The sequence below is a fragment of the Methanoculleus sp. 10 genome (genome assembly GCF_913757945.1).
In the GTDB taxonomy this organism is placed as follows: domain Archaea; phylum Halobacteriota; class Methanomicrobia; order Methanomicrobiales; family Methanoculleaceae; genus Methanoculleus.
On record NZ_CAJYDP010000012.1, the window covers coordinates 1 to 55692 of the forward strand.

A 55692-nucleotide genomic window follows, 5' to 3' on the forward strand; every position below is an offset into this window, starting at 1 on the left:
GGGATTGAAACAGTCAGGAGCAGCGCCAGGTACACCTGCAGGAGAGTGTTGCAGCGGATTAGAAAACCCAATAGGGATTGAAACCGGATGGACGCGCTCCCCTCCGCCCCGATCCCGGGTTGCAGCGGATTAGAAAACCCAATAGGGATTGAAACTCGGGCCGCGAGAGTACATCCCGCACGATCGAGACTGGGTTGCAGCGGATTAGAAAACCCAATAGGGATTGAAACAAGAGAGGGGGTTCCCCCCTCACTTCGCGATCCCCGGCGTTGCAGCGGATTAGAAAACCCAATAGGGATTGAAACACGGGCCAGCATGCTCCCATGGCCGAGACCTTCATCCGTTGCAGCGGATTAGAAAACCCAATAGGGATTGAAACGATGCGGAAGATGTCAATGAGGTTGTTACGGCCCTCGAGTTACAGCGCATTAGAAAACCTGTGAATGGCGGTATAAATTTGTGCATTTCTGGCAGGATAAAAGTGTACACCCTAACCTCCTGCAACAGAGATCAGGCACATGGTGCTATCTATTCTCATGGTAATGGCTCCTTTCACCACTATGCACATCATTTTTCCCTTTATGCCCGGCTTGCTGAGGCATAATGCACCCACACAATTTTAGGTGCTGCAATTCATTTGGCCTTCCGATCCTAATGGGATTACAGGAACATTTCCAAAAAAAGGATTTGCCACAGAATTGATGTTAGTAATGCGCCTGGTTTCTCCGGGAAATTAGGATTATCACAGCCACCCCCTCGCGAAAAAGCCGCGCGAACCTGGTGAGCGCGACTGCCTGCAGGATACGGGTCTTATGCTCCCGACGGGCCTCATACCAAACCCATATATATTCAAAACCCTACCTTAAGGTTAGCCAGGATGCCCCGGCCGTCCGGGGCATCCCGGAAGATAAGGAGTGAATACGTATGGCAAGAATTGAACGAGGACCGTATCGCACGATATGGCAGGACTTCGACGACCTTATGGCCGAGATGGAGAACAGGTTCCAATCCATGCTCGGGGGAATCGGCGCACGGGGCGAAGAGATCAGGGGCCGGGTCGTCCCGGCGGCCCGCGACTTCCGCGTGGACGTCAGGGACCACGAAGACGAGGTGATCATCGTCGCCGATCTCCCCGGCGTCGAGAAAGAGAACGTCGCCGTCCGGCTCACCGATCCCCGGCACCTGGAGATCGCAAGCACCCGGGCGAGCGAGACCGAGGAGGAGGGCCGCGACTTCTTCATGCGGGAGCGCACCTACGGCCAGATGAGCCGCACGGTGCTGCTCCCCGCCGAAGTGACCGAGGAGAACGCCGCCGCTTCCTTCAAGAACGGCGTCCTCGAGGTCCGGCTGAAGAAAGCGCCGACCGAGATCGGAACCACAATCCCCATCGAGTAACCTTTTTTTGCGTCCGCCGGTCTCGACCGAACAATTCATGTCGGGCGAGCGTGACACTATCATGATGGATAAGAAGAGGGTCAAGGATTACATGACCTACGACGTCGTCACCGTCAACGCCCACGGGACGGTCCGCGACGTCATCGAGACCATAAAAAGAACGCGCCATGACGGGTTCCCGGTCGTGGAGAACTCAAAGGAAGTGGTCGGGTACATATCGGCGCGGGACCTCCTCTTCGCCCACCCCGCAACACCCATAGAGCAGGTGATGTCCCGCCACCTCATCGTCGCCGACCCCGACATGAGCGTGAACGACGCAGCCCGGGTCATCTTCCGGTCCGGCATCCAGAAACTCCCCGTCGTCGACGAGAACAACGAGCTCATCGGGATCATATCGAACGCCGACGTCATCCGGTCCCAGATCGAGCACGTCTCCCCGGAGAAGGTCTTCAAGTTCATCGAGACCCTGAAAAAACTCTACGGCGTCGAACCGACGCTGCGAAGGGGCCCGGTCCCGATCAACGACCTCCTCCCGACCCAATCAAAGATCTACGAGGACGAACTCGAAGGACGGATGTACGAGATCAAGAAGGGGCTCGCCGAACCCCTGATCGTCGTCCGGAGGCCGGGCCGCTGGATCCTGGTCGACGGCCACCACCGGGCGATCGCGGCAAAACGGCTCGGGATCACGAACCTCGACGCCTACATCATCGAGGTCCGGGAAAATATCGAGTTAGGCATGGAGCGGACGGCCCGGACCCTGAACCTCAACACCCTCGACGACATCAAGGTGCTCGATTACGCCCGCCATCCCCTCGTCGCGCTGACGCACCGGCTTGTGCGGCACGGTTAAGACCCTTCGGTCCGGGTATCGTAGTCCTCGTTCAAGACGTGTTCTTTCACGACCGTCCCCTCCGGAACGATCACCTCCGGCCAGATCCGGGTCCCGGAGTGGACGACCACACTGTTTTTCAGGACGACGTGCGGGCCGATGACCGTATCGTGCTCGATGTTGCACCCGCTGCCGATGAGCGTATCGTTGTCGATGATGCTCCCGCTGACGGTGCTGTCCCTGCCGACCACCACCCGGTTGTAGATGGACGACGAGAAGATCTTTGCGCTGTTCTTGATGATGCACCCTTCTCCGATGCTCGTATACGGCCCGATGACGACGTTCTCCTCGATGATCGTCCCGGCACCGATCGAGACCGGCCCGATCACCCGGGAGTTCGCCGCAACCGAGACGCAGCTCCCGATCTGCGCCGGGCCCATGATCCGGGCGCCCTTGATGTAGAGGTCGCCGGAGATGTTCGTGAACCCGATCTCCTGCAGTTTCCACCGCTCCGCTTCCCGGAGCGACCGGGGGCTCCCGACATCGGACCAGTTGCCCCGGGCAAGCCAGGCCTTCAGGACGTGCCCCTCCTCCATGAGTTTCGGGAAGAGGTTCCGGGCAAAGTCAAACTTCTCGCCCGCCGGGATATGGTCGAATATCCCCGGGTCGCAGACGTACATCCCGGTGCTCGCGAGGTTTGAGAAGATCTCGCCCGGACCCGGTTTCTCCTTGAACCGCTTGATCTGGTAGTTCGCGTCGATCTCGGCGATCCCGTACTCGGTGGGGTCGTCGATGCTGATGAGCCCGATGGTGGTGAGCGAGTCGTTTGCCAGGTGCTCGCGGTAGAACTCAAGCAGGTTCAGGCTCACCACGTGGTCGCCGCCGACGACGAGGAACGGCTGCTCTTCGAGGTACTTCTGGGCGTTCTTGACGCTCCCCGCCGTCCCGAGTTTCGTCTTCTCGTGGACGTAGGTGACGTTGACCCCAAAGAGCGACCCGTCCCCGAGCGCTTTCTCGATCGCGTCGCTCATGTAGCCGAGCGTGATGATCACGTCGTTGAACCCGAGGTTTGCGAGGTGTGAGACCAGGTGCTGGATCGAGGGTTTGTTGACGATCGGGATACAGGGCTTGGGGCGCCCGAATGTGAGGGGCCGGAGCCGTGTGCCCTCCCCTCCGCACATTATGCACACCTTCATGAGACTCCGTTGTCTGCGTATCGATTTAACCCTTGGGATGGCCTGGGGCAAGGGTTCCCGAACCTTTATCCTCCGTTGCAAAGAGAGTCTACAGGGATGACGGCGTTTGAATGCACGCTCTGCGGGAAGTGCTGCATGCACGCGGGCGGCGAGCTCATCGAGATCGAGAAGCGGCTCACGAGCCGGGACTTCCTCTGCCGGCAGAAGATCGTCGGCGGCACGTTCCGCGCCCGGGTCGAGGAGCGGTTCCTCGACGCGTTCAGGGACTCCTCCGGAAACGATGCGCACCCCTCCTGGTGCCCGTTCCTGCGCCCGCTCCCCGGGGAGCAAGGGAAGTACGTCTGCACCGTCCACGACAGCCGCCCCCTGGTCTGCCGGTCCTACATCTGCTGCACCATGCGGATCTTTGCCGGCGACGGGCGGGAGGCCGGGAAGGTGAAGGGGAGGAGGAGCCTTGTCACCGACGATGCCGCTCTGCGCCGGTGCTGGGAGGAGTCGGTTGCGCCGCTCGCGACCGACGACGATACCGCCTGGAAGAGTGAGGTCGCCGCGATACTCGGCCGTGCAGGCTACCGGGTCGAGGCCTATGAGTGAGGTCCGGCGCCTTGCGGTCGCCGGGGGCCGGGTGCAGTGCACCCCGTACGAGACCGTGCCCGTCGACCGGTGCGGGTTCTGCGTCCACTCCGCCCGCGTCGTGGTCAGAGGAAGAGAGATGCCGTCACCGGCGCGGGCCTACTGCAGCCGGTGCCGTGATGCACGCCCCATCGATATGGCGAAGGTCGAGGAGATCGTCTGCGACGACCTCTCCGGGGAGGGGTTCCGGAACATCGCGAATATCATCAGCTGACGGACTACTTCCGCCAGAACTCCCAGGGATGTTTCGTCTGGAACGGGACGCCCTTCGCCTCGTTGCTCCAGTCGGTCTCGATGGTGTGGTGGACCAGCCGGACCTCGTTCCTGAGCTCGGTGAGGACCGCTTTGACGTCCTCGATCTCGCGCAGGAGCCGGTTCAACTCTTCAAACGAGCGCTGCTGCCGTACGGGCGCCGTCCTGCCGTCCTTCTGGCAGGCAAGACCGGCCTCGATCAACTCCAGGATAGCCTCGTTCCGGTCGTACGCATGATCCCTGGCGAACTGATCGATCTGCTCCATCAGGTCGGGATCGAGCGCAAACGAACATCTCATCGCCATACTATCCATTCCTCCAGGTGATCCAGATAGGGTTTCCCTGCTGATTATAGTGCCTGACACAACCGGGCCGGGGAAGCGCACCGCCTGCCGGTCGCCTCACGGCCCGGGCGGGGGACGAAGGCACCCGTCTCCCATCCGGTAAAAAAACTACCCGGGTTCTCCGTGGAGAACCGTCCCGGGTCAACTGATATTTTCCATATTGTATCCTTTCTGGGCGAGCAGGTCCTTCACCCGCTCGCGATGATTGCCCTGCAGCTCGATCGAGGAGTCCTTGACCGTGCCGCCGCAGGCCAGTTTAGCTTTCAGGAACTTTGAGAGGTCTTCGAGATCGATGTCGTACGGATCGAGCCCTTCGATGACCGTGACCTCTTTCCCGTACCGCCGTCTGTTTATCTTTACGCTGATTCTCTGCTGTTCCTTTGCAACTTCTTCACAGATACATAATTCCTTTGGCAGTCCGCAGGTCGGACATATCCCACCGTTCATTGCATGTACCTTTCAGCTCTCGTTATATATTACTTGGCATGGTCATTCGTTGACGATGCAGACGTCGCACCCTCGCGAGAGCACCTGGTCCGGCCGGCTCCGGTAGCGGTAGACGGTGATGCCCTTGCACCCGAGATCACGGGCGAGGGAGAAGACGCGGGCGACATCACCGGGGGTTGCGGTCTCCTTGAGGTTCACCGTCTTTGAGACGGCGTTGTCCACGTGCTCCTGGAACACGGCCTGCATCCGCACGTGGTGCTCCGGCGCTATCTCGACGGCGGTCTTGAAGAGGTCCCGGGTATGCTCCGCGAGCGGGAGGCCTTCGATGGTCCCGTGCCGGCGGACATGCTCCGCGACGTCCATCCCGCCGGCGGTCGCGGGCAGGAGTTCCCGGACGAGATCGCTCACGATCTCGACCCGCTGCCCGTCGATCACCCGGGCATAGGCAAACGAGAAGACCGGTTCGATGCCGCTCGTCGTAGAGGCGATGAGGTGGAGGGATCCCGTGGGGGCGATGGTCGTGACGGTGGCGTTGCGCATATCGCCGGTGTAGACGGACCCCCCGATCGCCGGGAACGAGCCCTTCCGTGCCCCGAGTTCCTCCGACCGCTCCCGGGCCACAGCCTCGATCCCCCCCATCAGCGTCCCGGCAAACCGGAGCGCCTCCTCCGACTCGTAGGGTATCCCGAGGCGTATGAGTGCCTCAGCAAACCCCATGACCCCGAGGCCGATCTTCCGGGTAGCAAGGGTTTTGTCCCGGATCTCAGGGAGAGGGAACCGGTTGACGTCGATGACCGCATCGAGGAAGTCGATGCCGCACCGGACGACCGTGGTGAGCAGGTCTTCGTCGATGTCGCGGTTCCTGACGCACCGGGCGAGGTTGACGCTTCCAAGGTTGCAGCTCTCGTAGGGGTAGAGCGGCTGCTCGCCGCAGGGGTTGGTCGCCTCGATGGGCCCGAGGTGGGGGGTGGTGCTGTGCCGGTTGATCTCGTCGAGGAAGAGCACACCCGGTTCGCCGGAGGCCCAGGCCGACGCGGCGATGAGGTGCCAGAGCGACCCCGGATCGATGCTCCGCGTGACGCTGCCGTCGCGGGGGTTGACGAGGTCGTAATCCTTCCCCGTCGCGAGGCACCGGAGGAACCGCTCGTCGACACCGACCGAGATGTTGAAATTCCGGAGACCTCCGGCCTGTTTTGCGGTGACGAACTCCTCGATGTCGGGGTGGGAGGCCGCGAGCACGCCCATGTTCGCTCCCCGCCGCCGGCCGCCCTGCCTGACCGCCCCGGTTGCGGCATCAAAGACCCGCATGAACGAGACGGGCCCGCTTGCGGCGCCCACGGTCCCGTTGACGACGTCGCCGCGCGGCCGCAGAAGGGAGAACGAGAACCCGGTCCCTCCCCCGGACCGGTGGATGAGCGCCATATGGGTGAGGCTCGTGAATATTCCTTCGAGGGTGTCTTCGATGGGGAGGACGAAACAGGCCGAGAGCTGCCCGGCGGGGGTGCCGGCGTTCATCAGGGTCGGGGAGTTCGGGAGGAAGAGGAGCCGGGAGAGGAGCGAGAAGAACTCGCGGGACGTTTCCGGGCCGCCGACGGCCCCGGCGACCCGGGTAAAGAGGGCGTCCGGCGTCTCGCCGGGGAGGAGGTAGCGGCTGTTGAGGAGGAGGCGGGCTTGCGGGGAGAGCTCCATACCGGGAGTCATGGACCCCCGCCCTTAATAACCCGTCGTGCCCAACCCTCCTGCCGGCAATGTCTCTCATCGTCCTTGGAACAGCATCCCACGTGGGAAAGAGCATGACGGTGGCGGCGCTCTGCCGTGCCCTCTACCGCCGCGGGATCCCGGTCGCGCCGTTCAAGTCCCAGAACATGAGCCTCAACTCCTACGTCACGGCCGACGGGAGCGAGATCGGGATCGCTCAGGCCGTCCAGGCCTTCGCTGCCGGGATCGAGCCCGAGGCCGATATGAACCCGGTCCTCCTCAAACCGAAGGGGGACCGGACCTCACAGGTGGTGCTGCTCGGGCGGCCGTATAAGGATGTGCAGATACAGGACTACTACGCGGAGACCGATATGCTCCTTGCGGAAGCCGTCTCGGCGTTTGAGCGGTTGCAGCGGCGCTTTGGGCACGTGGTGGTGGAAGGGGCCGGGGGAGCGGCGGAGGTGAACCTCTACGACCGCGATATCGCAAACATCAGGCTCGCCCGGAGCCTCCGCCTCCCGATCGTCCTTGTCGCCGACATCGAGCGGGGCGGGGTCTTTGCACAGGTCTACGGGACGCTCGCCCTCCTCCCGGAGGACATCCGGCCCCTCGTCGCCGGGGTCATCGTCAACAAGTTCCGGGGCGACGCCGGGCTCTTCACGTCGGGGGTTGCGAAACTCGAGGAGCTCACGGGAGTCCCGGTGCTCGGGGTGGTCCCTTACGCGGATATCCCCCTCCCGAGCGAGGACTCGCTCTCGCTTGCCGACAAGCGCGGGCAGGCGGCCGAAAGACCGATACGGATCGCCGTCGTCCGCCTCCCCCGGATAGCGAACTTCACCGACTTCGAACTCCTCGAGCGCTACGCGGCGGTGGACTACGTCCCGCCGGGAAGACCGCTTTCCGGCTACGACTGCATCATCCTCCCCGGGACGAAGAACACCGTGGAGGACCTCGCCGTGCTCAGCCGTGCCGGGACGGGGGAGGACCTCCGGCTCGCCCGGGAGCGGGGGGTCCCGGTCATCGGGATCTGCGGGGGCTACCAGATGCTCGGGAGCCGGATCGTCGATGCCGGTATCGAGTCGGGGACCCCCGGCGAGCACCCGGGCTTCGGTCTCCTCGACGTCGCCACCGCCTTCTCCGGCTACCGGAAGACGACGGTGCAGGTCCGGCGGCGGGCGACCGGCCCCGGCCCCATCCTCTCGCAGATGGGGGAGGTGGACGGCTACGAGATCCACATGGGCGAGACGGAGCGGGGGAGCACTCCCGAGGCGTTTGCCGGCGAGGGAGCCGCGACCCCGGACGGCCTGGTCTTCGGGACCTACCTGCACGGCCTCTTCCGGAACCCGGGCGCCGTAAACGCCCTCCTCGCCTACCTCTCGGAGCGCCGGGGGGTGCCGTTTGCGCCGGTGACGGACGCAGGCGATGCCGCGGCCTACGATGCCCTGGCCCGGCACTTCGAGGAGCACGTGGATATGGATGCGATCATGGCGTGGTTTGGGGATGGCGCGGGGACGGGGCCCCGGTCCGCGCGTGGCCGCGAAGGCCGCAGGTAGGGGTTGTTGCGGCGCCGGCGCGAGGGATAACCGGTGCGGATAGCAGTACAGGCCCGCACGAAGCCACCAGGACGAAAGATCGGCTCAACCGGGGTTTTCCCGTGCTCCGTCACTCGCGCCTGACGGTGCCCGGACTCCGCTCCCTCTCACGCTCCGGTTCTTAGCACCATCGCGTTCTCCAGAGCATCGAAAAAAAGATCAGTCCCGGCCCTTTCAGATGAAGAACCGGAACGCTATCCAGGCGATCAGGACCATGATCGCGGCGTACTTCAGCCCTGCAAGGACCCGGCCTTCGCCCATGATGCCCGCCGCCAGCCCCGAGAAGAACCCCTGGATCAGCGCCGAGTGGCAGAAGAGCCGGTTGTAGAGGAAGAGGTCCACGGTGCCCATGAACGTCTGGCTCGAACCGGATGCCGCGACCGCCTCGCCCGCCTCCGCCATCGTGGTGAGGAAGGTGCTCGAGAGCACCCCGATGACGAAGAGGAAGACGAAGAACGACATGACGATGATGATCATGTAGATCATCATGCCGTTCCTCCGCTCCGACTTCAGGTTGAAGAACTCGTAGGCGTCGTGCGCCGCCGCCCGCAACACCTCGCTCACGTCGCCGCCCGCAGAACTCGCGTGGGCGATCAGGTCCACGCTCCGCTCGGCAAGCGGGGTGTTCACGGCCTTCCCGAACCGGCGGATGGCCTCCACGAACGGGACACCCCAGGACATCTCGGTGTCGAGCTTGCGGATGTGCGGCGTCAGCGCCCCGTACTCGCCCTCCGAGACGATATGGATGGCGTGCGGGAGTGTCATACCCGAGTCGTTCATCCCGGCCACGTCCCGGAAGAAGTTCGGGAGCGATGCCTCGATGCTCGATACCCGGAGCGCCTCCTTAAGGTCGAGGGCCGCAAGCGGAACGATGGCGATGAGGAGCGCAAAGACGAAGACGTCGTCGATCATCGTCGTCGTGAAGAGGACGCCGAAACCGTACGACATCACCAGGCTCGCGAACCCGCCGATGAGGAGGAGAAGCGCAACCGGGACGGATATGAAGAGGACGGTGAAGGGCTCCTCCATCATCACCCGGAGCGGGTGCTTGACGAACCGGTAGAACCCTTCCTGGTACTTCCGCCAGTTCTCGATCCGCGAAAAGATCTCCCGCTCCTGCTCCTCGAACGGGTCGTGCGCCGGAATCTCCTCCGCCGCGACGCCGCCCCCGGATCGGTTCCTGTTGAGAAAATCGTCAAAGATCTCTTTGAATCCCATATCACACCTCCGGGGTCATGGAGCTGATCAGAATGACGAACATGATGCTCCCGAACGGGACGATCAGGTAGATGATGATGTAGAGGAAGAACGGGTTTGCGTCGCCCGAGAGGATCGTCATCACCGACTGCAGGATGATCAGAAAGAGCATGCCGGCAACCATCGCGGTGACGTACGACTCCGCGATCAGGCCGAGCGTCTCAAGGAACGTCTTCTGCTGCTGGTTGTTCTCGAGCGTATACTGGTGGGCCTTGGCACGGAAGTACTCCGTAAGGTTGCTCCCGCTCGATATGCTTGCGACCGCCCCCTGCAGGAACTCCCGCATCCGCTCGCTCGGCGTCGCCTGCGAGACCGTCCTGAGGGCGTCAAGGAGATCCTTCCCGAAGAAATCCGTCTCCCGGGAGACGTAGCGCGCTTCAACAGCACTCTCGCCGTAGATCTTGCTCTGGCCGAGCAGCCGGAAGACCTCGTCGGGGGTGATCCCGGCTGAAGACATCGCGGTGACGTAGTTGATGGCATAGGGCAGGGTGGCGTCGATGTTCCGGCGGCGCTCGCCGGCCCGTATGCCGGGGTAGAGGAGGAAGATCAGGTAGGTTATCCCCCCGAAGACCAGGAGCGAGAGGAGCGTGATGATGACGGTGCCAAGCAGGAGTTTGTAGTCGTTTAACGCGTAGAAGATCTCCGGGACCGCGCCGTGGTAGGAGATCATCTCGGGGACCCGCAGAACGTAGGCCAGCAGCCCGATGAACACCGCGGCGACCAGCCCCACGGCGATCGAGGAGACGTAAGCGGTCGCAAGGTAGGCCTCAAACGGCGTATTCATCCGGGCTCCCGTCAGGTCGTTTCTCAGGCTGACAAAGTCCCCCCGCTTCTCCTTCAGGTCCCGGCCGATCAGGTTGAAACAGAACCGTTGATACCCGTTCATGCCGAGGCCCCCTCCCCGTAGAGGTCGGTGCGCACCCGCTGGATGACCGACTCCGGGTCCCGGAAGTAGGAGACCAGGATCTTGCTCACGTCACGGAAGTGGCGGATCTTCTTGATGCGCATCCATTCGAGCACCTCCTGCCGCCGTTTCAGCTCTTCGCGCATCCGCTCCTCGCTCCAGCCCCGGTCCTCCATGATCTGTTCGAGGATGTAGGACTTGCCGGAGTAACGGATCTCGTCGGTCGCCGGGTGCCACCGGAAGACCTCGTTCGTGATCAGCTCGTTCGTCCGCGGGTCGATATCCAGGATCTCGATGAGCTGTTTGTTGCGCCGGATCCGCTGGCCGCCCACCCGGGCCTGCACCTGGATGGACATCAGGGAGAGCGCCGAGAGCATGTTCCTCGGCACGTTGATGGGCGGGTTTTCCAGGCGGTGGACGGCGCTCGCCACCGAGTCGGCGTGCATCGTCGCGTAGGTGACGTGTCCGGTGCTCATCGCCTGGAAGAGGGTCAACGCCTCGCGGCCGCGGACCTCGCCGACCAGGATGTACTCGGGGCGCTGCCGGAGGGCGGCACGCAGGAGTTCATACATATCGATCTCGCCCCGCCCGTCCTGCGAGAACGAGTCGCGGGTGATGCTCGGGATCCAGTTCGGGTGGGGGAGTTTCAGCTCGCGGGTATCCTCAAGCGTCACGATCTTTGCAAGCGGCGGGATGAAGAGCGATATGGCGTTCAACGTCGTCGTCTTCCCCGATGCCGTCCCGCCGGCGAAGATGCAGGACTTGGCGTTCTCGACCGCAAGCCAGAGGAAGGCGATGCCGAGCGGCGAGAAGGTGTGCCACTCGATGAGATCCGTCGGCGTGATCGGCTCCTCGCGGAACTTGCGGATCGTGAACGTCGAGCCGTGGGCGGTCACCTCTGCCCCGAGCGTCATCTGGATACGCGACCCGTCGCTCATCGTGGCATCCAGCATCGGTTCGGCGATCGATATGTATTTCCCGGCCCGCTGCGCGAGTTTCGTGACGAATGAATCGAGTTCCCCGGCGTCCCGGTAGATCAGGCTTGTCTTCATCGATTCATACGTCGTGTGGTAGACGAAGATCGGGCTGTTCACGCCGTCGCAGGATATATCCTCGATGTACTTGTCGTGCATCACCGGGTCGATCAGACCGTCGCCGAGGAACTCCTTCTCCACGTAATAGAGGATCTTCTCCCGCCCGGACGGGAGAAGGCGGATCCCGTAGTCGGCGATGATCGTGTTTGCCGATTCCCGGAGCGCCTTCCTCGCCGCATCGCGGGTGAGGTCGCGGGTGGTGATGTTGAGCGTCTCAAAGAGGCGCTCCTTGATCTCCGAGAGAAGTTCCTGCTCCCCGGGCGTGAGCGCGGGCTCGAGGACGTGGTAGGTATACTCGTGGGTTGTGCCGTCGTAGGTCACCCGGACGTAGGCATACGGTTCGTTCACCGGGTAGAGCTCGATCTCCTCCAGTCCCGGTGTCGACCGCATCGAGAGATCGACAAGCGGCCCGTGGAGCGCGGGGTTGTACTCCTCGATCACCTCCCCGACGGTCGGGTGGAACTTTTTGAGGAACCCGAACCGGGACTGCGTCTCCGCTTCTGCCGGGGCCGCGACCTCTGCCGCGGCAAGCGCGGTGGAGGTGAAAGCCCTGGCAAAGAGGTCGTCGAACTCCGACACGACCCGGGCGTTGTCGACGAAGTCGAACTGGTGCTCGCTGCGGTTGATGTTCAACTCCTCGACCGCGAACGTTGCGCTCTTCGGGAGGATCAGGTCTGCCAGGTTCCCGAGCTCCTCGACCGAGACCACGCCGGCATCCATCTCTTCGTCCGGTTCGGGTTCATCGGGGCCGGATGCGCCGGCCTCCTTCCACCCCTTCACCCGGTTGAGGAGACCGAAGGATTCGTGGCGCCCCGGCGGCGGGGCCGGCACTGCAGGCTCCGCCCCGATCTCCTCCTCCGCCGCCGGCGGGGAGGATGTTGCCTCTGTGACCTCTTCTCCCGTTCTGCGCCGCTCGATCCGGTCAAGGAGCGCCCTGATTGGGTCCTCTCCGCCGGCTGCGCGCTGGTCCCCGGTATGCCCGGACCGGGCCACCGAGTCGATGAGCGAACGGATGCCCGCTCTCTTTGGCGCCGGCAAGGGCGGGGAGACCGGTACCTCGTCCGTCTCACCGGGGTCCGGCCCGGCGGTGTCCGGGACAGTCTCGTCCTGGATCTCCTCTTCACCGGACCGCATCGCCGGAGCGGAACCCTGCGGCTCCGCCAGGGTATCCCCGTTGTCGGAACCCGGGTCTCCGGATTGTGTAAGAAGATTCCTGACCGCTGTTATCAATTCACGCTCTTCATCCTCATTTGCTCGCATCCTCTGTGCCCCCAATATCAACGCATGTTTCTACCTGAGGTTCATGGAACTCGATGATGCACCGTGTCCGCTCTCCGGTTCGGTCCGAGACCACGCACATATAGCGCCCGTTCAGCAGCCGGAAACAGACTCTCCCCCCGGAGTCCGTCACATCGCTCGTGATGACAAGTTTTCCCTTCCGGATCGAGACGTGAGCCCCGGCGAGGGGTGCGCGGCTGTCCTGCACGGTCAGGCAGAGCACCCCCACCCGTTGCCGGTTAGGGGTGCCGATCGTCGGGATCTCAAGGCGGCCGTTCTTCTTTAAGTGGCTCTTCTCAAAGATCCTGCACCGCGCCACCAGCGCGTCGGCGATCGGCGGCGCCACCCGGTGGAGTTCGAACTCCTCCCTTCCGGTCAGGTGCAGGATCGCCGTATCGCCAAAGAGCGTCCCCTTCTCGTCGACAAAAATGGCACCGTCCGGTTCGCCCCCAAGGAGAACCAGGAAGAACGCGTGCGTCTGCTCTTTTGATGCCCCTATTCCGGTCAGGGAATGAACGGTACTGTAGTGCAGCAACTCGTCAAGAGTAAAACATCCCTCATACGCCGATTGCAGAAGGATCTCATCCATCAGGCCGTTTATATCCATGCACATCTTCAGGTGTGATATTCAGTGATTTTTATGCCGGAAAGGGGATTTTACCCCCCCTGCCACAATATACCACATCACTATGCTATTATTAATACCTTGTGATGACCCGATCCTGATTCCGGCAGACGTCCAGGTGAAAGTGGCCGATCAGGAAACCCCAAAGAGCCTGTTTGCGGGCGAGAACTTCGAGAGCACCCCCGGGTTTTGGGGAGAACCGCGGCCAGAAGGGTGGGGTGCCCGGAGCCGCCCGGGCCCGGGGCGGCCGTACAGGGTCTTACCGCCGCTCCGGCGGGTCCGCCCGGCAGAGAGAATCGCCAGAAATAAGAGATGAAAGGTGGATAACGTACCTGCCCATGACTCTTCCGCCCGTGGCATCCGTCCCGCTCATGATTGCAGCGGCCGCGATCGGCGTCACGCTCATGTACGCGTCGGTCCTTGACGCAAAAGAGCGGCGGGTGCCCCACAGGACCTGGCGCCCTGCGCTCATCATCGCGGTCCCGGCGGCCGCCTGGATATACGGGCTCGCCATCCTTGCAGACTGGCGGATAGCCGCAGGATATCTTGTTCTCGTCGCGGTCTTCTGTGGGTTCTTCTACCTCTTCCAGGCCGCGAACCTCTTTGGGGGTGCGGATGCGTATGCCCTCATCATCATCACCGCGTGCATCCCGTTCTTCCCGGTGGAGCCGTACTTCGGCACCCCGCTGTTAGGGTTCTTTCCGTTCACAGTGCTGACGAACGCCGTGCTCATCAACATCGCCGCACCCGTTGCAATACTCGCAAAGAACCTCTTCGAGGGGAACCGGGCCCCGCTGCCCTGCCTCTTTCTCGGCTTTCCCGTCGACGGGAAGACGATCCAGAACGAGTTCGGCTTTGTCATGGAAGATATCGAGGAAGAGGACGGAAGAATGGTCAGGCGGTTCGTCGGGTTTACCGGGTCGCTTGGGCGCATGGTGCGGGGAGAGCGACGCATCTACACAAAAGACCTCAGGCTGCATCCAAAAGACTACGAACGAGAGCTCGCCCTCTACCGGAAGGCCGGCAGGGTCTGGATATCCTACGGCATTCCGTTCATCATACCGATCACGGCGGGATTCCTGACAGCATTATTCATTGGAGATATCCTCTTTGTTATCATGACGACCTTTGCAGGAATGTGAATCAATATGGAGATACAATTCAACGACGATGGATTGGTGCCTGTCATCGTGCAGGAGAAACGGACCCGCGAGGTCCTGATGCTCGCCTACGCAAACGCTACAGCACTGGAACTCACCCGGACCACCGGGTATGCACATTACTACAGCCGGAGCCGGCGGAAACTCTGGAAGAAAGGGGAGGAGAGCGGACACGTCCAGCGGGTCTGCCGCATACTCGTCGACTGCGACGCAGACGCAGTCCTCTACGAGGTGGAACAGGCCGGTGCTGCCTGCCATACCGGCCACGCCTCGTGTTTTTACCGGACGGCGGATGGTGAGGAGATCGCCGGAATCGTCTTCGATCCGGAGAAGGTATACGCTAATAAGGGTGAATGACCTCATTACTATGGTGATTTTTTATGAAAATTGTACCCGATACCAGCGTCGTGATAGATGGGCGCATAACATCGCTGATAAAAACAGGAGAATATAAAGGCGCAACAATAATCATACCGGAAGCCGTCGTCGCCGAACTGGAAGCGCAGGCGAACCAGGGGCGGGAGATAGGGTTTTCCGGCCTGACCGAACTCCAGGAACTCTTCAGGATGTCGGCGGATACCATCATCGAGCTCCAGTTTTCCGGAGATCGCCCGAGCCTCGACCAGGTGAAACTCTCAAGCGGCGGCGAGATCGACGCCCTGATCCGGAACGTCGCGATCGCGCACGGCGCCCGGTTCATCACGAGCGACCTCGTGCAGGCCGAGGTGGCAAAGGCGAAAGGGCTCGACGTCGTCTACTTACGGCCGCAGATAGGCGATTTCTCGCCGCTCTCGATCGACCAGTTCTTCGACGAGGAGACGGTCGCGGTCACCTTAAAAGAGCGAGCGTTGCCGGTTGCAAAGATAGGAAAACTCCGCGACGTCAGGCTCGTCACCCTCCGCGATACGCCGATGAACGAGTACGAGCTCCGGTCGATGGCGCAGGAACTCCTTGAGAGGGCAAAACGCGACCCGGACGGGTTCATCGAACTTGAGAAGCGGGGGATCACGGTCGTCCAGATCGGGTCGCTCCGGATATCGATCGCCCGGCGGCCGTTCTCGGACGGGATGGAGATCACGGTGGTGCGGCCGCTTGTGGACCTCTCGCTCGACGATTACGACATGGCGCCGGAGATCAAGCAGCGGATCCTCGGGAACCGCCGCGGCGTCCTGATTGCCGGCCCCCCGGGCGCGGGGAAGACCACGCTCGCCCAGAGCCTCGCGACGTTCCTTGCCGACCACGACTTCATCGTGAAGACGATGGAGGCGCCGCGGGACCTGCAGGTGCCCGACCACATCACCCAGTACACGGCGCTTGAGGGGAGCATGGCAAACACCGCCGAAGCCCTCCTGCTCGTCCGGCCCGACTACGTGATCTTTGATGAGATCCGGAAGAACGAGGACTTCAGCGTCTACGCCGACATGCGCCTCGCCGGGATGGGCATGGTCGGTGTGGTGCACGCCATGGAGGTGCACGACTGCCTCCAGCGGTTCTGCGACCGCGTGGACTACAGCATCCTGCCGCAGATCATCAACACCATCATCTTCGTCGTCCAGGGCGCGATCACGAAGATCTACGACCTCGAACTGACGATCAAGGCCCCCGAGGGCATGCCCGGCGAGACGCACGTCCGCCCGGTGATCGTCGTCCGCGACCACGCCCGGCGGGAGCCCGAGATCGAGATCTTCCGCTACGAGGGCGAGACCCTGGTGATGCCGCTCCTCCGGGGCGCCGCGGAGCCGCCGGTCGCCGCCCCCCCGGCGCCGGTCGCCGCCGCAGCCGCCGCAGCAGCAGCACCCGGGCCCGCGGAGAACGTCTCCTGGAAGGTTGCGGAAAAGGAGGTCCAGCGGGAGATCGGGCGGTACACGAGCGGCCCGGTCGAGGTCCGGATCATCAGCGACAACAAAGCCGTCGTCTACATCGAGGACAAGGACGTCCCGGCGGCGATCGGGAAAGGCGGCAAGAACGTCTCGGCGATCGTGAACAAACTCGGTATCGGGATCGACATCCGGCCGCGGAGCGAGCTTGAGGCGAAGAAGCCCGTCGAAGAGGAGATGCAGCTTGCCGGCGGCATCAGGATCCGCATCGACAAGAAACAGCTGACCATCATCTCCCCGGAGAACAAGGGCAAGATCGTCGACGTCTTTGCCGGGAAGGAGTACCTCTTCACGGCGACGGTGAACGAGGAGGGGGACATCCTCCTTGCGAAGAACAGCACGATCGCCCAGGAGATGATCAAACGCTACAACGAGGGGGAGACGATCCGGCTGCGGCCGGTATGAGGGGGGGCGAGATGACGAATGATCCAGACTTTGGAGGCATAGTGTGAGCGGACTGGATATGCGAAGCAATGAGCGGGAGTGCATCGCCCGGTGGGAACACGCGTTCGAGGCCGACCCGGCGATAGAGAAGGAGAAGTACTACCTGACCGTGGCCTACCCGTACCCGAGCGGGGCGATGCACGTCGGGCACGGGAGGACCTACATCGTCCCGGACGTCCTCGCCCGGTACCAGCGAATGAAGGGGAGACAGGTCCTCTTCCCGATGGCGTTCCACGTCACCGGCACCCCGGTCATCGGGATCTCAAAGAGGATTGCAAACGGTGACGGGAAGACGATCGGGCTCTACCGCGACCTCTACCGGGTGCCGCAGGACATCCTTGATAGGTTCATCAACCCGATGGAGATCGTCCGCTACTTCTCGGAGGAGTACCGGCGGGTGATGCAGAAGTCCGGGCTCTCGATCGACTGGCGGCGCCGGTTCATCACCGTCGACCCCCCGTACAGCAGGTTCATCGAGTGGCAATACGCGCACCTGCACGAGGAGGGGCACGTCGTCAGGGGAGCCCACCCGGTCAAGTACTGTCCCCAGTGCGAGAACCCGGTCGGCGACCACGACCTCCTCGAGGGCGACAAGGCCGAGATCATCCGGTTCACCCTGGTGGTCTTCCGGTGGGGCGATGCCCGGATCCCGTGCGCGACCCTCCGGCCTGAGACGATCTACGGTGTGACGAACCTCTGGGTGAACCCGGCCGCCACCTACGTGCGGGCGATGATCGACGGCAAGGAATGGATCGTAAGCCCGGAAGCGGCAGCGAAACTCGCCCTGCAGGACCACGAGGTCCTGGTGACGGAAAAGATCCCGGGAACTGTGCTCATCGACCAGACGGTTGCTCACCCGCTCTCCGGCGACGTCCCCGTCCTCCCGGCAACGTTTGTGGACCCGGATATGGGGACCGGGATCGTCATGAGCGTCCCCGCCCACGCACCCTTCGATTACATCGCGCTCCGCGACCTGCAAGAGCAGGGGAAGTACACGTCCATCGAACCTGTCCCGCTCATAGCCGTCGAGGGCTACGGCGAGATCCCGGCAAAGGACGCGGTCGAGCGGGCGGGCATCCACGACCAGAACGACCCTGGGATGGAGGCGCTCACCCAGGAGATCTACAGCGCGGAGTTCTCCCGCGGGAAGGTCTTTGAGAAGTACGGCGGGAGATCGGTGCGGGAGGCCCGCGACGACGTGGCGGCCCTGATGGTGGAGCGCTACGACTCGGTCCCGATGTACGACTTCGACAACCGCCTGGTGATCTGCCGGTGCGGCGGCAGGGTCTTTGTGAAGATCCTCCACGACCAGTGGTTCCTGGAGTACAGCGACCCGTGCTGGAAGGAGCAGGTCAAGACGCAGCTCGAGGAGATGGCGCTCGTCCCCCCCGAGGTCAGGGCCGAGTTCGTCCGGACGGTCGACTGGCTGAAGGACTGGGCCTGCACCCGGCGGGTGGGGCTCGGCACGAAACTTCCCTGGGACCCGACCTGGATCATCGAACCGCTCTCGGATTCGACGGTCTACATGGCCTACTACACGATCGCCCACCACTTAAAGGCCATCCCGCCGGAGAAACTGACGCCTGCGGTCTTTGATTACATCTTCTTCGGGGAGGGGTCGCCCTCCACCGTCGACAGGGAGACCCTTGATGCGATCCGGAGCGAGTTCCTCTACTGGTATCCCTACGACTACCGGTTCTCGGCAAAGGACCTCATATCGAACCACCTCACGTTCCAGCTCTTCCACCACCGGGCCATCTTCCCGCCGGAGCTGCAGCCCCGGGGCATGGTGGTCTTCGGGATGGGCCTCCTGAACGGGGCGAAGATGTCCTCGAGCAAGGGGAACGTCTACCTGCTTGAGGATGCCCTCGAGGAGTTCGGCGCCGATACCGTCAGGATGTTCCTCGTCGGGAGCGCCGAGCCCTGGCAGGACTTCGACTGGAGGAACGAACTCGTCTCGTCGACCAGAAAACAGATCGAGAGGTTCTGGAACACGGTCAGCGAGGCAAAGCAGGCGGAAGGGGCCACGCCCATCGACGCCTGGCTCGAGAGCAGGCTCCAGCGCCGCATCGAGGGCGCCACTGCGGCGCTCGAATCGTTCCAGACCCGGCAGGCGCTCCAGGAGGCGTTCTTCGGCGTGGAGGCCGACCTGAAGTGGTACCGCCGCCGCCTGCCCGAGGGTGCCGGCGGCGGGGCGGTGCTGCAGGACCTCTGCCGCACATGGGTGCGCCTCCTTGCCCCCTTCATCCCCTTCACCTGCGAGGCGCTCTGGAGCGACCTCGGCGAGAGCGGCATGGTCTCCTTCGCCCCCTGGCCGGAGGTGGACGAGAGCCGGATCGACCCGGGAGTCGAACTCGCCGAGGAGCTCCTCGCGCGGACGGTCGAGGATATCGAGTCGATCCTGAAACTCATCCCGATGGAGGCGAAGTCCATCAGCCTCTTCGTCGCCCCGGCGTGGAAGCACGAGGCGTTCCGGATCATCGCCGCCTCGGCGGACAAGACGAGGGTGGTGCGGGAGATCATGCAGAACGAGGGTATGCGGAGACGCGGCCGGGAGGCGACGGACGCGACGAAGCAGATCACGAAACTCGTCCTGAAACTGCCGCCCGATATCGTGAAGCAGCTCGCGGCGTCGCCACTCGACGAGCAGGCGGTCCTCGAGGGCGCCCGGTCGTTCCTGGAGCACGAGTTCGGCGTGCCGGTGACGGTCAAAGACGCCGGGGAGAGCACCCACCCGAAGGCGGCGGCGGCCCTGCCGTTCAAGCCGGCGATCATGATCGAGTGAGTTACTCTTCTTTTTTTGAAGCACAGGCTCCGGGGCAGCGTGAGAAATCCCCGGGCCCCTTCGCATCTTTGCGCAAGACCCGGTCGACTCGCAATCGCACACCCCTCGCGTGACCCGGGCGTCCCCGGACCCGCACGTATCCCGGGTGCCTGAAAAAGAGAGCCTGTTTTGGGGCCCGGGGATAAGAGATGCCGGGCCAGAGAGAGCAATCCGGTTAACCCGTTATCTTCTGGGTTTTCTTCGCCCGCTCTTTTGCGGTATACCCGGTCACCTGCTGGAGGTAGTTGCGGAACCGGCGGTTGGTGTCGATGATCGCGTCGTCGTCGGCGTTCCTGTCCGCCTCGGTATCGATGATCAGCGTCTTGCCTTTTTCGCCGGACCAGACCTCAAGGCGCCGGAGCGCCCCGTAGGTGACGATATAGTGGCCGTCGCCCGAGACCTCGGGCTCGAGCCCGAACTGGTCCCGGAGGCCCTGAACCATGGATTCTGCAAGATCTTTCGTGTATCCACGCTTGATCTGGTATTCCTGCATAATATTTTTAAGGGACAGCCAGCTATGTTAAACTAATCCGGAAGTGAGTGATTGATCCCATGGACGATATAAAGGTCGTATCGAAGGCGCTTGCCGGCGCCGACAAGACAGTGCTGATCGGGTTCCCCGGCAGCGGACTCGTCGGGAGTATTGCCCTGCAGTACCTCGTCGAGCAGATGGACTTCGAGCAGATCGGGGCGATCACGAGCAAGTATTTTCCGCCGGTCGCCCTCATGACGAGGGGCGTGATCAACGCACCCGTACGCCTCTACGAGAAGGACGGCCTCGCTGCGATCATCTCCGACGTTCCCATCCACCCGATGATCTGCTATGAGGTGGCGAACGGCATCATGGACTGGCTCACCCAGTTCGGCATCAAGGAGGTCGCCACGATCGCAGGGATCATCACGAACGAGCCCGAGAAGAGGGTCTTCGGGGTCGCGACCAGCAGGGGGGTCCTCCAGCGGATCGAGGAGCAGACGATCATTCTCCCCATGGGGAGCATATCCGGTATCGCGGCAAGCATCCTCACGGAGTGCAAGATCCGGGGCATTCCGGGGATCGGGCTCCTCGGGGAGACGGTGAACACCCCCGACCCGCGGTCCTCTGCGGCCACCATCGAGGTCTTAAACAGGATCTACAACCTCGACCTGGACGTCCAGCCGCTGCTTGAGCAGGCGGTGGAGATCGAGGCGGCGATGGCCCAGATCGCCGAACAGGTGCAGAAGACCGAGGGCGCGCCGAGGAGAGAGCAGCTGCCGATGTACGGGTGACGGTCAATGAAATACGCAGCGTTAACAGGAATCTCACCGTCGGTCATTGCCGAGCTCAAGACCGGGAGGGCACGCACCCTCGAGCTGAACAGCGCCCACAATATCATCACGCTGACCGAGGCCGCCCCGGGCGAGTGTATCTTCATGACGTCGGTCAACGAGGAGGATCTCTCGCCCGGGGACCCCGGGATCATGGTCGACCTTCTTGTCCTCAACATCAGCATGAAACGGGTCGAGTTCGTCAACCCGTCCTTCATCGAGGAGCGGGAGCGGATGTCGGCCCGGATCAAGGTCCAGTTCCGGGGAACGACCATCGCCCGCGATGTGGAAGGGCGCAAGTGGGGGGACCCGACCAAGGTCGAGGTCGTCAGGTCGGCATGTTACCGGGCCGGGTGAGACGCTCCCAATTTTTGACTCAGATGAAACCCTGTGCCGGTTCTGGTGAATCGTCCCCGGGATCGGCTTTTTTTCTCGGGCTTATCCCCAGACACTGGACCGTGGTGGCTATCGCCATTGGAGGTGGCGGCTCGCGGGGAGGGGGACTTGCCCCCCTCCCCAGTCTTACCGGAGGCGATTCGCTGCAACCCCCACCCCGCCCGCGCTTCGCGCTCCTCCCTCGCCCCCTCCCGGGGGCGGGGGCAGTCATGGCGATACCCAGTGGGAAGCCGTGCCAGGGGGGTGCTGACGCCGGTTTCCTAGAGGCGATGGAGAAAGAGCGAGCCAGAACCCGGTTTGACCCGGGGCATATCTCCAGCATCCACGCGCCTTTGATTCACGTGAAAGACCGTGCGGGTGTTGCCGGCTGGTCCTCCTCGCGCACGGGAACCCTCAAAATACGATGAACCAGCCCGCTAACACGTCTCCTGTTCCTCCAGCTGCTCAAGGAGCAGCGGGAGGAACGTCCCGGCATCGCTCACGACGCCGATCGCCTGCGTCGTGCCCCGGTCCATCAGCTTCGTCACCGACGCGGGGTTGATATCGACGCAGACGGTCTTGACGTACGAGGGGAGACAGTTCCCGACAGCGATCGAGTGGAGGAGCGTCCCGACCATCAGGACCATCCCGATGTCACGGATGTGGCGGCGCATGGCGTCCTGCGCCGCGACGACGTCCGTGATCGTGTCGGGGAGCGGCCCGTCGTCCCGGATAGAGCCAGCGAGCACAAACGGGATATCCCTCTTCACGCACTCGTACATGATCCCCCCGGTCACGACCCCCCGGTCGACCGCGTTCTTGATGGACCCCGCCCGCATGATCTCGCTGATGGCGTAGATGTGGTGTTTGTGCCCGCCGGTGATGAGCGTGCCCGTCCTGACGTCCATCCCAAGAGACGTGCCAAAGAGGTTGGACTCGATATCGTGCGTCGCGAGAGCGTTCCCCGCGAAGAGCACGTCGATGTAGCCCTTGCGGATCATCGCCGCAAGGGCCCCGGCCGCCCCGGTGTGGACGATCGCCGGACCGCCGACGAGCGCGATCTTTCCCCCCTCATCCTTCATCGCGAGGATCTCGCGGGCGATCTTTGCGATGATCGCCTCGCTCGGCCGCTCCGACGAGACGGTCCCGTGCATGAACTCAAACGTGCTGACCTTCCGCGGCCGCTCGGGGTAGATCACCCGCACCCCGGCCTCGCTCACGACGACGGCATCACCAGCCTTTATCTTCGCTATCGGCTTGCAAAAAGCCCGTCTCTCCGTCTCATCGACCACGATGTGGCAGTCCATCTCGATATGCTCGACCGGCAGCCACTCGTCCTGATATTTCACGAACGTCGGGTGGTTGGTGGTCGAGTAGAACCCTTTCGGGAGGATCCGGTCGCCCTCTGCCGGTACAAGGGTGACGTCGCTGATCTCGGGAGTGCGTGCGCCGAGCCGGTGCAGCTCGGAGAGGATATCATCAAGTTGCCGCTCGGTGGGTGCCGTCACGCGCAGCCGCGCGTAACTGGTATCCGTCTTCTGCTTCCCAACGTTGAACGTGAGGATCTCAAACTCCCCACCCATATCCATGATCCTGTCAAACACGAGAGTCATGATGCCCGAATCGATGATATGCCCCTCGAGTTCGATTTCCCGGCAGGATTCCATATAGAGAGATCAGCGATAGTCCGATAATACAGTTTCTCCCAAAAAACGATTGTCCAGGAGCGATGCTCCCGGAGAGCAAAGTTCGCAAAGACCGAAGGCCCCTTATGCGGCCGTCCGCCGGGGAACTACGGGACCCGCTTCTGGCAGAGATACTCCTGCACCAGCGCCAGCTCCTCGCGCGTATTGATGTTGAAGACGAGCCGGCGATCGTGCAGGAGGAGGCGCAGCTCCTCCTCCGGGCCGTCGAGGCCGCCCGCCGTCAGGATGTTGATCCCGGCGGGACAGGCCGGCACGCCGTCGACCGTCTCCATGTACTGCGTGCGGCAGCCGTGCTCTTCGCAGAGGTCGCGCGGCACCCACGTGGAGCATGCCGGCGTTCCCGCCCGGCGCCAGGCGTCCTCGACGCCGGCGACGATGTCGGGCGCAAGGCAGGGCAGGTCGGAGACGCAGGTGAAGAACGGCGTTCCTGCTTCCCCGAGGTCTTCCGCCGCCGCCGCACGGATATCCTCGACGTAGCCAAGCCCTTCGGCTTCATACAGGGCGACCCCCTGCGCCCGGCACCAGTTTTTGGTGAACGGTGTCCGGTGCGAGGCGACCACGACCACCTCGTGCCCTGCGGACGCGAAGGCGTCGATGACGTAGGAGAGCATGGGCGTTCCACAGATGGTGACGAGCGGCTTCTCACCCATCCGGAGCCGGGAGCCCTGCCCCCCGGCCATGATCAGGACAAGCATGCTTCGAGCGCCTCGACGAGTTGCCGGTTCTCCTCGCGGGTCCGCACCGCCACGCGGATGTGGCGGGGTAGCCCGAACGACCGGCAGTCACGGACGAGGATGCCGCGGGAGAAGAGCCGCCCGGCAAGCCTCGCCGCCTCCATCGGGACCTCCATCAGGATGTAGTTCGCAGACGGGGGCTCGTACGCGAGACCGAGGCCCTTGAGGCGGCCGCAGAGCCACTCCCGCTCCCGGGCGATCCTCTCGCGCGAGCGTTCGAGGTCGCCGTAGTGCCGGAAAGCCTCGATGGCAAAGGCCTCGGCGAACGCGTTCACCGTCCAGGGAAGGCGCACGGTCTCCACCCGCTCGATGAGTTCGGGCGTGCCGAACCCGTACCCGAACCGGATGCCCGGCACGGTAAAACTCTTTGTCAGGGAGCGCAGGACAAAGAGGTTCTCGTGGGAGAGAACGACGACGCTCTCGCGCGGATCGGCGAGCTCGATGAACGCTTCGTCGACGAAGAGATACCCTCCCCCTTCCGCCGTCTCGGCGAGCAGTCCGAGGACTTCCGGGCGGGTGCAGAGCCTGCCCGTCGGGTTGTTCGGGTTGCAGAGGAACCGGACGGCGGCACCGCTCTCATCGGCCGTGCACCGGGCACCGGCGAGCCTCGCCGCCATCTCGTACTCGGCAAACGTCGGCGGCCTGATGCAGGCGGCGTCCCCGTCGTCGAGCACGGCGGAACAGAACGCGCGGATTAGTTCGACGGACCCGTTGCCTACGGTGATCTCCGCCGCATCGCGCCCGAACGTGCTGCCGATCGCCTCTTTGAGCGCCTCATAGCGGTCGTCCGGGTAGTCTTTCAGCACCGAAGGGTCCGGTGTCCAGGGGATATCGGGAGGATACGGGTTCACATTAGCGCTGAAATCGATCAGCTCGCCTCTCTCCCGCGTGCGGTGCCAGCGTACCCGGCCGCCGTGTTCCATCCTTTCAGGGAGGTTTTCTCTCATAACTATGGCAATCCTGTGAAGGTACGTTGTCTGCTGCTATCCATAAAACCGTTATGCCGGGCCCCGATTCATTTCAGAAGATATTTATACCATACCAGTATTATGCCTTATCTGATGCAGTCAGACAAAGAGATTACGACTGTCTGACAAATGGCAGACTTCAGGCTGCTAGATGTCAGATATGAGTGATTGAGATGATGGATCGGATAACTATCAGATTGCCCCGGCAGCAGGTTGAAATGCTCGAGAGGCTGGTGGAGGCCGGCGAGTTCCCCACGGTATCGGAGGCCGTGCGGTATTCCGTCAGGGGGCTTCTCGAGAGACATGGCAACCGTGCCCTACGCGAGGCCGAACAGATTTCATTCCAGGTTTAGGAGGTATTAGATGCAGACAATCATCAATGAGGCATTGAAACATGCAGAACGAGAGAAGTACCTGAAGGCAGACTCGGGCGAGGATGAGGACGATATCCTCGGCCAACCGCGGATTGTCATCGTGGGGTGCGGTGGCGCAGGCAACAACACCGTCAACCGCCTCTACCACATGCAGGTCAGCGGTGCGGAGACGATCGCAATCAACACGGACAAACAGCACCTGGACATGATCCAGGCCGACAAGAGAGTGCTTGTCGGCAAGTCGCTCACCAAAGGCCTTGGGGCCGGCGGGTTCCCGGATGTCGGCAGGCGTGCAGCCGAGATGGCCCGGCCGACCCTCGAAGGCCTGCTCTGCGACGCGGACCTTGTCTTCATCACGGCCGGCATGGGTGGCGGGACCGGCACGGGGACGGCTCCGGTCGTCGCGCAGATAGCAAAGGAGCAGGGGGCAATCGTCGTCGGCATGGTCAGCTACCCCTTCCAGGTCGAGAAAGCCCGGCTCCTCCGCGCGGAAGAGGGGCTTGAACAGCTCTCAGCCGCCGCCGACTCGGTCATCGTGCTCGACAACAACCGTCTCATCAAGTTCGTGCCGAACCTGCCGCTCGGTCAGGCGTTCTCGGTCATGGATCAGCTCATCGCGGAGACCGTCAAGGGCATCAGCGAGACGATCACGGAGCCTTCGCTCATCAATATCGACTACGCAGACGTGCGTGCCATCATGAGCAAGGGCGGCGTCGCCGTGATGCTCGTCGGAGAGAGCAAGCAGCAGAACAAGGCCGAGAGCGTCGTCCACGAGTGCCTGAACCACCCCCTGCTGGACATCGACTACCGTGGAGCGACGGGGAGCCTCATCCACATCACGGGCGGCAACGACCTGACCCTCCAGGACGCCGAGGAGATAGCAAGCTCTCTGACCTACGAACTCGACCCCCACGCGGACGTCATCTGGGGAGCGCGGGTGAACAGCGATTACGAGGGGAGAGTCCGGGTCATGGCGGTCATGACCGGCGTCAAGAGTGCACAGATCCTCGGAAGCCATCGTGCCTACGAACCAGCGAAGCAGCGGTCCGGCGCACCTGTCGGCAGGCGCATGGCGGGGGATACCGCAAGCGGGCATCTCATCGATTTCCTCTAACCCCCATCACCCTCTTTCGCGTATCCTCTCACCCCCGGATCACCCCCGGCGGCGTGTCCCCGGACTCCTGCGAAATACTTAATAGTCCGGATGACGTTTGAATTATAGACGTTCTTGTATAATCCCTCCAGCACGGGGTGTATTGTGCAGGGCGCAGAACCTGCGGGTCTGCGGTTGCCGAGTACCGAGGTTGAACACATGAGCAGACTGATGAATGACGGCCTCGATCGCGAGTCCGGAAAATGTCTTTTCTTGTGGTGTAGCCGCTACATAAGCCTCAGGCATCCCGCGGCACACGGGAGCGAGCTCCTGGCGGGGATATGAGATAGGTACCGAATGTCGAGGATTGGTAGAGAATGCTGAACGATCTGATTGAGAAGAGAAAGAAAGTCCTTGCGGAGTCTGAACAGCACAAAGACCGGCGCAATGAGTTGAACGCGCTCGCCAGCAAAAATGCCCGGGAACGCAACACCTTAAACACCCAGACCCGCGAATTTGTCGAGGAGGCGCAGCAGCATAAAGAGCAGCGGGATACGATCAACGAGGAAGTCCAGGCGCTGAAAGACCGGAGGAACGAGTACAACGACAAGGCGAACGCGCTCTTTGAAGATATAGAGTCTTTCAAGAAGGAGCACGGCAACCTCCGGAACCGGGGCATCAAGGAACTGCAGAAGCAGATCGAGCACCTGGAGTTCAAGCAGCAGACCGAGGTCTACAGCACCGACAAAGAGCGGGAACTGATCGAGAAGATCAAGCAGCTCAAAGCGGCGGCGAAGGACCAGGAGGCCGAGCTCGAGCAGAACAAGGAGATGCGGACGAAACTCGCCGAAGCCCGTGAGTTCCGGAGGCTCGCCTCAGACATCCACAAGGATGTCACCGAGAAGGCCGAGGCTGCCCAGCAGCACCACGACCTGATGGTGGAGTCCTACCGGAAGGCCGACAAGTCCCGCGAGGAGGCGGACAAGGCCCACCAGCAGTTCGTCGAGGCCCAGGAGGCGGCGGACGAGGAGCACAAGCAGTTCATCGCCTGCCAGAAGGAACTCCGTGATTACGACAAGGTGATCTCGGGCCTGCGCAAGAAGACCCGGAAGACCAAGGTCACCAAGGAGCAGAAGGCCGTCCGGAAGGAAGCGGAGCGTATCTTCCAGCAGTTCCGCGGCGGAGAGAAACTCACGACCGACGACCTGCTCCTGCTCCAGCGTGCAAAACTTATTTAATACTTTTTTCACTTCTCCCTGCAAATTATTTAATAGATCTGAGGAGATGTTCTATTGCATGGCAAAAGAGCGAACGCTCGTCCTCTGTGTCGATCGCGATGATGATCTCGGGTTCAAAGCCCGGATCGATGGTCCCATCGTGGGCAGAGAGGCATGCCTCCATGCGGCGACCTCCCTTGGCCTCGCCGACTCCGAAGACTCCGACGTCAACGCGATCTTTGAGACGATCAAGATCTACGACGAGCTCACCGCCCGCGGCGAGGAGGTCGCCGTCGCCGTCATCTGCGGCAACCACATGAACCTGCTCGAAGGGGACCGGCGGATAGCCGCGAGCCTCGATGCGATTCTTCTCGCGACAAACTCTACGGCCTGCGTCCTGGTGACGGACGGTGCCGAGGACGAGTACGTCCTCCCGATCATCCAGTCCCGGGTGCCGGTCAGCAGCGTGCGCAGGGTCGTGGTCAACCAGATGCCGAACCTCGAGGGGACGTACTACATCCTCAGGCGTCTCCTCGACGACCCGAAGGTCTCAAAGATCGTGCTCGTGCCGCTCGGTCTTGCCATGCTCCTCTACGCCGTGGGCTACCTGCTCGGGTACCCGGAAGGCGCAACCATCGTCGTCGTCGGCGTCGTCGGCACCTACCTGCTCTTCAAGGGCGTCGGTATCGACGAGATCTTCGGCTACCTGATCACATCGCTAAAGACCTCGCTCCATGGCGGCAGGTTCACCTTTGTCTCCTACATAACGGCGATACTGCTCGGCATCGTCGGGATCGTCCTCGGGCTCATAAGTCTCCTCGACTACTATACCTCCGCAGGGATCTTCTTCCAGGTGCTCGCGTTCATCTATGGTGCCATCGCCTGGTTCACCGCCGCCGGCCTCGTTGCATCGGGGGGCAAGATCATCGACGTCTTCTTAAACGAACGGGAGGCGATCCGGCGGGTGGTCGCCCTGCCGTTCTTCGTGCTGGCGATCGGGGCCATCGCCTACGGGGCGAGCATCTACATCCTCTCGATCAGCGAGATCTCCAGGTTCCCCATATCGGCAGATGCCGGCGTAAAATACATCATCTTCGCCACGATCGGGGGCCTCTTCTGCGCCTTCCTCGGCGTCTACCTCCAGTCACTCCTCGGCCGGTGGGGAGACGAGCACGAACCGCTCGCGCTGAAGAGGGGCGCGTGAGGCTCTGCCGGGAGACCTCGCCGTCGCACCCCGGGGCACGCCCGGGCACCGCCCTCCCGGCGTAGTAGCCACCACGGTTCACTGAACGAGGCCTGACCCCCGGGGAGGAACCTGTTCCTGGCCGGCTCTTCCCGGTCTTCCGGGAAACCGGCGTCAACACCGTTTCCTGGCACGGCTCACCCCCGGATATCGCAAACACTGCCCCCGCCCCTAAGGGGAAGGGGGCGTGGGCTTGCAGAGAGGTATTTTTGGGTGTCGCTTTTTCCGGGGAGGGGGTTTCCCCTCCCCGGTCCCCACCCCCCGTGGCGATAGCCACCACGGTCCACTGTCCGGGGAGATCCCGGAGAAGAACCAGATCCGGGCTATATCCCTGCACCCCACCTGCCCCCTCCAGGGAAACCGACACGAAGGGCGCCCCCGGGCACGGCTTCCCACTGGATATCGCCACGCACTGCCCTGCCCGGGGTCGGGGAGGAGCCGAAGGCCGGGCGGGGAGGGTTGCCGGAGAGCGGCGTTATGAGTATCCCCTACAGGGATGCTGGGGCGGGGCGAACGGGCCTGGTGTTTGGCACGGTTCCCGGCAGCGGACCGGATCACCTCCGGGCACGCGGTTCCCCGCCGGATAACGATGCGCGCTGCAGGCCGGGCCTGTTCACGGTCGAGCAAAATAGCCGAGCCCGTCAGGGAACTCGCTGATATTCTCGTAATGCCTGACGTCCTGCGGGGTGATGATGGTGAGCGAAGGCACGACCACGCCGAACCGGTGCGCGGGGAACCAGTACGACCCCTGCCCGTAGTTGTCCGAGACGTTGTTCACACGCACCTCGGCGCGCTCGAGATCGAGGTACTGAACTCTCGTCTCGTTGAAGTTCAGGATATCAAGTGTCTTCTGCCTCAGGTCGGCTTTCCCGAGGAGGAAGACGAGGAACGCGATGCCGCCGTCGATCGTATAGTTCATGGTGACGACGGCGTTCTCGTTCTCCAGCCGGATGGTGACGTCCTTTACCGTGATGTAGCCGTACCGCTCCTCGCCCACCGCTACGGCGGGCGCGACGAGAGCAGCCACCAGCATCAGCATCACTCCGACCGCCACCCACTTCATACTACAATAGTTATGGGGTGACTCATAAAACCTTTATGGTCCACCGGGACCAAAGAGGCCATATGCTCGAATTTTCAGCCGAATTACTCTCATAAAACCCGTTTTTGCAATGCGCCGGCACCCAGCAGCGCAACGCCGGGAACGCCGGTAAGGGAAGAGGCGCCGACGACGCGCGGTCCCGCCGGGCTCCTCCCGTCGAGGCACGTGAACCGGGGCGAATCCCCAAAAAAAGTGCTTCGAGGCCTCACTTCGCATGAGCGAGGACGATCTCGATGCTTGAGACGTTCGTCTTTCCGGTGTCGGTGTCGATCATCTCGGTCGATGTGAAGATCTCTTTCTTGCTTACGTTCTCTAAGAACCGGTTGAGTGCAATCTCCGCTGTATCGACCGCACGCGAAATAGCCTTCCCCCGGGCCTTAATCGCAACCTCCTCCGCTCCGTTGTTGAACTGGGTGACCACCGCGAGCACATAGTTCATGACTGGTTTGTTTCCCACGAATACTGTGTTATCCTTTATCATCAAGCCCACCTCGCCTAAAGATACTTCCTCGAGTATATCAGCTCTGCGTTGAGGACGGATGCGCCTGCAGCCCCACGGATGGTGTTGTGCCCGAGCGCAACAAACCGTAATCCTTCCCGGATTCTCCCGACGGACACCGTCATGCCCCGCCCCCGGTTGCGATCAAGTCGGGGTTGCGGACGATCAGGCTGGTCAAAGAGCTCAACTGCCTTTGCTGGTTGTAAGGGTAGATTGCTGAAGGGTGACTTAAAGGTTGCGTAAGCTTTTTTCACCTCGGCAACCGACTCCTTAACGTCGACCCAGACCGCGATGGTGTGCCCGTCGATGACAGGGACCCGGTGACAACTTGCGCTCACCCGGAACGGAGCGGGAACCACCTCGGAACCGTTGAACGTGCCCATGATCTTTGCAGTCTCGGTCTCGATCTTCTCCTCCTCAGAACCGATATAGGGGATGACGTTGTCATAGATGTCCATAGCGGGGACACCCGCAAACCCGGCTCCCGAGATCGCCTGCATGGTTGCTGCACGCACATCGTGGAACTCGAACGGTCTGAGGGGTGCGAGGGCCAGCACAAGGACGATCGTCGAGCAGTTCGGGTTGGTCACGATGAACCCCCCGTTTCCGCGGTCCCGCTGGACGTCGATCAGGCCCAGGTGATCCGGGTTGACCTCCGGGATCACCAGCGGAACGTCCGGGTCCATGCGGTGCGACCGGGCGTTGCTGCAGACGGCGATGCCCGCATTGACGAGCTCGGTCTCGAGAGGCCCCGCCACATCAGCAGGGAGCGCCGAGAAGACGAGATCGCAGTCCTTCAGGCTCTCGACGGTTGTGGGAGTGACGACGATATCGCTGACGTTGTCCGGGTACGGCGCATCAAGGCGCCAGTTGACCACTTTACCATATGGTTTTCCCGCACTTCGTTCAGAAGCGGTGAGTGTCTGGAGATGAAACCAGGGATGATCCGCTAAAAGTTGAACGAAACGCTGTCCCACCGCTCCTGTGGCACCAAGCACTCCTACATGAATCATAGACAAAAATATCTGTAGTGTAGGAGGTATTAAAAGAGTATGTTTCTTTATTCCATCGAGATTGCCTCAGACGGGCACTCGTCGACGCAGGTTTCGCAATCGACGCAGAGATCAGGGTCGACCTTGGCTTTGCCGTCCTCCATGGTGATGGCGGAAGCCGGGCAGACTTCTATACAGGTCTCACAGGCGGTACACTTCTCAATATCAACAACTGCTGGCAATTTTTTTCCTCCAAGCGTACATGTTTTTCTAGCGTCGTAAAAATAAATTTCGTTTCCGAAAGGCGGTTGGGAGCCTCCCCTCAGATCCCGAGGACATCCTGCATGGTGTATATGCGCGGTTCTCTCCCGACGACCCAGCGCGCAGCCCGGACGGCACCCTGCGCGAACACCGCCCGGTCGTAGGCCCGGTGAGAGATCTCGATGCACTCAAAGTTCCCCGCGAAGAGGACCGCGTGGTCGCCGACGATATCGCCGCCGCGGATGACGTGCACGCCGATCTCGTTCTTCCGTTCCGTTGCACCCACACGGCCGTAGACCTTCTCGCGGTCGCCGAGCTCCTGGTCGAGGATCTCAAGGATGGTCTTTGCGGTGCCGCTCGGGGCGTCCTTCTTGTGACGGTGGTGGGCCTCCGTGACCTCGATATCGTAGTCGCCGAGCTCGCGAGCGGCTTCCCGCACGAGCTTCCAGAAGATGTTGACGCCGACGGAGAAGTTGCTCGATATCACGGCGGGGACGTTCCCCTCGACGGCGCCCCGGATCGTCTCCCGCTGTTCAGGAGAGAACCCGGTCGTCCCGACGACGAGCGCCACGCCGTTTCTCGCGGCGGCCCTGACGTTCTCGACGGCAGCGGCCGCGACGGTGAAGTCGACAAGGACGTCGGGTTTCTTCTCCTTGAGGAATTCGTCAAGCCTCGTCGCAGGGACGACTTCCGTCCCAAAGAGCGTTCCCTCCCTCACGTCGACGCCGCCGACCAGGGAGAGGTCGGGGGCCTCATCGACGATCCGGCCGATGGTGGTGCCCATTCTCCCCAGGGCCCCGGATACGGCGATCTTAATCATAGCTCTGTAGCACCTTCCTGAGTTGTTCCGTCTTCTGCCCGTCCAGGTCGTCGAGCGGCAGCCTGACCGGTCCTGCGGCCATCCCGGAGAGCCCGACCGCCTTCTTCACGGGGATGGGATTTGTGTCGATGAACATCGCCCGCATGAGCGGCGAGAGTTCGAAGTGCAGGTCCTGTGCGCGGGCAAGGTCGCCCGCGCGGAACGCCTCGTACATCTGCACCATCCGGCCGGGGTCGACGTTCGCGGTCACCGATATCACGCCCGCGCCTCCCAGCGCGAGGACGGGAAGCGTCATCGCGTCGTCGCCCGAGAGCACGACGAACTCCTCGTCCCGCGTCCCCTCGATGATCCGGGATATCTGGACGATATCGCCGCTTGCCTCCTTCACGCCGACGATATTCGGGTGCCGGGCGAGCTCGATCACAAGGTCCGGCTGGAGGTTCTGCCCCGTCCGGCCGGGGACGTTGTAGAGGACGATGGGAAGACCGATATCGGCAAGCTTCGTGAAGTGCTTGACGAGACCGGAGCGGTTCGGCTTGTTGTAGTACGGGCTGATGACGAGGGCGCCGTCCGCGCCCGCGTCCTTTGCCGACCGGGTCAGCCGGATCGCCTCTTCGGTGTTGTTCGACCCGGTCCCCGCAAGCACCGGCACCCGTCCGTTGACGACCTCGATGGTCTCGGCGATCACCCGCTCGTGCTCCTCAAACGTGAGCGTCGCGGACTCCCCGGTCGACCCGCAGGGGACGATGCCGTGGATCCCGCGTTGCAGCAGCGATTCGATGTTGGACCGTAATCCTTCAATATCGAGACTCATCCCGGAGTCCCGGTGAAAAGGGGTAACGATTGCTGGAAGGATTCCCTCAAACATATAGTGAGGTTTACCGCTTCCTGGTATTTATCTTTCTTGAGATGTATCCGGCAACCCGGTTCCGGACAGACTTGCTCCCGATCGTGGCGACTTCGGCGACGGCATGCTTATTCTCATCAAAGTCTCCGCTAAACCTTTCGCGATGCTTGACGATGAGTTCCTCGCCGAGGTTCTTGATATATGATGGCTTTATTCCCATGTGGACCTTCCCTTACAATTGTGCATAGGTAATGCGATTTGACAGTTTAAGAATATTGTGTGCGACCGTGACCGGATCTTCTCCTAACACCCGGATCATCGGTTCTTTCCCCACGGCGCCCCGGTCGTAGATGACGTCGGGCACGCCCTCCCGGCAGCAGGAGGCGACGCCCCAGTCCATCGTCTGCACCCCCGGCGGTTCGTTTGCCCGGTCAAACGAGCAGATCTCGAAGAGGAGGTTCTCCATCTCGAGAAGGAACGTCTCCGAGAAGCGGATGTTTGCCGCACTCCGGATCTCCGGGTCGAAGCGCATGACCGTGAGGACGATCCGGGCCACGTGGTCGCTTGCCCCAAACGCGATCTCGCCGACGGGGTGGACCCGGCCGCCGAGCCTGACGATCCGGCCGGAAACCGCCGCCACGTCGTCCCTGCTCCGCGCGTCGGGCAGGGCGTAGACGATGTTCATCCCGACCTCCGGGATGAGCCGGGCGTCCATCCGTTCGGTGAGGAGCGTCGCCGCCTCGTTCATGCGGTCGATCACCCTCGCGCGGTCTTCCTGTGTCATGCTGTACTCCTCATATCGGGCGCCTCATAAGGATTCCGTTCAGGTGAGGCCGATATCGGCACGGACATCAATGAGCCCTTCGACCGCAAGGCGAAAGAATGTCTCCATATCCATGAGGGACTCGATCATCCGGATCCTCTCGCGCTCGCACCCGGCGGCAAACGACTTCTCCTTAAACTTCTTCTTCACGGTCCGGGGCGTGACCTCGCTGACCACCCCACCCTTCACCAGGGCGCAGGCGATGATCAGGCCTGAAACGCTGTCCGCCGCCTGGAGCGCGATCTCGACGGGCCGGACGTAGTCAGAGAAGAGCGTGTGGTTATGACGCCTGACGACGTCCGCGATCTCCTCTGAGACACCGTTCTCGATGAGGATCCGGTGGCCCTCGATGCCGTGCCGGTCCATATCCCCGGCGACAAGGTCGTAATCGATGTCGTGCAGGAGGCCGATGATCTCCCAGGTGCCGGCATCCTCGCCGAGGTGTTCTGCGACCCTCCTCATGATGCCCGCCGTGGCGTGGCTGTGCGCAATGTGCGACGGCGACGCCACGTAGCGCCGGAGCAGGGCCGGTGCCTCGTCTCTCTCCATGGGGGACGGGTTGTCCGGCGCAGGGATAAGCGTGCGGGTCTTATGCGCCGGCACAAACGTGTGGAGGGTCGCACCTGGTATCCGGCCCTGTCGAACCCCCGTTCCGGTCTCTTTCTCGCCACTTCCGGTGAGACTGGTGCCGGACCCGGATGCTCCACGGGATCACCCTGTCCGGTGGAGCGATAGCCCGGATCCGGTCCTTTCCCGTGGAGTGGACCGTAGCGGATATCGCTATTGAGGGCGGGCTCCTCATACATTCTTCTCCGGCAACCCCCTCCCCACCCGCGCTTCGCGCTCCTCCCCCGCCCCGGGGTGGGGGCGGGGGCAGTCTCCGCGATACCCGGCGGGATGAGCCGTGCCCGGGCAGGCCTCCGGATGCGGCCTTCCCGAACGGGCAGAGAGGGGTTCCGACAAAGCCTGATGCATCCTCTCCGGGGATAGAGATATACCTCCCGGTATCCAACTCCATTACATGAATCTACGGGTTCTTGAGGTGCTGGCCGCGATCGGGTGCCTTGTGCTGTTCATCGTGCTGCTGGTGATGCTGCCCGGACTGATGACGGGAATGGAGGGGCTTGCATACATCGCCGCGCTGGTCGCCTTTATCGCTGCGCTCAGCACCGCGGGCTACATGATCGATAAAAAAGCCGCTTAACCCCGTTTTTTCCTGATGGTTTTCCGGAGCCGGTAGTAACTCAGAGGATGGTTGATCCGCTCGCAGTCCCTGTCCCGGTTGGCACAGAGCCCGAAGGTGCGCATGGTGGCGCACGAAGGCGGGGTGTACTCGGTGCCGCCCCGGCCGGAGATGTGCTCCACCTGGTACATCGTCTTCTCCAGGTCAAAGTCGGGCGCCCGCGCAAAGATCTCCGCAATCCCGGTGGTGGTCATACCGATGGTGTGGAGGAACGACGTGATGGCGAACCGCCCCATGTGCGTCAGGTTCCCCCCCGCGGTGATCGCCGCGATGAGGGCGCTGATGCAGGGCGGGAACGCCTCCTCCTTCACCTCGCCGAACTGTTCGAGGATCTGCTGCTGGAGCAGCGCGGAGATCTCTGTTGCCGCCGGCGCGAGACGTTCGCAGATCCCGGAAGGGACCCGGAGCGGCATCTGGTCGACGAGGATGACCCGGATCCGCTCCCGGATGAGTTCGTCGGTCTCGCCCGGTTCGAGGTGCACCGTCCCCTGCCGTACGTCGCGGTTGATGAGCCGCCAGCGCTGGTCGCGCATACGGGGCACCAGTTCGACGTATCGCGTGACCGGCATTGCGGACGCATCGGGATCGATGCCGAGGCTCAGTGCGACGTAGCGCCTGATATCGGGTCGTTCGGTCGCGAGGAAGAAGGACGCGCGTTCCGCCTCGTAACGCGCAAGCCGGTCGATGAGGGACCGGTCGCCGATGCAGGAGACCAGCACCCGGGCAAGCGCGTAACTTGCTATCTCAAGCTCGGGCCTGAGGTTTGAGGCGCTCTCGTCCTGGAACTCCCGTTTCGCCGATATTGCGGCGATCACCCGCTCTTTTGCCCGTTCAAGCGCGAGAGCCCCCGTAGCCCCTGCAAGAAACTCTTCGAGCGACTCGACGTGCCGGCGGGCCAGCTGCTGGGACTCTTTTAAAAAAGGATATCTGATGAGTTCTTTACGATCGAGTACGACATCCATCAATCGGCCTCGATCCGAGGAGCAAGGAGGTACTCGACATGGCCGTTGCCGTCTGCGATATCGAAGGCAAACCGTACCGGGTGATCGATGCCGAGGTAGACCTCCACCTCGTCCGCGCGTGCCATGACCCGGCCCATGTCTTTGAGGTAGTCGAGCGAGAAGAGGGAACGGGCCCGCACCGGGTTGAGCGCGACGAGCTCGTCTTCGCCGAGCGCGAGTTTGATGTGGTCGGTGTCTCCCTCCGCCTCCATGTAGAAGGTCATGGCATCGGGGTCGATCCCGAGAGCGATCTTGTCGGATATGACGGCAGCCGCTTTGATGGCGTTGTTCAGCGCGTCTCCCCGGAGGACGGCCTTACCGGGGAGATCGATCGCCGGGGGGTTTGGATCTTTCCGGATGGTGTTGACGTCAAGCAGCGTGACCGAGTAGCGGTAGCCCCCGAAGCTCAGTTCGAGTTTCCGCTCTTCGTCGAGCAGGCTGAGCGTCAGCACGTCGCTCTTCCCCATCATCCCGAGGATGTTCTTCATCTTGGTGATGTCCAGGCCCAGTTCTCCGGTCGTTGCCGAGAAGGAGTTGAACGCCGTGCTCCGGAGGTCCAGGGAGACCATGGCCACGTTTGCGGTATCGACGGCCCGTGTCCAGGTGTGGTCGTCGGCCGTGTGCAGGCGGCACTCCGTCACCAGTGCGGCGATCGCGTCGATGGATTCCCGAAATATTTCTGCATCAATCGTTGCCTTTAACATTGTGACCCCTTATCAAACTCTCGTCTAACGTATATAATCGCCCTATTCATTTTAGTGCTTTGCTATATACCCCGGCGTGTTCCGTATGCCGTAATCCTATACATTCATGGTTACCTGTACCAAACACTGTATATAGTCTCCTGATCGTGCCCGGCAGCATACGTACCGCCTGTCGGCCTCAAGCGGAGGGCAGTCTCGCAATGGGTTCGCAATGGACAAAAGACAGCGTCTATAGGAAGGCGATGAAGGCCGGGTACCGGGCCCGTGCCGCCTACAAGCTGCTGGAGATCCAGCAGCGCAACGGGATCATACGGCCGGATGACAACGTCGTCGATCTCGGGGCGGCGCCGGGGAGCTGGCTGCAGGTGATCCGCGATCTGACCGGCGGGAAGGTCATTGGCGTGGACCTCAATCCTATTGCACCCATGGAGGGCGTCACCACCATCGTCGGGGACTTCACCGATCCCCTCGTCCAGGAGCGCATCCGCGAGGAGGCGGGCGGGATCGTCAACGTCGTGGTTTCCGACGCCGCGCCGAAACTCTCCGGCCAGAAGAGTTACGACCAGGCCCGGGCGATCGGGCTCGGCGAGGATGCTCTCTCGTTCGCCTGCACGATCCTGAAGCCCGGCGGCAACCTGGTGATCAAGTCGTTCCAGGGGGAACTCTTCGGGGACTTGATCGCCGCGGTAAGGCAGCATTTCTATTCCGTCCGCGGGTACCGGACGAAGGCGTCGCGGAAAGGGAGTGCCGAGACCTACATTATTGCAAAGAATTTCAAGGGAAGATGTGATGGTGCTGAAGGACCCCTATAACCGGACCGTGACCAATCTCCGGATCAGCCTGACCTCCCGGTGTAACCTGCGGTGCATCTACTGTCACGCCGAGGGCGAGGTGAGCCCGAAAGAGCAGATGAGCGCCGCGGATATCGCCGAACTGATGCAGGTGGGCGTGCGGTTCGGCATCAAAAACATCAAGTTCACCGGCGGGGAACCCCTGCTCCGCCGCGATCTCCTCGATATCGTCCGTTCCGTGCCGCCGGGCGTCGAGTCCTCGATGACGACGAACGGGACGCTCCTTGCCGCAAAGGCTGCGGCGCTCAAGGAGGCGGGGCTTGCCCGGGTGAACGTCAGTCTCGATACGCTCCGCCCCGAGCGTTATGCGGCCATCACGGGGAAGGACTGCCTCGCGGATGTCCTTGCCGGGATCGATGCGGCGGTCGAGGTCGGCCTGACCCCGGTCAAGCTCAACATGGTGCTCCTTGAGGGGATCAACGAGGATGAACTGGACGATTTCATGGCGTTCGTCCGGTCGAAGCGGGACCTCATCCTGCAGGTCATCGAGCTGATGGAGTTCAACGAGTGCAAGTTCCACGGTGATGTGGACAGCGTCGAGCAGGAGTTGAACGAACGGGCGACGCGGGTCGTCACCCGCAGGATGCACCACCGAAAGAAGTACTGCCTCGACGGCGCCGAGGTCGAGGTGGTCCGGCCTCTCCACAACACGGAGTTCTGCGGGTTCTGCAACCGCCTGCGCGTGACCTCTGACGGCAAGCTCAAGCCCTGCCTCCTCCGGAGCGACAACCTGGTCGATATCCGGGGCAAACACGGCAAGGAGCTCGAGGACGCGTTCAAGGAGGCCGTCAGCAGGCGTAAGCCGTTCTTTGTGTGAGCGGCAGGGGTACTCTTTCTAAACCCCGTGCCGCTGCTGCCCTCGAGCGTAGCGACCGCGCCGTCACCTGCTCAAGACCCGCCTCCCGCAGACGGCACCACCCTCCGTCCCCTCACCCCACCCGCGCTTCGTGCAGGTGGAATACCCATACGCTTCTCCGGCACCCCGCCCGGCCTTCGTGCAGGTGGGATACCCGTATGCCGCTCTCCGGCAGCCCCCACCCCCCCGCGCCTCCGGCGCTCCTCCCCCCCCCCGGGGGCGGGGGCAGTGCTGGCGATATCCGGGGGAAAGCCGTGCCAGGAATGGTGCTGACGCCGGTTTCTCGGGAGACCGGGAAGAGCCAGCCCGGACCCGGTTCTTCCCCGATCTCCCCATGGAGTGAACCGTGGTGGATATCGCCACGGGGGTGGGGACCGGGAGGGGTTTCGCCTCCCGCAGGGGATACCCATACGCTTCTCCGGCATCCCCGCCCCGCCCGCGCCTCCGGCGCTCCTCCCCCCCCTCCCGGGGGCGAGGGCAGTCATGGCGACATCCAGGGGAAAGCCGTGCCCGGGAGTGGTGTCGACGCCGGTTTCTCGGGAGAAGGGGGGGAAGTGCGAGCCCAGACCCAGTTCCTCCCCGGGCGGTGAACCGTGGTGGCTATCGCCACGGGAGGTGGGGGCAGTGCGTGGGGATATCCGGGGATGAACCGTGCCCGGGAGTGGCGTTGACGCCGGTTTCCCGGAGGGGTGGGGAAGGCCGTGCCCGGGGTACGCCTGTCATGTGCCGTTTCAGGCCGGACGGTAGGCCGGACCTTGGCGGATATCCCCCCTTTTCCTGCCGCCCCTCCCCGGGTGCCGCCCGGCGTTTCCGGCCTCCCTGCACGGAAGGAGTACTTTTTGTACCACCCTCCCCAATAGGAGAGTATGCTGGAAGTGAACGAGTACGCCCGTGTCATGCAGAAACTCTACGGCAAATCGCTGATCCTGGAGAACCCGACCGAGTTTCACCCGATCCTGTACTTCTACTTCACCGATGCCCTCGCCCACATCGACTTCACCCTCGGCACCCAGGCCTACAACTACATGTCGCCCAAAAACATCATGGGCATGGAGTACATGCGGTGGCGCCTGGACGAGGGGGAGGTCGGCGAGCGGGCATACTTCCCCGACTTCGTCAACTGGCTCAAAGAGGAGCACCCCGAGAAGTTCCACGACCTCCCGATGCTCTGGTCCGGCATCTACGATCGCGACGACCCCGCCCAGTACCGGAGTTTCCGGATCGTCCTCAACCCCGACGATAAAAAGCCGATCCCGGCCGGATACCTCTCGACGTTCATCGACGAGTTCTTCGACCCGCAGTTCATCAAACAGCTCTATAAGACCTCGTCGCTTGCCCGCCTCTTTGACGAGTATGCACGGGGCAGGGCCGCATAACAGCGGGGATAGGGAATGGACGCCGCCCGACTCACGTCGTCGCTCATCCGGATCCAGAGCGAGAACCCGCCGGGGAGCACCACCGACCTCGTCGCGTTCATCGGGGAGTTCCTGGACTCGATCGGGGTGAAGAACCGCGTCGTCTCCCACCCGGGCGGGCGCGACGACCTCATCACGACTGAACCCGACCCCCGCCTCCTCCTCTGCGGCCACGTGGACGTGGTCCCGGCCATCCCCGACGACTGGACGCACGACCCCTACGGTGGCGAGGTTGCCGACGGCTACGTCTGGGGGCGAGGCGCCACCGATATGAAGGGAGGATGCGCCGCTCTCCTCATCGCCTGCCGCGACCTCGTCGAGAGCGGGGTGGAGCCGAAGGCGCAGTTCGCCTTCGTCTGCGACGAGGAGACCGGCGGCCCGTACGGGATCCGGTCGCTGCTGGCAAAGAACCTGCTCCTGCCCCGCGACTGCCTGATAGCCGAACCGACGCCGGAGATGAGCCCGGCGGTCGGCCAGAAGGGCCTCTACCGGGTCGACCTCTCGTTCCGCGGCAGGCCGGGCCACAGTTCCCTCTATCCCCTGGTCGGGAAGAGCGCCGTCATGGCGGCGTTCGACCTCGTCGGGTATTTGCGGGAGGTCCACGCACGCCCGTTCCCCCCCGGCAAAGACCTGCAGCCGCTTGTTGCGCAGTCCGCCCGGATCTTTGCCGATATCTTCGGTATCGAGGGAGGGGACAACATCCTCACGCGGGTGATGTTCAACCCGGGGCGCATCGAGGGCGGGGAGAAGGCAAACATCGTGGCAGAGCAGTGCCGGATGGAACTGGATATCCGGGTGCCGTGGGGGTGCCCTCTCGACGACCTGAAGAGGAGCATCGCTGAACACGCCCCTGATGCCGCCATCCGCGAGACGGATGTCGCCGCGCCGACCCTGACCTCCCCGGACGCCCGGGTTGTCCGGACGGTTTGTGCCGAGGTGGAACGGGTCTACGGCACGCCGGCGGTCCCATTCCTCCAGTGGGCCGCAAGCGACGCGAAATACCTCCGCGATAAAGGGTTCGATGTCGTGGAGTACGGGCCGGGGGAGATCCCGACGCTGCACGCGGTGGATGAACGGGTCTCCGTGGAGCAGCTTGAGAAGGCGGTGGATGTCTACCGGGGGGTTATCCAGGCGTATTCGGGGTGAAAAAACAGGTTGTTCCAGCACAGGCTGCCCTGCCGGCCCCTGTGCTCCTATGGTTTCACCTATCCTTTGGGATTGACGGCCGACTGGCCATCCTGTCGGACTGCCGATATAACCTGACCGACTGCCGATCTGAGATCGTTGTAAAGTGTGGCGTCCGACTTCACGATGAGGATGATCGACGCCGTGTAGACGGCGGCATGAACGATGAAGAACGCGAGGGTGCCGTACCAGCCGGCTGTCCCGATCTCGTTGATATAACCCCTATTTACGTAGAGAATCCCCCAGGAAAGGGGGAACTCGATGTAGACCACGGCCTGGAGGAGATAAAATACGATCACGTCCCTGAGCGAGCCGACCAGCAACAGGGCATAAAACGGGGTAAGCCAGACCAGATACTGCGGGCTGTGGAACTTGGTGCAGAAGATGACCGAGAACAGAGTGACGACGATGAGAACGAGAAGCCTGCGCGGGCTTTCGACGCCTTTGACCCAGGAGACAAGGACCAGTGAGCCGGCGATACCGATCATGAGGGCATACATGGCAAGGGAGATGATATCCTCGGAGATCGGTATTTGGAGCAACCCGTTGAGGATATTGTACAGCGTGTACGTCACGGTATTGGCATAGACCCCGACGCCTGTGCCGGTGGCAAAGAGAAACGGCCTGTACCAGTCCTGCACGAGAAAGATCATCGGGACCAGGAGGATCACGCTGCACCCGGCGGCTACCTTCAGAAGCGAGACGATCTCTGCCTTTCGCGATGTTTCAGCCGCATTGAACAGGATGAGGTAAGGAACGGCGATGATGGGGAATATTTTCGTGAAGAAACCCAGGATGACTGCAAGGTAGCCCCTGGCCGGCATGCCGTAGACCGCAGCGAATACGCCGAGGACAAGGAGGAACGTGGGGAACGAGTCGTACTTCGTCAGGATGAAATACGACGCTGCAAACGCCGTTGCATACAGGAGCGCTGCCCTGAAAGCCTGTTTGTCGTCGAACAGGCGCAGCCCGATGAGATACACGAGGAACAGGGTAAGAATGTCGAAGAAGGCCATGAGCACCTGAAAGCCGGTGACGTATGCGTTGGGATCGTTCGCGATCACGGCGGGAATGAGCGGTATCAGAACCGGGATCATGAACAAGAATGGGTACTCGACGGAGAAGTCGACATAAGGAATCTGCCCGTTCAGCACGTTCGCCGCATACCCGAAATACACCGAGATGTCGAAGAGATCGACGAACGAGCCGAAGAGCGAGACCGTAAGGAAGAGCACCATCAGCTTTGTGATGATCGAGGTTATTCCGAGGAGAGAGAGATTGCGGGCCAGGGTCTGGCGATCGATGTTCGGTATTGTCAGTCCACAGACAGAGCACGATGAAGCAGAACTTCTCTTCCCTTTCCTCATATCTCAATGTTTGTTCATACAGTATATGAGGGTGTCTCTTCGCAACAGGCCGGAAATGGACTGTCTGTCGGTAAATTAGAGGGAATCCTCGGATTCGGCCGTCTCGGGAGTGCGTTGCACTCTCTACCCGATCTATCCCCGGCAGTTGCCTCGATCGTCGAGGGACTGGTTGAGATGCTTCGATCTCTTGCCACCAGGTCACTCCCGCATGAGCGCGGTTTGCACCGGGCGGCACTCCAGCGCTCCCGCATTTATCCTTCGAAGCTCGGATTCATCACGTTCTGGAACGCAATTAAGATGGATCGACAGTCTTTAATCATTATCAAAAAAACAATTCCCTCAGATGTCTTCAAGACGACCCATACGGCTTATAAGTGCCATCGGTATTGCCGTTTTTCTGGTGATCCTCATAAACCTCGATACTCCTGCGATCCTCGCCGCCCTGCTCTCTGTGAATGTACACTACCTGATCGCAGCCCTCCTGGTCAACGGACTGATCGTCGTCATCAAAGCAAAAAAGTGGAACATCATCGTGGACTCGATCCGCCCTGGTTTCTCCCTGTGGCAGAGTATCGTCGGTTTTTTGATCGGTTTCTCTCTCTCCACCCTGACGCCGGGGAAGGTGGGCGACGCCGTCCGGTGCCTGTACGTCAAGAACGATTCGTGTACGACGGGGATGGCGCTCTCGACCGTTGCGATCGATCGGATAATCGATCTGGCTCTTCTGTTTGCGTTCGGAATAGTCGCCCTGATCGCCTTCTCGGTCATCATCGGCGTGGAGATCCTCTCGGGCGGGCTGCTGCTCGTCCTCGTGTGCGCTATTGCCTTCGGCATCTTTGCAGTCTCCCGCAAGACCTACATGGAAAAGATCCTCAGGCCGTTCTTTGCCGCCCTTGTCCCGGCCCGGTACCGCGACCAGTTCTCAGGATATTTCAATGATTTCTATACCGGGCTCGATACATTTCTTGCTTCACGCCGGCAGCTGCTGGAATGCACCGGGTTCGGGATTGTGTCATGGATACTGGCCGTGATATACGCTTCTCTTCTCGGGAGGTCCATCGGCATCGACGTGGGCTACTACATGTTTCTCGTGATCCCGATCATCAGCATGCTGGATCTCCTGCCGATCAGCATATCGGGTGTCGGAACCCGGGACGCCACGCTGCTCTACCTCTTTGGCATCATCGGGATCGCCCCCGAGACGGCTATTGCCTTCTCAATCCTCTATCTGGTATTCAGCTACTGGTTTGTCGCGCTCGTGGGGCTGCCCTTCTGGCTCCTGTACCCTGTCCCGCTCACCGGGCTCAGTGACACCGGAGTCCCTGCACAGCAGAGCGAGGCCTGACCCTCTTCATCACGATGCGTCGGGTCCGGGCCGTCCTCGTCACTCTTTGCGGCCGACAATGCCCACGGCGTAACTATAGTACTCCCTGAACGGGAAGTACTTCTCGAGTCTTGCGAGTCTCCGCCGAATAGGGAATGGAAGGATCTCTCTGTCGTTCGTCGCGAGAACCGGTGTTGCCTGGAGTCCGAAGCACTGTCCGACCTCGACTCCCGCATCCTCAAGCGTGGCCCTCAGCCGTATCGGGGAGTAGTCCTCCTCGTACCCGAACTCGAATCGTTTCATCCGGTAAGCAACCTCTTTTCCGATTTTATACCAGAGGCAGAAGGTGTTCGGGACGATCACGATCACCCGCCCGCCCCTTCGGGTAACTCTCGCCATCTCGGCGACCGCTGCAACGTTTGCGGGGTGTGGAAAGTGTTCGATCACGCCCGAGTTGTAGATGAGATCGCAGCTCCCGCTGCAGAGAGGTATCCGGAAGATGTCGCCCTGGAGAGGCGCGCCACAGCTGCTTTTTGCAATTCTGAGAGCGTTTGCCGATATATCGAGCCCGATCGTTCTGTGCCGCGGAGAGAAGATACGGAGAGTCTGTCCTGTACCGCAGCCCGCCTCGCAGACGGTTGAACCTGCCGGGAGCGCGCGCTCGATCTCGGTCATGAAATCGAGGTATCTGATGCTGTAATCGCTCGTGATCTGTTCTTTACCCCAGATTCTATCCCAGAGTTCTGCGTCGTGGTGCGGCCCCTGCATATGTCCACTACCTCTTACGAGCGCCACGGCCGGTGGAGATATTTCGTCCGGACGATCTTTCTCATCATATTCAGGTTGTTGAAGATCTCCCTGCGAATGTTGATCTTAGACTCACCGTACCGCCGCCTGTGCAACTCGACGGGAACCTCGACCACCCTGTAGCCGGAGATGAGATACTTCGAGATGATCTCGGCGTTGATCTCGAAGTTCTCACTCTCCAGATCCAGTTTCTTCAGGGTATCGGCTCTATAAAGCCTGAAGATCGGGCTTACACAGGTGATGGGCTGGCGCAGCAGAATCCGGTACATATAATTGACGGATTTGCTGAAGAAAAGGCGCATCGGAGTAACCTCCTCCATGAGCCCGGTCTTGAGGTATGGAGAGCCCGAGACGCATTCGGGGCGGTCGCGAGCGTATGCCGTCAGAAGCACCGGTATGTCTTCAGGCCTGAAGGTGAGGTCGGAGTCCATGGTGATGATGAGGTCGGCATCGGTTCGCGCGAATCCCGTCTTGAGCGCAGCACCCATCCCCCGGTTTTTCTCATGATTGAGTACCTGGACATCTTTGCGTCTCGCTGCAATCGCAGTGATCTTCTCAAGGGTCCGGTCTTTACTCCCGTCGTTCACAAAAATAATGTCGAAGGTCGTATTGTATTCCTTTGCAATCTTATCGATAACCGGAAAAAGGTCGACTTCGTAGCTGTCGACGTTATCTTCTTCGTTATAAAGGGGAATTACTATCGAGACCATTACAACCTTCTCTCGCATTCGTTGGTACCATATTTGCGTGAGGGGATATATCATCGATCTGTTTTAATCCACACCCATTCCATCCAATACTATGAAGATTGCAATCATACTCGGCACACGTCCGGAAATCGTCAAGATGTCCCCGGTGATCCGTTCGTGCTCCAGGAGATCCATCGGCTTCTCTATCATCCATACCGGTCAGCACTACTCGTACGAGATGGACAGGATCTTCTTCCGCGACCTCGAACTGCCCGATGCAGCGTATAATCTTGAGGTCGGCTCCGGGACGCACGGGGCCCAGACTGCGCGCATGCTGACCGGACTTGAGAAGATACTCATGGAGGATCCCCATGACGTCGTGCTGGTGCAGGGCGATACGAACACCGTGCTTGCCGGGGCTCTTGCAGCCTCGAAACTCGGCATTACGCTGGGGCATGTCGAGGCCGGCCTCCGGAGCTACGATCGGTCGATGCCCGAGGAGATCAATCGGATCGTCGCCGACCACCTGAGCGATCTCCTCTTTGCACCGACAAAGACCGCTGCCGCCAACCTGAGGAAGGAAGGGCGGCCCGATTCAGGGATACTTGTTACCGGCAACACCGTCGTCGATGCTGTCATCCAGAACCTATCTATTGCCGCAAGAGACCGGTCAATCTTTTCCAATCTCGGCGTTGAGGAGGGCAAATACGTTCTGGTCACTGCACACCGGCAGGAGAACGTCGACAGGCGGGAGAACCTGTCCGGCATCCTGAAAGGCATTGATCTTGTGAGCAGCGAGTTCGGCGTTCCGGTTCTCTATCCGATTCATCCCCGGACAAAGAAGATGATCGGGCACTTTAACATCCAGGTTCCGGGAAATGTTCGCCTTCTGGAACCGCTCGGTTACTTTGAGTTCCTCCTCCTCGAGGCGTCCGCCCGGCTTGTTCTGACCGATTCAGGGGGCATCCAGGAGGAGTGCTGCATCCTCAAGACTCCGTGCGTGACGATGAGGAACAACACGGAGCGTCCTGAAACAATCGACGTGGGAGGGAACGTACTTGCCGGAACGGACCCGGGGGCGATCCTCTCCGGCGCAAAGGTGATGGACCTCAGGCCAAGGACCTGGGAAAACCCCTTCGGTGACGGGAAGTCGGGCGACAGGATACTCCGGCACCTTCAGGAGACCTTGACCTGCTGAGGGGGAACGGCCCCGCCTTCGGGCCGGGGGCCTCCTGCTTCTCACCCTCCCCCTGCGGCGCTTCCCGCACCGGAAAACCGATGATCGTTTACCGAGTCTTCCACGTGAAGTGCCGGTTCACCATGTAGTTCCAGGCGAATGCAACGAATATTCCAACCAGGTTTGCGACAAGGTAGTAGACCCCTGCGATGTCCGCAAGGAGGTAGAGGACTACCATATTGATGGCAAGCCCGCCCACCGAGACGGCCTGGAACGATAGAAAACGCTGGATCCTCCGCCCGAACCTGAGGTCTCTTGAGGATTTAAACGTCCAGACGTCGTTCCAGATGAAGTTGTTCACGATCGAGAGTTCGATCGCGATTGCGGCGGAGACGAGGTAGTAGAGCCCGGCAATCTCGGTCAGGGCGTAGAGGAGCCCCATGTTGACGAAGATGCCCGAGAGCCCGACGAGGCCGAACCGGACGATCTTCACCCACTCATCCCAGACTGGTCCGGCCCGGCGGGTTCCCGTGAAGCGGGCGATACCGGCGCACTGCCGGAGGTAGTCCATCATCGTATCCAGACGGAGTTTGCTCGTCCCCTCCTCGCGGTCCTTAAAGACGAAGGGGATCTCGACGAACGAGTGCCACCGGCCCCTGCCGAGGACCTCCATCAAGATCTTGTAGCCCCGGGGCGCAAGCGGGGCGCCGGCGACAACCTCACGCCGGACGGCGAAGAACCCGCTCACGGGGTCGGTGACCTCCGGGAAGAGCACGCGCCCGAACGCCGTGGCCCCGAGCGATATGACCCTGCGTTTGAGCGGCCACTGCTCGATATCCCCGCCCTTCATGTACCTGCTCCCGATGGCGATGTCCGCCCCGTCCCGTACCGCCTCGTAGAAGCGGGGGATGAGCTCGGGCGGGTGCGAGAAGTCGGCGTCGATGACCTGGAGGATATCCGAACGCGCCTTCCCGAACCCCTCGACGACCGACTGGGAGAGGCCGTGGTCATCCTTGCGCACGATCAGCCGGACGTTGCCGTTTTGGCCGGCGATCTCCTCGACGATTCCGATCGTCCGGTCTTTTGAGGAGTCGTCCACCACCAGGACCTCGCCGCGGATGCCGCTTTGCCGGAAGACTTCGTTGACCGCTCCGATGATCGCGGCGATGTTCTCCTCCTCGTTGAAGGTCGGGATGATCACCGAGAGATCGTAGGTATCGGCCGTTGCAATCTCCTCCTTAAGCCGACACAAAGAGGTAGATCCCCATGCGCTGCCCGGAAAACTCTGCATTCTTATCAAGCCAGCCCAGCGCATCGCCGGTGGGGTCCACGGCGAGGATATCCCAGGTCACCACGTAGAACGTCTGTCTGCCGGGATACTGCTCCTGGATCGCTCGAAGGTCTTCTCCAGTATTCGCTCCAAGTTCGATGGTTTCATCAGTTGCATTGCTGTAGTAGTAGTCGAGCGGCTGCGCCATGTAAGGCGGCAGCACGACGACGATATCCCCCGCTCCCGTCATCCCGCTGAGTTCCGCGGAGAACCCCCGCCAGTCGTTCTTCTGGGGCGTCGTGTAGTAGGTCGCAAGAAAGGGCGTGCTGATGAGGACCGCAGCCGCGACAGCGAGGTAAACGGCCCTCCCGTCTTTCACGAGGGCATAGAGCGCGGGATACGCCGACGCGATCCCGACGAAGTAGACCGGAAGGAGGTAGATGAGGTAGCGGGGTATCATCGGCATCCGTGAAGAGAGGGCGAGGCTTGCGACGAGTGGGAGGACCATCATGAAGACGAGGAGGAGCGCCCCGTTCCGGTCCTCGCGCCAGGTGACGGCGACGCCGACCAGGAAGAGGACGATAAACGCTGCCATGACGAGGTCGCTGAACCCCGATACCTGGAGAAGGGTCTGGTAGACGACATCGAACCCCTGGACGCCGAAGGTCGGTGCGGACGAGGTCCTCACGAGGAAGAGGTTGACCGTGACGATGAGGAGGGGGAGGCTTGCCGCGACGAACGCGACGACCGAGATGACCGGATTTCTCGCGCTCCGGAGATCGCGCCGGATATCGCCGGCACGGGTTACCAGGGCGTGGAGGATGAGGACGGCGACGGGCACGATGGCGTAGAAGTGCATCCAGAAGGCGACCGCGGAAAAGAGCCCGAAGAAGACCCAGGAACGGGTCTCGTCCGACCGGCTCGCCCTCACGTAGAAGAGGAGCGCAAGGGAGAAGAAGAAGAGCATCGGGGCGTACGCCCGGGCCTCCTGGGAGTAGAAGATGTGGAAGGGCGAGAACGCGAGGAGGGCGGCGGCGATGAGTCCGACGTCGCGGTCCCGGAACTCCTTTCCGACGAGGTACACGACCGGGATCGTCAGGACGCCGAGGAGTGCGGGGAGGAGGCGGAGCACGAACTCGCTCTCCCCAAAGAGGAGCATCCCGTGCTCCAGCCAGTAGAAGAGCGGCGGGTTGAACTCCCCTCCCGCGGTGCTCTCCCAGATGCCGGCAAGCGTTTGCCGGGCGAACGTGAGGGTCGAGGCCTCGTCGAGCCAGAGCGAGTTCCCGCCGAGGTTGTAGAACCGGAGGAGGAGCCCGGCGATCGTCAGCCCGATGAGGACCTGCAGGTGCCTGCTGGATCGAACGGACGTTATGACCGTATCAAAGGGAGAAGGGCGTGACGGTGCCGGAGCAGGGGTGCCGGCGCCGGGATCCACCCTGCTGTCGCATGTCTCTGTCTCGCGCTTTGTCCGTTTTCCCTGCTTCTTACCCATATGTAATCATCAGTCATTGAGCGCAAATGCAGATATACGTTACCGGATGGCGCGGGGAGCGGCGGCGGGTGAGCCAAGCGTTACGGGGGGTTCGCGCCCCCGGCCGGGCCCGGCGGCGAATCCGGCTGGTCTGGAATCCTTTCGCCGTCGGACTCGCAGGAGACGCCGGGAGGAGAGGAGCCCGACCCGGGGTACCTGACGCCGGTGACCCCGTACCCCACGGCAACGAGCAGTATGGCCGGCCCCACGTTCAGCATGCCGCCGGAGGTCGCGCCGACGCCCGACATGTACGTGATCATCTACAACCGGACGGCACAGTTCGTCCAGACGACTGAGGCCTTCGCCTTTGACCTGACCGCGCCTCCGCTCCTGATCGACTTCACGGTGGAGCCGAAGATGATCACGCGGGAAGTGCAAGCAAAGAGCGACTACATGGACAGGAAGTATAAGACCTACAAGCAGAACTTCCCGAGCGAAGATGCATGGTTTAAGGTGACCGTGTGGGACCGCGGCTCCGGCGCGATTGTGGCCGAGAACGGTTTCGGTAAACTCTACAGCGCAGATACCCATAAGCAGATCTACGTGGGCCGGTCCGGGGACTACCAGATCGAGCTCTCCGGAAACGACGTGAAGGTGCACGTGCTGATGCGTGCAGGGGGCGTGTAGACCCGCCGGCACATCCCCCGGGCCCGCCCCTTATCCCGGCGCCTGCAGCCTCCCCGCACGGTGTTGCGTCCCCCGGGTGAGCAATCCTTTTTAAGGTGGACAGCGTAGTAATTAGGGGTAAGACACTTATTTTCGTGTCCCGGTAGGGTAGTGGATATCCTAGAAGCCTGCGGAGCTTTTGACCCGGGTTCAAATCCCGGCCGGGGCGTTTTGTTTTGGGGTTGAGGCCCCTCCCGCCAGTTTTACCGCCCTTGCGTGACCCCGGGTATGCTTCCACGCTGTCTGTCCGGCCTTTTCACCCCGGGTGCGTCCCCTCCTCGGGGTCTGCCCCGTACTGCTGCTTCCCCGCGAAGGCCGCGCAGGGCGGACGTATCCGCCGGGGATCTATCGCTGCACCTCGGGAACGGCAAAAAAGGCGTATCAGGGGTCTTCTTTCTTTGTTGCTGCTATCCGGACGAAGATCGGCGCCGGGGGCTCCGCATCGTCTCCGTGCCTTCGCAGGAACTTCCTGACGTTCGCCGATTCGATCCATCCCCGGTCGAGTCGAGTGATGATCTCATCGATCCGGTTCGACTGGTCGAGGATCTTCCTCGCGAGCGGGTCGTCGATCATCTCCGCATACCCGACGATCACCTGCAACGGGTTCCTGATATGGTCCCCGAGGATGGCAAACTGCTCGATGTTCTTCCCGAGCTGCGTGTATGCCTCCCGTTTCATCTGGTCGGTGACCACCCGCTCGGTGATGTCCATGACGATCAGCATGATGCAGAGCGGCTGCCCGGCATCGTTCTGCACGACGCTGCCCGATACCTGGATATGAAACGGGGCTCCGCCACTCTGTAGCCCGATCGTCTCTTCCACGATTGCACGGTCTTTGAGGAGATGGTCCGCAACCTTTTCGCCGACGGCGGGATCTGCAAAGAATGCCGCGAGATTCCTCCCCGCGAGCGCTCCCCCCCGCTCGTACCCGAACATCGAGACAAAACCCGGGTTGGCGTACATGATCGCCCCGGTGAGGTCGGCGATGAGGATACCGTTGGTCGACGATGCAAGAGCGCTCTCCTTGATCTTGAGCTCTCTCTCGGCCTGGAGCCGGTCGGTGATATCCCGCGCAATCGCTACGATATACTGCTCGCCGTCGAAGGCGACAAACCGGGCGGTGACCTCCATCGGGATCTCCCGCCCCTCCCGCGAGACCAGCGATGCGATGCAGGTCCAGTGGGATGCTGGCGGCTGATCGCAGTTCATCCTGACGAACTCGGCAAACCCGGCCTTCTGCTGCGGGGCAACCAGGTTGAGAAACGGTGTCGTGAGCAGTTCTTCCCTTGAGTAGCCAAGACACATCCCCGCAGATGCGTTCACGTCCGCAAGGTTCCCGGTCTCTGCATGGATCAGGAATATTGCATCGTGCGTCTGGTCGAGCAGGGCCCTGAACCGCTCGAGTTCCGCAAGCCGGCTCTGCAGCTCCGGGTAGTAACTCTTGTGCAGGGACGCCTCTCCAAGGCCGATGATCTTCTCCCGGAGTGTATCCGGGTCGTCAGGGGGGTCAGAGCGCATACTCATAGATCCGCTCGATATCTTCGCAGGTGAGTCTGCGCGGGTTCGTCACCAGGCAGGGGTCGGCGTACGCTTTCGCGGCAAGGGTGCGGATCCCGTCCTCCGACACACCTGCGGCGGCGAGGGTCTCCGTGATGCCGAGCGTCCTCCGAAACGCCGCCACCATCTCTGCAAGGGTCGTTTTTTCGTCCTGTCCCCGGCCGATGATCGCTCTTATGCGGTCGTAGCGGTCCGGCGCCGCCTCGTAGTTGGCCGAGATCACGTGCTCAAGGAGGAGCGCGTTGCACCGCCCGTGCGGAAGATCCAGGGTACCCCCGAGACTGTGGGCCATCGCGTGGGCGGCACCGAGGCTCGCGTTCGAGAACGCAAGTCCGGCATGGAGGCTGGCAAGGAGCGTCGAAAACCGCAGGTTCAGGTCTTCGGGCGCGTCGATGACCGCGGGCAGGGCGGTGTGGATGAGCCGTATCGCCTCGAGGGCATGCAGGTCGGTCATCGGGGAACTGGCATTCGAGACATAGGCCTCGATCGCGTGGCAGAGGGCGTCCATGCCGGTATCCACGGTCAGTTCAGGGGGCATCGTCATCAGGGGTTCGGGATCGAGCAGGGAGATGTCGGGGACCAGTGTTTTAGAGATGATAGCGATCTTTCGCTTTCTCTCTTCGTCCGTGATGATGGCGAACTGGGAGACGTCGGCAGAACTCCCGGCGGTCGTCGGGATGCAGATGAGAGGCGACGCGGGAACCGGCACCCGATCGACGCCCTCGAACGTGAGGATATCCTGCATGTTGGAGCCCGCGATCCCGATCCCCTTGGCGCAGTCCATCGGGCTCCCCCCGCCGACGGCGACGATGCCGTTGCACTCTTCGAACCGGTAGATCTCCACACCCGCCATCACCTGCCCTGAACGGGGATTGGGAGAGAGGGCATCGAAGACGGTGAACGGTATCCCCGCTTCGGTCAGGCTCTCCCCGACGGCGTCCGCCCAGCCTGCGGCCCGGACGCCCGGGTCGGTGACGAGGAGCACCTGCTTCATCCCGAAGTTGCGTGCATACCGGCCTGCAAGTTGCAGTGCTCCGTGTCCGCAGACAAACTCAGGAGCTACGAATTTTCTCAGGTCAAGTTGGCCTTTCTGGATCACTATGCGGCACCTGGCTGCGAAACGATACCTGACTATGACACAATGGTATTCCGGTGAGTATTCCAGCGATTGAAGCGAGTCTGTTTATCAGCTGTACGGAGCCGGATCCATATATACTTTGGCGAATACCCCGGGAATTGTCCTGGCCAATCAAAGTGTATTGCTGAATAGCAGTCAGGAAATTCATGCTGATTATGAAATTTCGCACAAGACCGGCGGAGGAGAAATACAAATAACCGTGATCTCCTGCACCGCTCTGGTCAGTGCCACGCCATCTTGCCGGAGCATGCATGGACTGCAGTCATGCGTATCGACCGCACCTTTATTACGTTGTACGGGGTAGCGAGGCGTATGGCCGAGAAGAGTCGCCCACCACTGCCGCCGTTCACGTATGAAACGGCGGTGCAGAAGGTCCGTATGGCCGAGGATGCCTGGAACTCCCGTGACCCTGAGAGGGTTTCGCTCGCGTACAGTATCGACAGCGTCTGGCGCAACAGAGCGGAGTTCATCAGCGGCCGCGAGGAGATCGTCGCATTTCTGCAGCGGAAATGGTCAAAAGAGCTTGATTACCGCCTGATTAAGGAGGTCTGGGCATTTCATGAGGCGCGTATCGCCGTACGGTTCGCATACGAATGGCACGACGATTCGGGTAACTGGTTCCGGTCCTACGGGAACGAGAACTGGGAGTTCGACGAGTCCGGCCTGATGCGCCGCCGTTACGCGAGCATCAACGATCTCCCGATCAGCGAGGGGGAGCGGAAGTATCATTGGCCGCTCGGGCGGCGCCCCGACGATCATCCCGGATTGTCCGACCTGGGGCTGTAACCTTCCCGGAGTTGGGGGCAAAGACGATTGCGAAGCCGCCGCTCTGTCCACAACTCTCCAGAAAGGGGAGCCGGGGCAGGTTCCCTGCCGGCCCTCTCTGAGAGAACCCGGGCTCACTCCTCGACGGCGATCTCCGAGATGTAGGCCACGCCCACCTTCGCCCGCCGGACCCGGGTGCTCTCCTTGAGGTGGCGCATATCGACGAACTCGCCCTCGCTCACGATCCGCTCGATCTGCCGCGTGAGGTCGAGCGCCGCGTCCCACGGCACCCCCCGGAAGATGACGCCGTGGTTGTGAAGTTGCAGTTGCTCCGTTTTTGGGCGATTCTGGTCGGTGAGGGCGGAGAGGCGCTCGTCGCTGCAGGCAGAGTAGTCTATCCCGAACCCGAAGCTGACCATCGTGTCGCCGTGATACCTCGGCTCATCGTTCTCTTCGAGCCAATCCTCTGCGTTCTCCTCAGCGTTGATGGGGAGGCCGTTCGCTGGCGATGACGCAGCGATAGGTGATCTCTTCACTCCCAGGCTGCAGACCCCATCGACAACGGCCCACATGGCAAGTGCGATGATGCCGGCAAAATCGCGCCTCTGCTCCCGGGCAACGGCAAAGATCGTGCGGTATACTTCAGAGAGCATGATGCTGCCCTCGTCTCCTGCGTCGATGGTGACGATCTCGTGAAACGGCCCGTCGAGCGCTACGTTATACCCGGAGTAGATGGAGAGTTCTCCGGTGTCCTTCACCGGTGTGAAGAAGTCGGGTGTGGCGTTTCCGTCGGTCGGCAGCCATACGACCGAGCCGTGCAGGGTGATCATCTCCCCAAGGAGCGGGAGCGTCTCCGCCACGCCCTCTCCGAGCGCGCCGATCCCGAGCGAGTAGTGGAGAGCTGAAAACGGTATTGCGCGGATGTCTCCTTCAGTCAGGCGAGCGCGCAGCATCTTATCCAGGCTGCCGGTGACCCGGAGCGACGCACTCCGTGCAGAGGTCGGCTCGATGGTATAGGCCACGCCGCCCCTCGTGAACGGGGTCCGGGCCAGTTCGTTGATGACCGAGAGGCTGTCCTGCGGTTTTCTGCAGGCGAGGACGGCCTCCCCGACCGTGGGGTAGAGGGAGAATACCGGCGTCACGCCGGCCATATCGAGAACGCTTTTCGGGTACTCCTGCACCCCGGCAAGGGCCAGGACGCCGCTCCGCTCTTTCAATCGTTTCTTTACGGCAAGAAGAACCCGGATGCCCGCACTGCTCAGGTAACTTACTCCTGCAAGGTCGAAGACGACCGACCGGTCGTCGTCCTGCAGCGACGCCTGCACGGCATCGGAGAGCTCTCCCGCACCGTAGCCGTCAAGCCTTCCGCGCATCACGAACGTCAGGATGCCATCTCTTCTCTCGGTCGCTAGGTCCATATGTATCCCGGTACAGGTATCGGAACGCTCCCGGTTATTTTTACCGAACCGTCTCCGGCCTCTTCCACCGACAGAGATGCAACCGCACGTGACCGGACCCTGCTTACTCACCGTAAGCCGCAAAAACACCTACAGAGAACAGATGAAAAGATAGAATGCGGGGTTATAGTTATTTGAAAAAAATTTGACATCCACCGCTGGGGGTATGATCACGGAGGTGGATGAAGTGCCCCACTGACAAGACGATGGTGGGTCATGCTCTTCTGAAGGGTTGGGGAGGACTGACCACCCCGTCCGATTGGTGTGTCATGCTGTAGGGTGCCCTCCAGGATCGGGATGGGGTTCGAATTCTGAAGGGTCGGTGGGAGGGACCACCTTACGGTTTTTTATCCAACCTGACTCGATTAATCGATCAACCGTTTAACAGCAGGGGTATTCAAATTAATATCCCCAGATCCTGTAATACGCATCTTTATCTGTCTGAGCGCTTCCCGACCGACGTCACGCATATTAGCTT

General features: G+C 61.8%; 56 protein-coding genes, 1 tRNA gene and 1 CRISPR repeat array (1 of these 58 only partly in view). Of the genes, 25 read left to right on the plus strand and 32 right to left on the minus strand.

Going from position 1 to position 55692, the window contains the following annotated elements; all coding sequences use genetic code 11:
* The first annotated feature begins 47 nt into the window (after positions 1–47).
* Positions 48–379: a CRISPR direct-repeat array (repeat unit 37 nt; unit sequence GTTGCAGCGGATTAGAAAACCCAATAGGGATTGAAAC).
* A 545-nt stretch (positions 380–924) separates the two neighbouring features.
* Positions 925–1395 carry an Hsp20/alpha crystallin family protein gene (locus QZ408_RS13510; RefSeq protein WP_292492304.1) on the plus strand — a complete coding sequence of 157 codons (471 nt, stop codon included), beginning with the start codon at positions 925–927 and terminating at the stop codon, positions 1393–1395.
* Positions 1396–1459: 64 nt separating this feature from the next.
* Complete coding sequence (locus tag QZ408_RS13515) at positions 1460–2248, plus strand: CBS domain-containing protein (RefSeq protein WP_292492446.1); 789 nt, start codon at positions 1460–1462, stop codon at positions 2246–2248.
* Here QZ408_RS13515 and QZ408_RS13520 read toward each other — a convergent pair.
* A complete protein-coding gene (locus QZ408_RS13520) occupies positions 2245–3423 on the minus strand; it encodes an NDP-sugar synthase (RefSeq protein ID WP_292492305.1) in 1179 nt (392 codons plus the stop codon). The genes QZ408_RS13515 and QZ408_RS13520 overlap by 4 nt on opposite strands.
* 96 nt (positions 3424–3519) lie before the next feature.
* Between QZ408_RS13520 and QZ408_RS13525 the strand changes: the two genes are divergently transcribed.
* Both QZ408_RS13525 and QZ408_RS13530 read left to right on the plus strand, forming a co-directional pair.
* Positions 3520–4017, plus strand: coding sequence for a YkgJ family cysteine cluster protein (locus tag QZ408_RS13525; protein ID WP_292492307.1), 498 nt, complete (start codon positions 3520–3522; stop codon positions 4015–4017).
* On the plus strand, positions 4010–4270 hold the full coding sequence (locus QZ408_RS13530; protein ID WP_292492309.1) for a hypothetical protein: 261 nt from the start codon (positions 4010–4012) through the stop codon (positions 4268–4270). The genes QZ408_RS13525 and QZ408_RS13530 overlap by 8 nt, the downstream gene beginning before the upstream one ends.
* Positions 4271–4274: 4 nt before the next feature.
* On the opposite strand, the gene QZ408_RS13535 is transcribed toward QZ408_RS13530, so the two are convergent.
* The 3 genes from QZ408_RS13535 to QZ408_RS13545 all read right to left on the minus strand — a co-directional run bounded on the left by QZ408_RS13535 (position 4275) and on the right by QZ408_RS13545 (position 6788).
* Positions 4275–4613 (minus strand): type II secretion system protein E, encoded by a 339-nt coding sequence (locus QZ408_RS13535; protein WP_292492310.1) that lies wholly within the window; start codon positions 4611–4613, stop codon positions 4275–4277.
* A 180-nt stretch (positions 4614–4793) separates the two neighbouring features.
* The gene (gene yciH, locus QZ408_RS13540; protein WP_011844832.1) at positions 4794–5099 is read right to left on the minus strand and encodes a stress response translation initiation inhibitor YciH; all 306 of its coding nucleotides are present in this window, start codon (positions 5097–5099) and stop codon (positions 4794–4796) included.
* 42 nt (positions 5100–5141) lie between these two features.
* Complete coding sequence (locus QZ408_RS13545; protein ID WP_292492312.1) at positions 5142–6788, minus strand: adenosylcobalamin-dependent ribonucleoside-diphosphate reductase; 1647 nt, start codon at positions 6786–6788, stop codon at positions 5142–5144.
* Between the two features lie 59 nt (positions 6789–6847).
* Here QZ408_RS13545 and QZ408_RS13550 point away from each other — a divergent pair, with 59 nt between their 5' ends.
* Positions 6848–8350, plus strand: coding sequence for a cobyric acid synthase (locus QZ408_RS13550; protein WP_292492313.1), 1503 nt, complete (start codon positions 6848–6850; stop codon positions 8348–8350).
* 213 nt (positions 8351–8563) lie between these two features.
* Here the strand turns inward: QZ408_RS13550 and QZ408_RS13555 are convergent, their stop codons facing one another.
* From QZ408_RS13555 to QZ408_RS13570, 4 genes are read right to left on the minus strand one after another with little or no spacing between them, the layout of a single operon-like run.
* Entirely contained in the window at positions 8564–9607 is a 1044-nt protein-coding gene (locus QZ408_RS13555; protein WP_292492315.1) for a type II secretion system F family protein, read from the minus strand.
* A gap of 1 nt (position 9608) precedes the next feature.
* Positions 9609–10532, minus strand: a complete 924-nt coding sequence (locus tag QZ408_RS13560) for a type II secretion system F family protein (protein WP_292492316.1) — start codon at positions 10530–10532, stop codon at positions 9609–9611.
* Positions 10529–12904, minus strand: coding sequence for a type II/IV secretion system ATPase subunit (locus QZ408_RS13565; protein ID WP_292492318.1), 2376 nt, complete (start codon positions 12902–12904; stop codon positions 10529–10531). The genes QZ408_RS13560 and QZ408_RS13565 overlap by 4 nt, the downstream gene beginning before the upstream one ends.
* Positions 12891–13511 (minus strand): hypothetical protein, encoded by a 621-nt coding sequence (locus QZ408_RS13570; RefSeq protein ID WP_292492320.1) that lies wholly within the window; start codon positions 13509–13511, stop codon positions 12891–12893. Before QZ408_RS13570 ends, QZ408_RS13565 begins: the two co-directional genes overlap by 14 nt.
* Before the next feature lie 389 nt (positions 13512–13900).
* On the opposite strand from QZ408_RS13570, the gene QZ408_RS13575 reads away from it, so the two are divergent.
* From QZ408_RS13575 to leuS, 4 genes are read left to right on the plus strand one after another with little or no spacing between them, the layout of a single operon-like run.
* Complete coding sequence (locus tag QZ408_RS13575) at positions 13901–14689, plus strand: A24 family peptidase C-terminal domain-containing protein (RefSeq protein ID WP_292492322.1); 789 nt, start codon at positions 13901–13903, stop codon at positions 14687–14689.
* Positions 14690–14695: 6 nt separating this feature from the next.
* Positions 14696–15064, plus strand: coding sequence for a phosphoribosyl-AMP cyclohydrolase (gene hisI, locus QZ408_RS13580; protein ID WP_292492323.1), 369 nt, complete (start codon positions 14696–14698; stop codon positions 15062–15064).
* A 23-nt stretch (positions 15065–15087) separates the two neighbouring features.
* Positions 15088–16989, plus strand: coding sequence for a PINc/VapC family ATPase (locus QZ408_RS13585; RefSeq protein ID WP_292492325.1), 1902 nt, complete (start codon positions 15088–15090; stop codon positions 16987–16989).
* Positions 16990–17047: 58 nt separating this feature from the next.
* Positions 17048–19813: a leucine--tRNA ligase gene (gene leuS / locus QZ408_RS13590; RefSeq protein WP_292492448.1), complete on the plus strand. Its 2766-nt coding sequence runs from the start codon at positions 17048–17050 to the stop codon at positions 19811–19813.
* 214 nt (positions 19814–20027) lie between these two features.
* Here leuS and QZ408_RS13595 read toward each other — a convergent pair whose 3' ends face one another.
* Positions 20028–20345, minus strand: a complete 318-nt coding sequence (locus QZ408_RS13595) for a DUF5611 family protein (protein ID WP_292492327.1) — start codon at positions 20343–20345, stop codon at positions 20028–20030.
* Between the two features lie 59 nt (positions 20346–20404).
* Between QZ408_RS13595 and QZ408_RS13600 the strand changes: the two genes are divergently transcribed.
* Both QZ408_RS13600 and QZ408_RS13605 read left to right on the plus strand, forming a co-directional pair.
* Positions 20405–21118 (plus strand): proteasome assembly chaperone family protein, encoded by a 714-nt coding sequence (locus tag QZ408_RS13600; protein WP_292492329.1) that lies wholly within the window; start codon positions 20405–20407, stop codon positions 21116–21118.
* A 6-nt stretch (positions 21119–21124) separates the two neighbouring features.
* The gene (locus tag QZ408_RS13605; protein ID WP_292492330.1) at positions 21125–21514 is read left to right on the plus strand and encodes a DUF473 domain-containing protein; all 390 of its coding nucleotides are present in this window, start codon (positions 21125–21127) and stop codon (positions 21512–21514) included.
* Positions 21515–21969: 455 nt separating this feature from the next.
* Here the strand turns inward: QZ408_RS13605 and QZ408_RS13610 are convergent, their stop codons facing one another.
* The 3 genes from QZ408_RS13610 to QZ408_RS13620 form a co-directional block, all read right to left on the minus strand.
* Entirely contained in the window at positions 21970–23199 is a 1230-nt protein-coding gene (locus QZ408_RS13610) for a TIGR00300 family protein (protein WP_292492332.1), read from the minus strand.
* Between the two features lie 125 nt (positions 23200–23324).
* Complete coding sequence (locus QZ408_RS13615) at positions 23325–23933, minus strand: NTP transferase domain-containing protein (protein WP_292492333.1); 609 nt, start codon at positions 23931–23933, stop codon at positions 23325–23327.
* On the minus strand, positions 23921–24919 hold the full coding sequence (locus QZ408_RS13620) for a histidinol-phosphate transaminase (RefSeq protein ID WP_292492335.1): 999 nt from the start codon (positions 24917–24919) through the stop codon (positions 23921–23923). Before QZ408_RS13620 ends, QZ408_RS13615 begins: the two co-directional genes overlap by 13 nt.
* 194 nt (positions 24920–25113) lie before the next feature.
* Between QZ408_RS13620 and QZ408_RS13625 the strand changes: the two genes are divergently transcribed.
* From QZ408_RS13625 to QZ408_RS13640, 4 genes are all read left to right on the plus strand, one after another.
* Positions 25114–25293 (plus strand): type II toxin-antitoxin system ParD family antitoxin, encoded by a 180-nt coding sequence (locus QZ408_RS13625; protein ID WP_292492449.1) that lies wholly within the window; start codon positions 25114–25116, stop codon positions 25291–25293.
* A gap of 10 nt (positions 25294–25303) precedes the next feature.
* Complete coding sequence (ftsZ, locus tag QZ408_RS13630; RefSeq protein ID WP_292492336.1) at positions 25304–26428, plus strand: cell division protein FtsZ; 1125 nt, start codon at positions 25304–25306, stop codon at positions 26426–26428.
* Positions 26429–26784: 356 nt separating this feature from the next.
* Positions 26785–27645, plus strand: a complete 861-nt coding sequence (locus tag QZ408_RS13635) for a phosphoserine phosphatase (RefSeq protein WP_292492337.1) — start codon at positions 26785–26787, stop codon at positions 27643–27645.
* A 58-nt stretch (positions 27646–27703) separates the two neighbouring features.
* On the plus strand, positions 27704–28828 hold the full coding sequence (locus tag QZ408_RS13640; protein WP_292492338.1) for a DUF373 family protein: 1125 nt from the start codon (positions 27704–27706) through the stop codon (positions 28826–28828).
* 652 nt (positions 28829–29480) lie between these two features.
* On the opposite strand, the gene QZ408_RS13645 is transcribed toward QZ408_RS13640, so the two are convergent.
* From QZ408_RS13645 to QZ408_RS13685, 9 genes are all read right to left on the minus strand, one after another.
* Positions 29481–29930 (minus strand): hypothetical protein, encoded by a 450-nt coding sequence (locus QZ408_RS13645; RefSeq protein WP_292492340.1) that lies wholly within the window; start codon positions 29928–29930, stop codon positions 29481–29483.
* A gap of 244 nt (positions 29931–30174) precedes the next feature.
* Entirely contained in the window at positions 30175–30450 is a 276-nt protein-coding gene (gene albA / locus QZ408_RS13650) for a DNA-binding protein Alba (protein WP_248536023.1), read from the minus strand.
* Positions 30451–30464: 14 nt separating this feature from the next.
* Positions 30465–31481 carry an aspartate-semialdehyde dehydrogenase gene (gene asd / locus QZ408_RS13655; RefSeq protein ID WP_292492343.1) on the minus strand — a complete coding sequence of 339 codons (1017 nt, stop codon included), beginning with the start codon at positions 31479–31481 and terminating at the stop codon, positions 30465–30467.
* A gap of 47 nt (positions 31482–31528) precedes the next feature.
* Positions 31529–31702 (minus strand): 4Fe-4S binding protein, encoded by a 174-nt coding sequence (locus QZ408_RS13660; RefSeq protein WP_292492344.1) that lies wholly within the window; start codon positions 31700–31702, stop codon positions 31529–31531.
* Between the two features lie 80 nt (positions 31703–31782).
* A complete protein-coding gene (gene dapB, locus QZ408_RS13665) occupies positions 31783–32541 on the minus strand; it encodes a 4-hydroxy-tetrahydrodipicolinate reductase (protein ID WP_292492346.1) in 759 nt (252 codons plus the stop codon).
* On the minus strand, positions 32534–33409 hold the full coding sequence (gene dapA, locus QZ408_RS13670) for a 4-hydroxy-tetrahydrodipicolinate synthase (protein WP_292492348.1): 876 nt from the start codon (positions 33407–33409) through the stop codon (positions 32534–32536). Before dapA ends, dapB begins: the two co-directional genes overlap by 8 nt.
* Positions 33410–33419: 10 nt before the next feature.
* Positions 33420–33608, minus strand: a complete 189-nt coding sequence (locus QZ408_RS13675; RefSeq protein ID WP_292492349.1) for a 30S ribosomal protein S17e — start codon at positions 33606–33608, stop codon at positions 33420–33422.
* Between the two features lie 12 nt (positions 33609–33620).
* A complete protein-coding gene (locus tag QZ408_RS13680) occupies positions 33621–34172 on the minus strand; it encodes a thiamine-phosphate synthase family protein (protein WP_292492350.1) in 552 nt (183 codons plus the stop codon).
* A gap of 39 nt (positions 34173–34211) precedes the next feature.
* The gene (locus QZ408_RS13685; RefSeq protein WP_292492351.1) at positions 34212–34760 is read right to left on the minus strand and encodes an HD domain-containing protein; all 549 of its coding nucleotides are present in this window, start codon (positions 34758–34760) and stop codon (positions 34212–34214) included.
* 472 nt (positions 34761–35232) lie between these two features.
* Between QZ408_RS13685 and QZ408_RS13690 the strand changes: the two genes are divergently transcribed.
* Entirely contained in the window at positions 35233–35415 is a 183-nt protein-coding gene (locus QZ408_RS13690; protein WP_292492353.1) for a hypothetical protein, read from the plus strand.
* Here QZ408_RS13690 and priL read toward each other — a convergent pair.
* Both priL and QZ408_RS13700 read right to left on the minus strand, forming a co-directional pair.
* The gene (priL, locus tag QZ408_RS13695) at positions 35412–36416 is read right to left on the minus strand and encodes a DNA primase regulatory subunit PriL (protein WP_292492355.1); all 1005 of its coding nucleotides are present in this window, start codon (positions 36414–36416) and stop codon (positions 35412–35414) included. The genes QZ408_RS13690 and priL overlap by 4 nt on opposite strands.
* Complete coding sequence (locus QZ408_RS13700) at positions 36416–37159, minus strand: DNA polymerase sliding clamp (RefSeq protein ID WP_292492357.1); 744 nt, start codon at positions 37157–37159, stop codon at positions 36416–36418. Before QZ408_RS13700 ends, priL begins: the two co-directional genes overlap by 1 nt.
* Before the next feature lie 200 nt (positions 37160–37359).
* On the opposite strand from QZ408_RS13700, the gene QZ408_RS13705 reads away from it, so the two are divergent.
* From QZ408_RS13705 to QZ408_RS13720, 4 genes are all read left to right on the plus strand, one after another.
* On the plus strand, positions 37360–37971 hold the full coding sequence (locus QZ408_RS13705) for an RlmE family RNA methyltransferase (protein ID WP_292492358.1): 612 nt from the start codon (positions 37360–37362) through the stop codon (positions 37969–37971).
* Positions 37949–38827: a GTP 3',8-cyclase MoaA gene (gene moaA, locus QZ408_RS13710; protein ID WP_292492359.1), complete on the plus strand. Its 879-nt coding sequence runs from the start codon at positions 37949–37951 to the stop codon at positions 38825–38827. Before QZ408_RS13705 ends, moaA begins: the two co-directional genes overlap by 23 nt.
* 905 nt (positions 38828–39732) lie before the next feature.
* Entirely contained in the window at positions 39733–40242 is a 510-nt protein-coding gene (locus tag QZ408_RS13715) for a hypothetical protein (RefSeq protein ID WP_292492361.1), read from the plus strand.
* A gap of 15 nt (positions 40243–40257) precedes the next feature.
* Positions 40258–41427, plus strand: a complete 1170-nt coding sequence (locus tag QZ408_RS13720) for a M20/M25/M40 family metallo-hydrolase (RefSeq protein ID WP_292492363.1) — start codon at positions 40258–40260, stop codon at positions 41425–41427.
* A 59-nt stretch (positions 41428–41486) separates the two neighbouring features.
* On the opposite strand, the gene QZ408_RS13725 is transcribed toward QZ408_RS13720, so the two are convergent.
* Positions 41487–42833, minus strand: coding sequence for a hypothetical protein (locus QZ408_RS13725; protein ID WP_292492365.1), 1347 nt, complete (start codon positions 42831–42833; stop codon positions 41487–41489).
* 343 nt (positions 42834–43176) lie between these two features.
* On the opposite strand from QZ408_RS13725, the gene QZ408_RS13730 reads away from it, so the two are divergent.
* Positions 43177–44178 carry a lysylphosphatidylglycerol synthase transmembrane domain-containing protein gene (locus tag QZ408_RS13730; RefSeq protein WP_292492367.1) on the plus strand — a complete coding sequence of 334 codons (1002 nt, stop codon included), beginning with the start codon at positions 43177–43179 and terminating at the stop codon, positions 44176–44178.
* Between the two features lie 39 nt (positions 44179–44217).
* Here the strand turns inward: QZ408_RS13730 and QZ408_RS13735 are convergent, their stop codons facing one another.
* Both QZ408_RS13735 and QZ408_RS13740 read right to left on the minus strand, forming a co-directional pair.
* Positions 44218–44925, minus strand: coding sequence for a class I SAM-dependent methyltransferase (locus QZ408_RS13735; RefSeq protein WP_292492369.1), 708 nt, complete (start codon positions 44923–44925; stop codon positions 44218–44220).
* Positions 44926–44939: 14 nt separating this feature from the next.
* A complete protein-coding gene (locus QZ408_RS13740; protein WP_292492371.1) occupies positions 44940–45692 on the minus strand; it encodes a glycosyltransferase in 753 nt (250 codons plus the stop codon).
* Between the two features lie 73 nt (positions 45693–45765).
* On the opposite strand from QZ408_RS13740, the gene wecB reads away from it, so the two are divergent.
* Positions 45766–46851, plus strand: coding sequence for a UDP-N-acetylglucosamine 2-epimerase (non-hydrolyzing) (wecB, locus tag QZ408_RS13745; RefSeq protein ID WP_292492373.1), 1086 nt, complete (start codon positions 45766–45768; stop codon positions 46849–46851).
* An 88-nt stretch (positions 46852–46939) separates the two neighbouring features.
* On the opposite strand, the gene QZ408_RS13750 is transcribed toward wecB, so the two are convergent.
* Together QZ408_RS13750 and QZ408_RS13755 are read right to left on the minus strand one after the other, a co-directional pair.
* Complete coding sequence (locus QZ408_RS13750) at positions 46940–48082, minus strand: glycosyltransferase family 2 protein (protein WP_292492375.1); 1143 nt, start codon at positions 48080–48082, stop codon at positions 46940–46942.
* Positions 48069–49592 (minus strand): glycosyltransferase family 39 protein, encoded by a 1524-nt coding sequence (locus tag QZ408_RS13755; RefSeq protein ID WP_292492377.1) that lies wholly within the window; start codon positions 49590–49592, stop codon positions 48069–48071. Before QZ408_RS13755 ends, QZ408_RS13750 begins: the two co-directional genes overlap by 14 nt.
* Positions 49593–49796: 204 nt before the next feature.
* Between QZ408_RS13755 and QZ408_RS13760 the strand changes: the two genes are divergently transcribed.
* Together QZ408_RS13760 and QZ408_RS13765 are read left to right on the plus strand one after the other, a co-directional pair.
* On the plus strand, positions 49797–50258 hold the full coding sequence (locus tag QZ408_RS13760) for a hypothetical protein (RefSeq protein ID WP_292492379.1): 462 nt from the start codon (positions 49797–49799) through the stop codon (positions 50256–50258).
* Positions 50259–50394: 136 nt separating this feature from the next.
* Positions 50395–50466: transfer RNA gene (locus tag QZ408_RS13765), tRNA-Arg, on the plus strand.
* 212 nt (positions 50467–50678) lie between these two features.
* Here the strand turns inward: QZ408_RS13765 and QZ408_RS13770 are convergent.
* Both QZ408_RS13770 and ercA read right to left on the minus strand, forming a co-directional pair.
* Positions 50679–51815, minus strand: a complete 1137-nt coding sequence (locus QZ408_RS13770) for a PAS domain S-box protein (RefSeq protein WP_292492380.1) — start codon at positions 51813–51815, stop codon at positions 50679–50681.
* The gene (ercA, locus tag QZ408_RS13775; protein ID WP_292492382.1) at positions 51805–52953 is read right to left on the minus strand and encodes an alcohol dehydrogenase-like regulatory protein ErcA; all 1149 of its coding nucleotides are present in this window, start codon (positions 52951–52953) and stop codon (positions 51805–51807) included. The genes QZ408_RS13770 and ercA overlap by 11 nt, the downstream gene beginning before the upstream one ends.
* A gap of 351 nt (positions 52954–53304) precedes the next feature.
* Between ercA and QZ408_RS13780 the strand changes: the two genes are divergently transcribed.
* Entirely contained in the window at positions 53305–53778 is a 474-nt protein-coding gene (locus QZ408_RS13780) for a nuclear transport factor 2 family protein (protein WP_292492384.1), read from the plus strand.
* A 113-nt stretch (positions 53779–53891) separates the two neighbouring features.
* Here QZ408_RS13780 and QZ408_RS13785 read toward each other — a convergent pair whose 3' ends face one another.
* Complete coding sequence (locus QZ408_RS13785; protein WP_292492385.1) at positions 53892–55175, minus strand: STAS domain-containing protein; 1284 nt, start codon at positions 55173–55175, stop codon at positions 53892–53894.
* 404 nt (positions 55176–55579) lie between these two features.
* Positions 55580–55692, minus strand: partial view of a DNA polymerase gene (locus QZ408_RS13790; RefSeq protein ID WP_292492386.1) — the 3' portion only. It continues 2536 nt past the right edge of the window; the window shows 113 of its 2649 coding nt (coding positions 2537–2649); the start codon falls outside the window, past its right edge; its stop codon occupies positions 55580–55582.

Coding starts and splice junctions, on each gene's coding strand:
- QZ408_RS13510 (WP_292492304.1), top strand. CDS start 925: ATGGCAAGAATTGAACGAGGACCGTATCGCACGATATGGCAGGACTTC.
- QZ408_RS13515 (WP_292492446.1), top strand. CDS start 1,460: ATGGATAAGAAGAGGGTCAAGGATTACATGACCTACGACGTCGTCACC.
- QZ408_RS13520 (WP_292492305.1), bottom strand. CDS start 3,423: ATGAAGGTGTGCATAATGTGCGGAGGGGAGGGCACACGGCTCCGGCCC.
- QZ408_RS13525 (WP_292492307.1), top strand. CDS start 3,520: ATGACGGCGTTTGAATGCACGCTCTGCGGGAAGTGCTGCATGCACGCG.
- QZ408_RS13530 (WP_292492309.1), top strand. CDS start 4,010: ATGAGTGAGGTCCGGCGCCTTGCGGTCGCCGGGGGCCGGGTGCAGTGC.
- QZ408_RS13535 (WP_292492310.1), bottom strand. CDS start 4,613: ATGGCGATGAGATGTTCGTTTGCGCTCGATCCCGACCTGATGGAGCAG.
- yciH (WP_011844832.1), bottom strand. CDS start 5,099: ATGAACGGTGGGATATGTCCGACCTGCGGACTGCCAAAGGAATTATGT.
- QZ408_RS13545 (WP_292492312.1), bottom strand. CDS start 6,788: ATGGAGCTCTCCCCGCAAGCCCGCCTCCTCCTCAACAGCCGCTACCTC.
- QZ408_RS13550 (WP_292492313.1), top strand. CDS start 6,848: ATGTCTCTCATCGTCCTTGGAACAGCATCCCACGTGGGAAAGAGCATG.
- QZ408_RS13555 (WP_292492315.1), bottom strand. CDS start 9,607: ATGGGATTCAAAGAGATCTTTGACGATTTTCTCAACAGGAACCGATCC.
- QZ408_RS13560 (WP_292492316.1), bottom strand. CDS start 10,532: ATGAACGGGTATCAACGGTTCTGTTTCAACCTGATCGGCCGGGACCTG.
- QZ408_RS13565 (WP_292492318.1), bottom strand. CDS start 12,904: ATGCGAGCAAATGAGGATGAAGAGCGTGAATTGATAACAGCGGTCAGG.
- QZ408_RS13570 (WP_292492320.1), bottom strand. CDS start 13,511: ATGGATGAGATCCTTCTGCAATCGGCGTATGAGGGATGTTTTACTCTT.
- hisI (WP_292492323.1), top strand. CDS start 14,696: ATGGAGATACAATTCAACGACGATGGATTGGTGCCTGTCATCGTGCAG.
- QZ408_RS13585 (WP_292492325.1), top strand. CDS start 15,088: ATGAAAATTGTACCCGATACCAGCGTCGTGATAGATGGGCGCATAACA.
- leuS (WP_292492448.1), top strand. CDS start 17,048: ATGCGAAGCAATGAGCGGGAGTGCATCGCCCGGTGGGAACACGCGTTC.
- QZ408_RS13595 (WP_292492327.1), bottom strand. CDS start 20,345: ATGCAGGAATACCAGATCAAGCGTGGATACACGAAAGATCTTGCAGAA.
- QZ408_RS13600 (WP_292492329.1), top strand. CDS start 20,405: ATGGACGATATAAAGGTCGTATCGAAGGCGCTTGCCGGCGCCGACAAG.
- QZ408_RS13605 (WP_292492330.1), top strand. CDS start 21,125: ATGAAATACGCAGCGTTAACAGGAATCTCACCGTCGGTCATTGCCGAG.
- QZ408_RS13610 (WP_292492332.1), bottom strand. CDS start 23,199: ATGGAATCCTGCCGGGAAATCGAACTCGAGGGGCATATCATCGATTCG.
- QZ408_RS13615 (WP_292492333.1), bottom strand. CDS start 23,933: ATGCTTGTCCTGATCATGGCCGGGGGGCAGGGCTCCCGGCTCCGGATG.
- QZ408_RS13620 (WP_292492335.1), bottom strand. CDS start 24,919: ATGAGAGAAAACCTCCCTGAAAGGATGGAACACGGCGGCCGGGTACGC.
- QZ408_RS13625 (WP_292492449.1), top strand. CDS start 25,114: ATGATGGATCGGATAACTATCAGATTGCCCCGGCAGCAGGTTGAAATG.
- ftsZ (WP_292492336.1), top strand. CDS start 25,304: ATGCAGACAATCATCAATGAGGCATTGAAACATGCAGAACGAGAGAAG.
- QZ408_RS13635 (WP_292492337.1), top strand. CDS start 26,785: ATGCTGAACGATCTGATTGAGAAGAGAAAGAAAGTCCTTGCGGAGTCT.
- QZ408_RS13640 (WP_292492338.1), top strand. CDS start 27,704: ATGGCAAAAGAGCGAACGCTCGTCCTCTGTGTCGATCGCGATGATGAT.
- QZ408_RS13645 (WP_292492340.1), bottom strand. CDS start 29,930: ATGAAGTGGGTGGCGGTCGGAGTGATGCTGATGCTGGTGGCTGCTCTC.
- albA (WP_248536023.1), bottom strand. CDS start 30,450: ATGATAAAGGATAACACAGTATTCGTGGGAAACAAACCAGTCATGAAC.
- asd (WP_292492343.1), bottom strand. CDS start 31,481: ATGATTCATGTAGGAGTGCTTGGTGCCACAGGAGCGGTGGGACAGCGT.
- dapB (WP_292492346.1), bottom strand. CDS start 32,541: ATGATTAAGATCGCCGTATCCGGGGCCCTGGGGAGAATGGGCACCACC.
- dapA (WP_292492348.1), bottom strand. CDS start 33,409: ATGTTTGAGGGAATCCTTCCAGCAATCGTTACCCCTTTTCACCGGGAC.
- QZ408_RS13675 (WP_292492349.1), bottom strand. CDS start 33,608: ATGGGAATAAAGCCATCATATATCAAGAACCTCGGCGAGGAACTCATC.
- QZ408_RS13680 (WP_292492350.1), bottom strand. CDS start 34,172: ATGACACAGGAAGACCGCGCGAGGGTGATCGACCGCATGAACGAGGCG.
- QZ408_RS13685 (WP_292492351.1), bottom strand. CDS start 34,760: ATGGAGAGAGACGAGGCACCGGCCCTGCTCCGGCGCTACGTGGCGTCG.
- QZ408_RS13690 (WP_292492353.1), top strand. CDS start 35,233: ATGAATCTACGGGTTCTTGAGGTGCTGGCCGCGATCGGGTGCCTTGTG.
- priL (WP_292492355.1), bottom strand. CDS start 36,416: ATGGATGTCGTACTCGATCGTAAAGAACTCATCAGATATCCTTTTTTA.
- QZ408_RS13700 (WP_292492357.1), bottom strand. CDS start 37,159: ATGTTAAAGGCAACGATTGATGCAGAAATATTTCGGGAATCCATCGAC.
- QZ408_RS13705 (WP_292492358.1), top strand. CDS start 37,360: ATGGGTTCGCAATGGACAAAAGACAGCGTCTATAGGAAGGCGATGAAG.
- moaA (WP_292492359.1), top strand. CDS start 37,949: ATGGTGCTGAAGGACCCCTATAACCGGACCGTGACCAATCTCCGGATC.
- QZ408_RS13715 (WP_292492361.1), top strand. CDS start 39,733: ATGCTGGAAGTGAACGAGTACGCCCGTGTCATGCAGAAACTCTACGGC.
- QZ408_RS13720 (WP_292492363.1), top strand. CDS start 40,258: ATGGACGCCGCCCGACTCACGTCGTCGCTCATCCGGATCCAGAGCGAG.
- QZ408_RS13725 (WP_292492365.1), bottom strand. CDS start 42,833: ATGAGGAAAGGGAAGAGAAGTTCTGCTTCATCGTGCTCTGTCTGTGGA.
- QZ408_RS13730 (WP_292492367.1), top strand. CDS start 43,177: ATGTCTTCAAGACGACCCATACGGCTTATAAGTGCCATCGGTATTGCC.
- QZ408_RS13735 (WP_292492369.1), bottom strand. CDS start 44,925: ATGCAGGGGCCGCACCACGACGCAGAACTCTGGGATAGAATCTGGGGT.
- QZ408_RS13740 (WP_292492371.1), bottom strand. CDS start 45,692: ATGCGAGAGAAGGTTGTAATGGTCTCGATAGTAATTCCCCTTTATAAC.
- wecB (WP_292492373.1), top strand. CDS start 45,766: ATGAAGATTGCAATCATACTCGGCACACGTCCGGAAATCGTCAAGATG.
- QZ408_RS13755 (WP_292492377.1), bottom strand. CDS start 49,592: ATGGGTAAGAAGCAGGGAAAACGGACAAAGCGCGAGACAGAGACATGC.
- QZ408_RS13770 (WP_292492380.1), bottom strand. CDS start 51,815: ATGCGCTCTGACCCCCCTGACGACCCGGATACACTCCGGGAGAAGATC.
- QZ408_RS13780 (WP_292492384.1), top strand. CDS start 53,305: ATGGCCGAGAAGAGTCGCCCACCACTGCCGCCGTTCACGTATGAAACG.
- QZ408_RS13785 (WP_292492385.1), bottom strand. CDS start 55,175: ATGGACCTAGCGACCGAGAGAAGAGATGGCATCCTGACGTTCGTGATG.